This window comes from Tsukamurella spumae (assembly GCF_012396015.1).
Lineage (GTDB): Bacteria > Actinomycetota > Actinomycetes > Mycobacteriales > Mycobacteriaceae > Tsukamurella > Tsukamurella spumae.
Map to the genome: position 1 here is coordinate 57,672 of NZ_JAAXOQ010000005.1, position 56,078 is coordinate 113,749.

The 56,078-nt window shown below is 71.0% G+C and carries 58 protein-coding genes and 1 tRNA gene (1 of these 59 only partly in view); 36 read left to right on the forward strand and 23 right to left on the reverse strand.

What is annotated here, in order from left to right; genetic code table 11:
• Positions 1-54: 54 nt before the first annotated feature.
• The 4 genes from ettA (at position 55) to HF999_RS05115 (ending at position 7,319) form a co-directional block, all read left to right on the forward strand.
• Positions 55-1,728: an energy-dependent translational throttle protein EttA gene (ettA, locus tag HF999_RS05100; RefSeq protein WP_168544829.1), complete on the forward strand. Its 1,674-nt coding sequence runs from the start codon at positions 55-57 to the stop codon at positions 1,726-1,728.
• A 216-nt stretch (positions 1,729-1,944) separates the two neighbouring features.
• Positions 1,945-6,165 (forward strand): NAD-glutamate dehydrogenase, encoded by a 4,221-nt coding sequence (locus tag HF999_RS05105; RefSeq protein ID WP_168544830.1) that lies wholly within the window; start codon positions 1,945-1,947, stop codon positions 6,163-6,165.
• 63 nt (positions 6,166-6,228) lie between these two features.
• The gene (locus HF999_RS05110; protein WP_312854031.1) at positions 6,229-6,666 is read left to right on the forward strand and encodes an acyl-CoA thioesterase; all 438 of its coding nucleotides are present in this window, start codon (positions 6,229-6,231) and stop codon (positions 6,664-6,666) included.
• The gene (locus tag HF999_RS05115) at positions 6,663-7,319 is read left to right on the forward strand and encodes a DUF8185 domain-containing protein (protein ID WP_168544832.1); all 657 of its coding nucleotides are present in this window, start codon (positions 6,663-6,665) and stop codon (positions 7,317-7,319) included. The genes HF999_RS05110 and HF999_RS05115 overlap by 4 nt, the downstream gene beginning before the upstream one ends.
• Here HF999_RS05115 and HF999_RS05120 read toward each other — a convergent pair.
• Positions 7,283-7,942 carry a MerR family transcriptional regulator gene (locus HF999_RS05120; RefSeq protein WP_168544833.1) on the reverse strand — a complete coding sequence of 220 codons (660 nt, stop codon included), beginning with the start codon at positions 7,940-7,942 and terminating at the stop codon, positions 7,283-7,285. The genes HF999_RS05115 and HF999_RS05120 overlap by 37 nt on opposite strands.
• A gap of 79 nt (positions 7,943-8,021) precedes the next feature.
• On the opposite strand from HF999_RS05120, the gene HF999_RS05125 reads away from it, so the two are divergent.
• Positions 8,022-8,507 carry a DUF4188 domain-containing protein gene (locus HF999_RS05125; protein ID WP_210733486.1) on the forward strand — a complete coding sequence of 162 codons (486 nt, stop codon included), beginning with the start codon at positions 8,022-8,024 and terminating at the stop codon, positions 8,505-8,507.
• A 57-nt stretch (positions 8,508-8,564) separates the two neighbouring features.
• On the opposite strand, the gene HF999_RS05130 is transcribed toward HF999_RS05125, so the two are convergent.
• Together HF999_RS05130 and HF999_RS05135 are read right to left on the reverse strand one after the other, a co-directional pair.
• Positions 8,565-10,163, reverse strand: a complete 1,599-nt coding sequence (locus tag HF999_RS05130) for a glycoside hydrolase family 13 protein (protein ID WP_168544834.1) — start codon at positions 10,161-10,163, stop codon at positions 8,565-8,567.
• A 13-nt stretch (positions 10,164-10,176) separates the two neighbouring features.
• Positions 10,177-10,581: a globin gene (locus HF999_RS05135; RefSeq protein ID WP_168544835.1), complete on the reverse strand. Its 405-nt coding sequence runs from the start codon at positions 10,579-10,581 to the stop codon at positions 10,177-10,179.
• Positions 10,582-10,821: 240 nt separating this feature from the next.
• On the opposite strand from HF999_RS05135, the gene HF999_RS05140 reads away from it, so the two are divergent.
• The 3 genes from HF999_RS05140 to HF999_RS05150 all read left to right on the forward strand — a co-directional run bounded on the left by HF999_RS05140 (position 10,822) and on the right by HF999_RS05150 (position 12,173).
• The gene (locus tag HF999_RS05140) at positions 10,822-11,379 is read left to right on the forward strand and encodes an HNH endonuclease (protein ID WP_168544950.1); all 558 of its coding nucleotides are present in this window, start codon (positions 10,822-10,824) and stop codon (positions 11,377-11,379) included.
• 67 nt (positions 11,380-11,446) lie between these two features.
• On the forward strand, positions 11,447-11,704 hold the full coding sequence (gene ctaJ / locus HF999_RS05145) for an aa3-type cytochrome oxidase subunit CtaJ (protein ID WP_168544836.1): 258 nt from the start codon (positions 11,447-11,449) through the stop codon (positions 11,702-11,704).
• Entirely contained in the window at positions 11,691-12,173 is a 483-nt protein-coding gene (locus tag HF999_RS05150; RefSeq protein ID WP_168544837.1) for a DUF5130 domain-containing protein, read from the forward strand. The genes ctaJ and HF999_RS05150 overlap by 14 nt, the downstream gene beginning before the upstream one ends.
• Before the next feature lie 70 nt (positions 12,174-12,243).
• Here HF999_RS05150 and HF999_RS05155 read toward each other — a convergent pair whose 3' ends face one another.
• From HF999_RS05155 to pepN, 3 genes are all read right to left on the reverse strand, one after another.
• The gene (locus tag HF999_RS05155) at positions 12,244-13,752 is read right to left on the reverse strand and encodes an MFS transporter (RefSeq protein WP_168544838.1); all 1,509 of its coding nucleotides are present in this window, start codon (positions 13,750-13,752) and stop codon (positions 12,244-12,246) included.
• A 22-nt stretch (positions 13,753-13,774) separates the two neighbouring features.
• Positions 13,775-14,164 (reverse strand): YchJ family protein, encoded by a 390-nt coding sequence (locus tag HF999_RS05160; protein WP_312854021.1) that lies wholly within the window; start codon positions 14,162-14,164, stop codon positions 13,775-13,777.
• A 78-nt stretch (positions 14,165-14,242) separates the two neighbouring features.
• The gene (gene pepN, locus HF999_RS05165) at positions 14,243-16,810 is read right to left on the reverse strand and encodes an aminopeptidase N (protein WP_168544839.1); all 2,568 of its coding nucleotides are present in this window, start codon (positions 16,808-16,810) and stop codon (positions 14,243-14,245) included.
• A 217-nt stretch (positions 16,811-17,027) separates the two neighbouring features.
• Here pepN and HF999_RS05170 point away from each other — a divergent pair, with 217 nt between their 5' ends.
• Positions 17,028-17,651 carry a mycothiol-dependent nitroreductase Rv2466c family protein gene (locus tag HF999_RS05170; RefSeq protein WP_312854032.1) on the forward strand — a complete coding sequence of 208 codons (624 nt, stop codon included), beginning with the start codon at positions 17,028-17,030 and terminating at the stop codon, positions 17,649-17,651.
• A gap of 13 nt (positions 17,652-17,664) precedes the next feature.
• On the opposite strand, the gene HF999_RS05175 is transcribed toward HF999_RS05170, so the two are convergent.
• Positions 17,665-19,020 (reverse strand): M48 family metallopeptidase, encoded by a 1,356-nt coding sequence (locus tag HF999_RS05175; RefSeq protein ID WP_246207279.1) that lies wholly within the window; start codon positions 19,018-19,020, stop codon positions 17,665-17,667.
• Between the two features lie 62 nt (positions 19,021-19,082).
• Between HF999_RS05175 and HF999_RS05180 the strand changes: the two genes are divergently transcribed.
• The 6 genes from HF999_RS05180 to HF999_RS05205 all read left to right on the forward strand — a co-directional run bounded on the left by HF999_RS05180 (position 19,083) and on the right by HF999_RS05205 (position 22,865).
• The gene (locus HF999_RS05180; RefSeq protein WP_168544840.1) at positions 19,083-19,565 is read left to right on the forward strand and encodes a ribose-5-phosphate isomerase; all 483 of its coding nucleotides are present in this window, start codon (positions 19,083-19,085) and stop codon (positions 19,563-19,565) included.
• Entirely contained in the window at positions 19,566-20,369 is an 804-nt protein-coding gene (locus HF999_RS05185) for an Fpg/Nei family DNA glycosylase (protein WP_168544841.1), read from the forward strand.
• A gap of 85 nt (positions 20,370-20,454) precedes the next feature.
• Positions 20,455-21,450: a PE-PPE domain-containing protein gene (locus tag HF999_RS05190; protein WP_168544842.1), complete on the forward strand. Its 996-nt coding sequence runs from the start codon at positions 20,455-20,457 to the stop codon at positions 21,448-21,450.
• 17 nt (positions 21,451-21,467) lie between these two features.
• Complete coding sequence (locus HF999_RS05195) at positions 21,468-21,743, forward strand: DUF3618 domain-containing protein (protein WP_168544843.1); 276 nt, start codon at positions 21,468-21,470, stop codon at positions 21,741-21,743.
• Positions 21,744-21,775: 32 nt separating this feature from the next.
• Complete coding sequence (locus HF999_RS05200; protein WP_168544844.1) at positions 21,776-22,135, forward strand: hypothetical protein; 360 nt, start codon at positions 21,776-21,778, stop codon at positions 22,133-22,135.
• A gap of 52 nt (positions 22,136-22,187) precedes the next feature.
• Positions 22,188-22,865 (forward strand): hypothetical protein, encoded by a 678-nt coding sequence (locus HF999_RS05205; protein WP_168544845.1) that lies wholly within the window; start codon positions 22,188-22,190, stop codon positions 22,863-22,865.
• On the opposite strand, the gene HF999_RS05210 is transcribed toward HF999_RS05205, so the two are convergent.
• Together HF999_RS05210 and HF999_RS05215 are read right to left on the reverse strand one after the other, a co-directional pair.
• Entirely contained in the window at positions 22,807-23,529 is a 723-nt protein-coding gene (locus tag HF999_RS05210; protein ID WP_168544846.1) for a hypothetical protein, read from the reverse strand. The two genes, HF999_RS05205 and HF999_RS05210, sit on opposite strands and share 59 nt — an antisense overlap.
• Positions 23,526-24,101, reverse strand: coding sequence for an HhH-GPD-type base excision DNA repair protein (locus HF999_RS05215; RefSeq protein ID WP_168544847.1), 576 nt, complete (start codon positions 24,099-24,101; stop codon positions 23,526-23,528). Before HF999_RS05215 ends, HF999_RS05210 begins: the two co-directional genes overlap by 4 nt.
• Before the next feature lie 100 nt (positions 24,102-24,201).
• Here HF999_RS05215 and HF999_RS05220 point away from each other — a divergent pair, with 100 nt between their 5' ends.
• Positions 24,202-24,993 (forward strand): crotonase/enoyl-CoA hydratase family protein, encoded by a 792-nt coding sequence (locus tag HF999_RS05220; RefSeq protein WP_168544848.1) that lies wholly within the window; start codon positions 24,202-24,204, stop codon positions 24,991-24,993.
• Between the two features lie 23 nt (positions 24,994-25,016).
• Here the strand turns inward: HF999_RS05220 and HF999_RS05225 are convergent, their stop codons facing one another.
• Both HF999_RS05225 and HF999_RS05230 read right to left on the reverse strand, forming a co-directional pair.
• Positions 25,017-25,694: a response regulator transcription factor gene (locus HF999_RS05225; RefSeq protein ID WP_168544849.1), complete on the reverse strand. Its 678-nt coding sequence runs from the start codon at positions 25,692-25,694 to the stop codon at positions 25,017-25,019.
• The gene (locus HF999_RS05230; protein WP_168544850.1) at positions 25,685-26,878 is read right to left on the reverse strand and encodes a sensor histidine kinase; all 1,194 of its coding nucleotides are present in this window, start codon (positions 26,876-26,878) and stop codon (positions 25,685-25,687) included. Before HF999_RS05230 ends, HF999_RS05225 begins: the two co-directional genes overlap by 10 nt.
• 175 nt (positions 26,879-27,053) lie before the next feature.
• Here HF999_RS05230 and HF999_RS05235 point away from each other — a divergent pair, with 175 nt between their 5' ends.
• Positions 27,054-27,206 (forward strand): hypothetical protein, encoded by a 153-nt coding sequence (locus HF999_RS05235; protein WP_168544851.1) that lies wholly within the window; start codon positions 27,054-27,056, stop codon positions 27,204-27,206.
• A gap of 58 nt (positions 27,207-27,264) precedes the next feature.
• Positions 27,265-28,755 (forward strand): cytochrome P450, encoded by a 1,491-nt coding sequence (locus tag HF999_RS05240; RefSeq protein ID WP_168544852.1) that lies wholly within the window; start codon positions 27,265-27,267, stop codon positions 28,753-28,755.
• Positions 28,756-28,757: 2 nt separating this feature from the next.
• Here the strand turns inward: HF999_RS05240 and HF999_RS05245 are convergent, their stop codons facing one another.
• The 4 genes from HF999_RS05245 to speB are packed head-to-tail and all read right to left on the reverse strand — an operon-like array spanning position 28,758 to position 33,668.
• Positions 28,758-30,458 (reverse strand): flavin monoamine oxidase family protein, encoded by a 1,701-nt coding sequence (locus HF999_RS05245; protein ID WP_168544853.1) that lies wholly within the window; start codon positions 30,456-30,458, stop codon positions 28,758-28,760.
• 23 nt (positions 30,459-30,481) lie between these two features.
• Entirely contained in the window at positions 30,482-31,273 is a 792-nt protein-coding gene (locus HF999_RS05250) for a carbon-nitrogen hydrolase family protein (protein ID WP_168544854.1), read from the reverse strand.
• Entirely contained in the window at positions 31,270-32,697 is a 1,428-nt protein-coding gene (locus HF999_RS05255) for an amino acid permease (RefSeq protein WP_168544855.1), read from the reverse strand. Before HF999_RS05255 ends, HF999_RS05250 begins: the two co-directional genes overlap by 4 nt.
• Complete coding sequence (gene speB / locus HF999_RS05260; RefSeq protein WP_312854022.1) at positions 32,694-33,668, reverse strand: agmatinase; 975 nt, start codon at positions 33,666-33,668, stop codon at positions 32,694-32,696. The genes HF999_RS05255 and speB overlap by 4 nt, the downstream gene beginning before the upstream one ends.
• 138 nt (positions 33,669-33,806) lie before the next feature.
• On the opposite strand from speB, the gene HF999_RS05265 reads away from it, so the two are divergent.
• Positions 33,807-34,391, forward strand: coding sequence for a helix-turn-helix domain-containing protein (locus HF999_RS05265; protein WP_312854023.1), 585 nt, complete (start codon positions 33,807-33,809; stop codon positions 34,389-34,391).
• Here the strand turns inward: HF999_RS05265 and HF999_RS05270 are convergent.
• From HF999_RS05270 to HF999_RS05280, 3 genes are read right to left on the reverse strand one after another with little or no spacing between them, the layout of a single operon-like run.
• The gene (locus HF999_RS05270; RefSeq protein WP_168544857.1) at positions 34,378-35,178 is read right to left on the reverse strand and encodes a crotonase/enoyl-CoA hydratase family protein; all 801 of its coding nucleotides are present in this window, start codon (positions 35,176-35,178) and stop codon (positions 34,378-34,380) included. The two genes, HF999_RS05265 and HF999_RS05270, sit on opposite strands and share 14 nt — an antisense overlap.
• A 10-nt stretch (positions 35,179-35,188) precedes the next feature.
• Positions 35,189-35,944 (reverse strand): ArsR/SmtB family transcription factor, encoded by a 756-nt coding sequence (locus tag HF999_RS05275; RefSeq protein ID WP_168544858.1) that lies wholly within the window; start codon positions 35,942-35,944, stop codon positions 35,189-35,191.
• Positions 35,934-37,292, reverse strand: coding sequence for an MFS transporter (locus HF999_RS05280; protein WP_168544859.1), 1,359 nt, complete (start codon positions 37,290-37,292; stop codon positions 35,934-35,936). The genes HF999_RS05275 and HF999_RS05280 overlap by 11 nt, the downstream gene beginning before the upstream one ends.
• Positions 37,293-37,403: 111 nt before the next feature.
• On the opposite strand from HF999_RS05280, the gene HF999_RS05285 reads away from it, so the two are divergent.
• The 3 genes from HF999_RS05285 (at position 37,404) to HF999_RS05295 (ending at position 39,704) form a co-directional block, all read left to right on the forward strand.
• Positions 37,404-37,474, forward strand: a tRNA-Gly gene (locus HF999_RS05285).
• Positions 37,475-37,617: 143 nt separating this feature from the next.
• A complete protein-coding gene (locus tag HF999_RS05290) occupies positions 37,618-38,322 on the forward strand; it encodes an SIMPL domain-containing protein (protein WP_168544860.1) in 705 nt (234 codons plus the stop codon).
• A gap of 239 nt (positions 38,323-38,561) precedes the next feature.
• Complete coding sequence (locus HF999_RS05295) at positions 38,562-39,704, forward strand: DUF7847 domain-containing protein (protein WP_168544861.1); 1,143 nt, start codon at positions 38,562-38,564, stop codon at positions 39,702-39,704.
• Between the two features lie 9 nt (positions 39,705-39,713).
• Here the strand turns inward: HF999_RS05295 and HF999_RS05300 are convergent, their stop codons facing one another.
• The 4 genes from HF999_RS05300 to HF999_RS05315 form a co-directional block, all read right to left on the reverse strand.
• A complete protein-coding gene (locus HF999_RS05300) occupies positions 39,714-41,435 on the reverse strand; it encodes an HNH endonuclease signature motif containing protein (protein WP_168544862.1) in 1,722 nt (573 codons plus the stop codon).
• A gap of 85 nt (positions 41,436-41,520) precedes the next feature.
• Positions 41,521-42,714 carry an acyltransferase gene (locus HF999_RS05305; RefSeq protein WP_312854024.1) on the reverse strand — a complete coding sequence of 398 codons (1,194 nt, stop codon included), beginning with the start codon at positions 42,712-42,714 and terminating at the stop codon, positions 41,521-41,523.
• A 113-nt stretch (positions 42,715-42,827) separates the two neighbouring features.
• Positions 42,828-43,961: an alkaline phosphatase family protein gene (locus HF999_RS05310; RefSeq protein WP_168544864.1), complete on the reverse strand. Its 1,134-nt coding sequence runs from the start codon at positions 43,959-43,961 to the stop codon at positions 42,828-42,830.
• Between the two features lie 41 nt (positions 43,962-44,002).
• Positions 44,003-44,641, reverse strand: a complete 639-nt coding sequence (locus tag HF999_RS05315) for a Type 1 glutamine amidotransferase-like domain-containing protein (RefSeq protein ID WP_312854025.1) — start codon at positions 44,639-44,641, stop codon at positions 44,003-44,005.
• Between the two features lie 57 nt (positions 44,642-44,698).
• Between HF999_RS05315 and HF999_RS05320 the strand changes: the two genes are divergently transcribed.
• The 4 genes from HF999_RS05320 (at position 44,699) to HF999_RS05335 (ending at position 48,096) form a co-directional block, all read left to right on the forward strand.
• The gene (locus tag HF999_RS05320; protein ID WP_168544865.1) at positions 44,699-45,631 is read left to right on the forward strand and encodes an ABC transporter substrate-binding protein; all 933 of its coding nucleotides are present in this window, start codon (positions 44,699-44,701) and stop codon (positions 45,629-45,631) included.
• A gap of 92 nt (positions 45,632-45,723) precedes the next feature.
• Positions 45,724-46,689: a FecCD family ABC transporter permease gene (locus HF999_RS05325; protein WP_168544956.1), complete on the forward strand. Its 966-nt coding sequence runs from the start codon at positions 45,724-45,726 to the stop codon at positions 46,687-46,689.
• The gene (locus HF999_RS05330; RefSeq protein WP_312854026.1) at positions 46,686-47,453 is read left to right on the forward strand and encodes an ABC transporter ATP-binding protein; all 768 of its coding nucleotides are present in this window, start codon (positions 46,686-46,688) and stop codon (positions 47,451-47,453) included. The genes HF999_RS05325 and HF999_RS05330 overlap by 4 nt, the downstream gene beginning before the upstream one ends.
• A 55-nt stretch (positions 47,454-47,508) precedes the next feature.
• Positions 47,509-48,096, forward strand: coding sequence for a hypothetical protein (locus tag HF999_RS05335; protein ID WP_168544866.1), 588 nt, complete (start codon positions 47,509-47,511; stop codon positions 48,094-48,096).
• Here HF999_RS05335 and HF999_RS05340 read toward each other — a convergent pair.
• Complete coding sequence (locus tag HF999_RS05340; RefSeq protein ID WP_168544867.1) at positions 48,093-48,605, reverse strand: helix-turn-helix domain-containing protein; 513 nt, start codon at positions 48,603-48,605, stop codon at positions 48,093-48,095. The genes HF999_RS05335 and HF999_RS05340 overlap by 4 nt on opposite strands.
• A gap of 22 nt (positions 48,606-48,627) precedes the next feature.
• Here HF999_RS05340 and HF999_RS05345 point away from each other — a divergent pair, with 22 nt between their 5' ends.
• The 10 genes from HF999_RS05345 to HF999_RS05390 form a co-directional block, all read left to right on the forward strand.
• Positions 48,628-49,809, forward strand: coding sequence for a benzoate/H(+) symporter BenE family transporter (locus tag HF999_RS05345; protein WP_168544868.1), 1,182 nt, complete (start codon positions 48,628-48,630; stop codon positions 49,807-49,809).
• Between the two features lie 198 nt (positions 49,810-50,007).
• Positions 50,008-51,156, forward strand: coding sequence for a tyrosine-type recombinase/integrase (locus tag HF999_RS05350; RefSeq protein WP_168544869.1), 1,149 nt, complete (start codon positions 50,008-50,010; stop codon positions 51,154-51,156).
• A complete protein-coding gene (locus HF999_RS05355) occupies positions 51,153-51,608 on the forward strand; it encodes a hypothetical protein (RefSeq protein WP_168544870.1) in 456 nt (151 codons plus the stop codon). Before HF999_RS05350 ends, HF999_RS05355 begins: the two co-directional genes overlap by 4 nt.
• Before the next feature lie 291 nt (positions 51,609-51,899).
• Complete coding sequence (locus HF999_RS05360; protein ID WP_168544871.1) at positions 51,900-52,142, forward strand: hypothetical protein; 243 nt, start codon at positions 51,900-51,902, stop codon at positions 52,140-52,142.
• A 5-nt stretch (positions 52,143-52,147) separates the two neighbouring features.
• On the forward strand, positions 52,148-52,528 hold the full coding sequence (locus tag HF999_RS05365) for a DUF2742 domain-containing protein (protein ID WP_168544872.1): 381 nt from the start codon (positions 52,148-52,150) through the stop codon (positions 52,526-52,528).
• Positions 52,525-53,748 carry an AAA family ATPase gene (locus HF999_RS05370; RefSeq protein WP_168544873.1) on the forward strand — a complete coding sequence of 408 codons (1,224 nt, stop codon included), beginning with the start codon at positions 52,525-52,527 and terminating at the stop codon, positions 53,746-53,748. Before HF999_RS05365 ends, HF999_RS05370 begins: the two co-directional genes overlap by 4 nt.
• The gene (locus HF999_RS05375) at positions 53,745-54,050 is read left to right on the forward strand and encodes a hypothetical protein (protein WP_168544874.1); all 306 of its coding nucleotides are present in this window, start codon (positions 53,745-53,747) and stop codon (positions 54,048-54,050) included. The genes HF999_RS05370 and HF999_RS05375 overlap by 4 nt, the downstream gene beginning before the upstream one ends.
• Positions 54,047-54,463 (forward strand): hypothetical protein, encoded by a 417-nt coding sequence (locus HF999_RS05380; RefSeq protein WP_168544875.1) that lies wholly within the window; start codon positions 54,047-54,049, stop codon positions 54,461-54,463. Before HF999_RS05375 ends, HF999_RS05380 begins: the two co-directional genes overlap by 4 nt.
• Positions 54,464-54,526: 63 nt before the next feature.
• Positions 54,527-56,002 carry a terminase large subunit domain-containing protein gene (locus HF999_RS05385; protein ID WP_312854027.1) on the forward strand — a complete coding sequence of 492 codons (1,476 nt, stop codon included), beginning with the start codon at positions 54,527-54,529 and terminating at the stop codon, positions 56,000-56,002.
• Positions 55,999-56,078: the start of a phage portal protein gene (locus tag HF999_RS05390; RefSeq protein WP_312854028.1), read on the forward strand. Its footprint extends 1,249 nt past the window's final position; the window shows 80 of its 1,329 coding nt (coding positions 1-80); its start codon is at positions 55,999-56,001; its stop codon lies beyond the right edge, outside the window. The genes HF999_RS05385 and HF999_RS05390 overlap by 4 nt, the downstream gene beginning before the upstream one ends.

The window sequence follows — 56,078 nt, forward strand, 5'->3', positions numbered from 1 at the left end:
CGTTTGCCCCCGGCACACCGGTGGGTCGTTTTCGCGTGAGACAGGGCAGGAACTGTGGCTGAGTTCATCTACACCATGAAGAAGGTGCGCAAGGCGCACGGCGACAAGGTCATCCTCGACGATGTGACGATGTCGTTCTACCCCGGCGCGAAGATCGGCGTGGTCGGTCCGAACGGCGCCGGCAAGTCGTCGATCCTCAAGATCATGGCGGGCCTCGACCAGCCGTCGAACGGTGAGGCGTTCCTGGACCCGGAGGCCACCGTCGGCATCCTGATGCAGGAGCCGGTGCTCGACGAGACCAAGACCGTCAAGGAGAACGTCGAGGACGGCCTCGGCCAGACGATGGTCAACCTGCGTCGCTACAACGAGGTCGCGGAGCTCATGGCCACCGACTACAGCGACGAGCTGATGGAGGAGATGGGCAAGCTGCAGGAGCAGCTGGACGCCGTCGACGCCTGGGACGTGGACTCGCAGATCGAGCAGGCGATGGACGCGCTGCGCTGCCCGCCGGGCGACTCGACCGTCGAGCACCTCTCCGGCGGCGAGAAGCGCCGCGTCGCGCTGTGCAAGCTGCTGCTGAGCAAGCCCGACCTGCTGCTCCTCGACGAGCCCACCAACCACCTGGACGCCGAGTCGGTGCTGTGGCTCGAGCAGCACCTCGCGAGCTACCCGGGCGCCGTCCTGGCCGTGACCCACGACCGGTACTTCCTCGATCACGTCGCGCAGTGGATCTGCGAGGTCGACCGCGGCAAGCTGCACCCGTACGAGGGCAACTACTCCACCTACCTGGAGAAGAAGGCCGAGCGCCTCGAGGTGCAGGGCAAGAAGGACCAGAAGCTGCAGAAGCGGCTCAAGGAGGAGCTCGCCTGGGTCCGGTCCGGCGCCAAGGCTCGGCAGACCAAGAACAAGGCGCGCCTCGAGCGCTACGACGAGATGGCGGCCGAAGCGGAGAAGCACCGCAAGCTGGACTTCGAGGAGATCCAGATCCCGACGCCGCCGCGCCTGGGCAACGTGGTGGTCGAGGTCAAGAACCTCGACAAGGGCTTCGACGGCCGCGTGCTGATCAAGGACCTGTCGTTCACCCTGCCGCGCAACGGCATCGTCGGCGTCATCGGCCCCAACGGTGTCGGCAAGACGACGCTGTTCAAGACCATCGTCGGGCTGGAGGGCCCGGACTCGGGCGAGGTCAAGGTGGGCGAGACGGTCAAGCTGAGCTATGTCGACCAGAACCGCGCGAACATCGACCCGAAGAAGACGGTCTTCCAGGTGGTCTCGGACGGGCTCGACTACATCACCGTCGGCCAGAACGAGATGCCCGCCCGCGCCTACGTGAGCGCGTTCGGGTTCAAGGGGCCGGACCAGCAGAAGCCCTCGGAGGTCCTCTCGGGCGGTGAGCGCAACCGGCTGAACCTGGCGCTGACCCTCAAGGAGGGCGGCAACCTGATCCTCCTCGACGAGCCGACCAACGACCTCGACGTCGAGACCCTCTCCAGCTTGGAGAACGCGCTCGAGCAGTTCCCGGGCTGCGCGGTGGTGATCTCCCACGACCGGTGGTTCCTGGACCGCACCTGCACCCACATCCTGGCGTGGGAGGGCAATGTCGAAGAGGGCCAGTGGTTCTGGTTCGAGGGCAACTTCGAGGCGTACGAGGCGAACAAGATCGAGCGCCTCGGTGCCGAGGCCGCCCGTCCGCACGCCGTGACGCACCGCAAGCTGACGCGCGACTGATCCTCCGGCCGGCTCGACCGGACCGGTGCCCGACGACGGCGCCCGCGACACCACGCGCGGGCGCCGTCGTCGTCGTTACTCGCCCGTAGTCCCCCCTCCGCACGTAGTGTGGTGCGCGGAGCCCACCGGCTCCGTCACACCTTGGCAACGGCGCCGTGTGCTGACCTCGCATTTGGCGTGCCCGCTGCTATGACTCATCGCAGGAGGAGTACCCCCGTGGAGCAGTCCGCGCACGATCCGTCCGACTTCACCCGAGCTGCAACGAGCGTCGCCGACCAGCCCCCCGGACGGTCACCGTCGGACTTCTTGACCTGGCTCTCCGAGGACAACGCGCGCATCCTCGGAACCTGGACGGGCGGCGCGGGCACGGGAGTGCTCGCGGATCCCGACGACAAGCTCCGCGCGGTCATCGATGCGATGCCCGCGCCCGAGGCGGGCGGCATCGGGGTGGTGGAACTCGCGCAGCCGCTCGGCGATGCCGCGGGTTCGCCCTTCCTGCTCGCCGCGAGCCCGTCGGACGGCGGGCCGACGGAGCTGTTCGCCATGGCGATGACGGTTCTGGGCTTGCACCACAACGTGTTCGGCATCCCGATGGTCGGGGCGAAGATCGAGCGGGTGCTCGCCCGGATCGGGGTCGACCGGTCGGACCCGGCCAACCAGCGCCTGATGGAGTTCATCCAGACCTACCCGCGGCTGCGGCTCGTCGTGGCCGACGAGGACGAGCTGGCCCGTGTCTTCGGCGCCCTGCGTGACCTCGGTGACGACGACCTCGCACTGTTCCTCCGGACCGACAAGCTGGCGCGGTTCGCGCGGGCGCTGGTCTACCTGCCCCGCGACCGCTACACCTCGCGGGCCCGCGGCGTGCTCATCGACGTGCTCGAGGACGAGACCGGGATGCGGGTCGATCGGTTCACCGCGCGCGTCACCGAGTCGGCGATCGCGCGGATCCAGTTCGTGCTCCTCCCGCGAGGAGAGGACGCGGTTCCCGTGTTCCAGGCCGCCGACGAGGCCCGCATCCGGGCCCGGCTCGGCGATGTCAGCCGCACCTGGGACGAGGACGTGCGGTCGGCCGCGGAGGCCGCGGGCGCCGATGTCGACCTGGTGGCCGCGTACCTCCCGGGCATCTCGCCCAACTACAAGGAGGACCAGACCCCCGCGGTCGCGCTGCTCGACGTCAACCGGATCGCGGCGCTCCCCGCCGAGGGCACGGACCTGGTCTTCTACGATCCGCCGGAGGGCCGCGGCGCGAACCTGGGCTTCACCATGTACATGACGGGCGGGCACGTCACGCTCTCCCAGGTGCTGCCCGTGCTGCAGTCCCTCGGGGTGGATGTGCTCGACGAGCGCCCCTACACCGTCCGGCGTCCCGACGGTGTGCTCTGTTCGGTCTACGACTTCGGCCTGCGGGTGTCGAAGGTGTTGCGCGCCACGGCCGCCGAGGGCGTCAGCGACGCCGATCTGCCGGCCCACCTCGCCCGGCTGCGCGGCCTGGCCGGCGAGGGCGCGGCCGCGGTGTGGCGCGGCGACGCCGAGGTGGACCGGTTCAACGAGCTGATCTTCGCGTACGGCCTGGACTGGCGCCGGGTCGCGCTGCTGCGCGCGATCGGCCAGTACCTGCGTCAGTGCGGCTTCCCGTACAGCCCCGGCCACGTGGCGCAGGTGCTGCTCGAGCACCGCGACGCGGTGCTGGCACTGGTGCGGCTGTGGACCGCGAACTTCGATCCGGTGGCCGCGGACTCCGACGCGGCGGCGGCCGCGGAGACCGACCTGCGGGCGGCGTTCGCGGCGGTCACGAGCCTCGACGCGGACCGGATCCTGCGGGCCTACCTGCACGTCGTCCAGGCCACGGTGCGCACCAACTTCTACGCCGACAAGCCCGTGATCTCCATCAAGCTCGAACCCGGCCGCGTCCCCGAGGCCCCGAAGCCGCGCCCGCGGTTCGAGATCTTCGTGTACTCGCCGCGGGTGGAGGGCGTGCACCTGCGGTTCGGCATGGTCGCCCGCGGCGGCCTGCGCTGGTCGGACCGCCGGGAGGACTTCCGCACCGAGGTCCTCGGCCTGGTGAAGGCGCAGGCGGTCAAGAACGCCGTCATCGTGCCGGTCGGCGCCAAGGGCGGCTTCGTCGTCAAGCAGCCGCCGGAGATCACCGGCGACGCCGGCGTCGACCGCGACGCGCAGCGCGCCGAGGGCGTCGCGTGCTACCGCATGTTCATCTCGGGCCTGCTCGACGTGACCGACAACCTCGGTGCCGACGGTGCCGTGCTCCCGCCCGAGCGCGTCGTGCGGCGGGACGCCGACGACACCTACCTCGTCGTCGCGGCCGACAAGGGCACCGCGTCGTTCTCCGACATCGCCAACGACGTCGCCGCCGGATACGACTTCTGGCTCGGCGACGCCTTCGCGTCCGGCGGATCCGAGGGCTACGACCACAAGGGCATGGGCATCACCGCGCGCGGCGCGTGGGAGTCGGTGAAGATGCACTTCCGCGAGATGGGCATCGACACCCAGGCCGAGGACTTCACGGCGGTCGGCGTGGGCGATATGAGCGGCGATGTCTTCGGCAACGGCATGCTGCTCTCCGAGCACATCCGGCTCGTCGCCGCGTTCGACCACCGCGACATCTTCCTCGACCCGAATCCCGATGCCGCGGCGGGCTTCGCGGAGCGGCAGCGACTGTTCGATCTGCCGCGGTCGTCGTGGAAGGACTACGACACCAGCAAGATCAGCGAGGGCGGCGGCGTGTACAGCCGCGAGACGAAGTCGGTGCCCATCAGCCCGCAGGTCCGCGCGGTGCTGGGCCTGGCCGACGACGTGACCGAGCTGACCCCGCCGGAGCTCATGCGCGCGGTGCTGCTGGCCCCCGTCGACCTGCTGTGGAACGGCGGCATCGGCACCTACATCAAGGCCTCGACGGAGACCGATCTGGCGGTGGGCGACCGCGCCAACGACGCGATCCGCGTCGACGGGAACCAGGTGCGCGCCAAGGTCGTCGGCGAGGGCGGCAACCTGGGCGTGACTCCGCTCGGCCGCATCGAGTTCGATCGCAGCGGCGGCCGGATCAACACCGACGCGATGGACAACTCGGCCGGCGTGGACTGCTCCGATCACGAGGTCAACATCAAGATCCTGCTGGATCGGCAGATCGCGGCGGGCGCGATCGGGGAGGCCGAGCGGCACGACCTCCTGGTGTCCATGACCGACGATGTCTCGCGTCTGGTGCTGGCCGACAACGTCTCCCAGAACACCGCGCTGTCGGTGGAGCGCTCGCTCGCGCCGAAGATGGTGGACGTGCACGCCCGGATCCTCGCGGACCTCTCGCGCAACCGCGGCGTCGACCTGCGGCTCGAGGCGCTGCCCACGCGCAAGGAGACCGACCGGCTCAAGGCCGCCGGCCTCGGTCTCAGTTCGCCGGAGCTGGCGAATCTCATGGCCCACGTCAAGCTGGCGGCGAAGGACGACGTGCTGGCCAGCGACCTTCCCGACAACGACGCGCTCACCGCGCGGCTCCCGGAGTACTTCCCGGACGGGCTGCGCGAGCGCGCCGGCGAGGCCGTGTTCGCGCACCCGCTGCGCCGCGAGATCGTCACCACCCAGGTGGTCAACGAGCTCGTCGACAACGCGGGCGTCAGCTTCGTCTACCGGCTCGAGGAGGAGACCGGCGCCGGTGCCGCCGACGCCGTGCGGGCGTTCGTGGCAGTGAGCCGCGTCTTCGGCCTCTCCGCCACGTGGTCGGCGATCCGCGCGCTGCCGGTCTCGGCCGTGGAGTCGGCGGCACTGTTCTCCGAGAGCCGCCGGGTACTCGACCGCGGGGCGCGCTGGATGCTCACCAACCGCCCGCAGCCCATCGCGATCGGCGCGGAGGTCAATCGGTACGCGGATCGCATCGCGGCGATGACGGCCGCGATGCCGGAGTGGGACATCCAGTACGACGCGCAGGCCCGCGCGGCCGCGGACCACGCCATCGCGGCGGGGGTCCCGGACGACCTGGCGTTCGGGGTGTCCCGCGCGCTGTACCGGTTCAGCCTGCTCGACGTGGTCGACATCGCGGACATCACCGAGCGCGAGGACGACGAGGTGGGGCGCCTGTACTTCGCGCTCATGCAGTACCTGCGGATCGACAAGATGCTGGGCGCGGTCGCGGAGCTGCCGCGGGGCGACAGGTGGAGCGGGATGGCCCGCCTCGCGTTGCGCGACGACCTGTACGGCGCGCTGCGGGCGCTCACCGTCGAGGTCCTCAACTTCACCGACGCGAACGAGCCGGCCACGCAGAAGATCGGCGACTGGGCCTCGCGCAACGCGCGGAGCCTCGAGCGGGTCGGTGCGCTGCTGTCGGAGATCCTCGACCCGGAGGAGGGGAGCGGCGCGCTGGCGAACCAGGAGTCGAGCCTGTCGGTGGCCACCCGGGCCCTGCGCTCGCTCCTGCGGCACGCGGGGTGACGCCCGTCGGCTAGCGTTGACGGGGTGACCGACTACAGCTTCACCGCCGCGGGCGTCACGGGCGTGCGCACCGTCTCCGACGACGGCGCCGCCGTCCTGACGGTCCCGGTCGATGTGCGGTGGTCCGATATGGACGTCTACCAGCACATCAACAACGCGCGCATGGTGACGCTGCTGGAGGAGGCGCGGATCCCGCTGCTCTTCGCGCCGGACGCGCCCACCCGCGACCTGCTCGACGGGCTGCTGCTGGCCAAGCTCGAGGTCGAGTACCGCGGGCAACTGCGGCACCAGGATTCGCCGCTGCAGGTGACGGTGTGGACCTCCGCCGTGCGGGCCGCCGACTTCGTGGTGCACCACGAGGTCCGGCCCGCGGGCGCGGGGCTCGACACCGCGCCGGCCGTGGTCGCACAGGTGCGCCTCGCCGCGTTCGACGTGGCGGAGCAGCGGGTGCGCCGGCTGTCGGGGGAGCAGCGCGACTACCTGAAGTCGTTCTCCCGGTGAGCGACCGGAGGCTGACGGTGCCCGGGGCGCGGCCGCGGGCGAACCTCGCGGCGTTCGTGACCCGTCTGCTGCGCACCGACGACTCGGCCGTGGTCCGGGTCCGGCGGCGCGACGAGCAGCACGTGGAGGTCTGGGGCCGGACGGGCTTCGGCGTTCTCGTGGTCCGGGTGCTCACCGGTACCGTCGCGCCGGAATCGCTCGTGTGCAGCGCGACGACCGTCCTCGACTCCCTGCGGGAGGATCCCGCGGGCGAGCGGCTGCATGCGGGCGGGTACGTCGACGTGGGCTTCTCCCTCGACTCCGCCTGGCGCGGTGCGCTGCCGCCGGCAACGGGTTTCGTCACCGTCGACGACGTGCCGGCGCAGGCGCTGCGGGACGTCGCGGCGCGCGGCGTGGAGGTGGGGCGGGAGGCGGGCGGTCCCGCCGGGCCGCCGGCGTCGCTGCTGGACTCCGAGGTGGTCAGCGTGAGTTCGGGGGAGAGCACCGTCCCGATCGCCCTGCGCACGGCGTTCGCGTTGGAGGCGATGGGCTTCGCGGCCGACGGTGCCGACGAGCCCGTCCGGGTGTCGGCGTCCGCGACCTGGGTGCGGGTGGACGCGCGGTACGGATCGCTGTATCAGCGAAGGGAATCCGGACCCGCCTTGTTGGTCTGACGCTCGGCCCCGGCGCGCTCGAGGAGCGTCGCGGTGAGGTTCTGCTGAGCCAGTCGGCGCAGGGTCTGCAATACGCGGTCGGAGAGGACCGTGCCCACGATGGCGGTGCGCAGCGCCTGCTCGTCGTCGTCCGTGAGGGTCTCGAGGTCGCCGGCGGCGATGGCCTCCGCGGCGTCCGCCCACCGGTCGAGGGTGCTGGCGCCGCCGACACCGCAGGTGTCGGCGAGGGCCTTGAGTTGCGATCCGAGCTGCGGGAGCAGGACGTCGCCGTCGCGGATCCGCCAGTCGCGGTGCTCGACGAAGGCGACGGCCGCCGCGGTCCAGTCGGGGTCCTCGTCGTACGCGGTGCCGTCCGTGAGCGCGTCCTGGGCGACGCCGAGGAGTTCGTGGCGCGGCACCGTCGGGCTGTCGAGGGCCTCGATGACGCGCCGGACCTGGGCGAGCGACAGGCCGCCCGATTCGACGAGGGCGCGGATCAGGCGCACGCGTTCGACGTGCGCGGGGCCGTAGTCGGCCTGGGTGCGCGTGCGCGGCTCGCCGGGTTCGAGCAGCGACTCCCGGAGATAGAACTTCAGCGACGCGGTACTGACGCCGGTCTCGGCGGACAACTCGGACAATCGCATGATTCGATCTTGACACGGGATAGCTCCACTCTCCAATATGGGTAGTGGCACTATCCAAGTCCGTCCGGGAGGCACTTCCGTGAAGCACGACATCAAGACCGACGCCCATGACGGCGATGTGATCGTCTTCCTGATCGGGATGCAGCCGCGTCCGACCTGGAATCTCGGCCAAGCGGCCTTCCTCACGCGTTCGATGCTCGCCATGCAGCGAGAGCTCAAGCGTGATCGGCGGCGCGGTGGGGCGCTCGGATTCCTCGGCGGCTACAACGCGTTGACGACGACCGGGCCGATGGCGGTGCAGTACTGGCGCAGCTTCGAGGACCTGGAGCGGTACGCCCGGTCGAACGATTTCCGGCACCGCCCCGCCTGGTTGAAGTTCTACGCGATGACCCACGAGGACGGGCGCTCGCGTGCGGGTATCTGGCACGAGACCTACCGCGTGCCGGCCGGCGGACACGAGTCGATCTACGGCGACCTCGCGACGCCGGTGGGGCTCGGCGCGGCGGTCGGGGTGCAGCCCGTCCAGCGGCGCGGCACGTCGGCGCGCGAGCGGATCGGCGCCTGATCGGACCCGACCGAAGCCGGGAGACCGATCAGGCGCGGCCCCGTGCGCCGGCGGCGCTCACGCCAGCCAGCAGGCCGCGTTCGGGGGCAGCAGACCGTCGACCAGCGGTGCGCTGGCGAGGACGAGTTCGCCGCCGGGCAGCTCGACGGGGCCGTCCGATGCGTTGAGGACGCAGGTCAGGCGGCCGTCGACCCGGCGGAACGCCAGCACGCCGGGACGGGGGGCGCCGTACCACTCGATCGCGTCCCCGCGGAACTCCGGCCGCATGCGCCGCAGCTCGATCGCGGTGCGATAGAGGGTCAAGGTCGAGTCGAGATCCTCGAGCTCCGCCTCCGCGGTGAGGTCCTTCCAGTCCTCCGGCATCGGGAGCCAGGTGTCCGGATCCGTCGAGAATCCGTACGGCGGAAGGGTTCCCTGCCAGGGCAGGGGCACGCGGCAGCCGTCGCGACCGCGCTCGACGTGCCCGGAGCGCTCCCACGTGGGGTCCTGCAGCGCCGCGTCCGGCAGGTCGACATTGGGCAGGCCCAGCTCGGAGCCGTTGTACAGGAACGCCGTACCGGGCAGCGCCAGCTCGACGAGGATCATCGCCCGCGCCCGCGCGACGCCCAGATCCCCGCCGCCGTACCGCGTGACCTCGCGGGGCACGTCGTGGTTGGACAGCGTCCAGGTGGGGATGCCGTTCACCGACTCGACCGCGATGAGTGAGTTGTCGATCGCCTCGCGGATCTCCCGCGCGTCCCACTCCGCCTCCGCCAGACGGAAATTGAAGCCCAGGTGCAGTTCGTCCGGCCGGATGTACTCGGCGAACCGGTCGTTGTCCTTCACCCAGATCTCACCGACGGTGACGCGTCCCGGGAACTCGTCCATCACGGCACGGATGCGCCGGTGGATCGCATGCACCCCGGGGTCGTTGAACCGCAGGTCGTTCTCGTCGTTGTCCATGATCTGGTTGTGCGCCAGATCCATGTCGGGCAGCCCCGCCGGCTTGGACATCCCGTGCGCGACGTCGATCCGGAAACCGTCCACCCCGCGATCGAGCCAGAAGCGCAGGGTCTGCGCGAGGTCCTGGAAGACCTCCTCGTTGCGCCAGTTCAGATCCGGCTGCTCGGGGGCGAAGATGTGCAGGTACCACTGGCCCGGCGTCCCGTCGGGCTCGGTCACGCGGTGCCATGCCGGGCCGCCGAAGATGCTGGGCCAGTTGTTGGGCGGCTCGTCACCGTGCGGGCCGCGGCCCTCGCGGAAGATGTAGCGCTCCCGCTCCGGGCTCCCCGGGCCCGCCGCCAGCGCGGCGCGGAACCAGGGGTGCTGATCGGAGGTGTGATTGGGCACCAGGTCCATCGTCACGCGGATCCGGTGCGCGTGCGCCGACCGGATCAGCTCGTCCATGTCCTCGATGGTCCCGAACAGCGGGTCGATGTCGCGCGGATCGGAGACGTCGTAGCCGTGATCGGCCATGGGGGAGCGCATCACCGGCGAGAGCCACAGCGCGTCGACGCCGAGCAACTCGAGGTAACCCAACCGGTCGATGACGCCCCGCAGGTCTCCCACGCCGTCGCCGTTCGAGTCGGAGAACGACCGGGGGTAGACCTGGTAGAAGATCGCGTCCTTCCACCACGGGGCGTCCGTGTAGTGGGGTGTGTGGACGGGTGGCGTCATCTCACTCCTCAACTCAACCGCCCATGGGGGTGTTCACGAGCATCTGTGCGGCCGTCTCACAGTAGTTCCTGAGCTGCTGCTTGCGATCGGGGGTCATCCGCGCGTCGTCGATCGAGGCGATCGCCGTGTCCATGCAGCGCAGCCACGCGTCGCGCTCGATCTCGGTGATCCGGTAGGGCACGTGCCGCATCCGCAGCCGCGGGTGTCCGCGCTGCTCCGAATAGGTGCGCGGGCCGCCCCAGTACTGCTCGAAGAACATCCGCAGCCGGACCTCGGCGGGGCCGAGATCCTCCTCCGGGTACAGGGGGCGCAGCAGCTCGTCGCGCGCGACCTCCTGGTAGAAGCGGTGGATCAGCTCCTGGAAGGTATCGGCGCCGCCGACGGCGTCGTAGAAGCTCTGCTGGTCGGGCGTGCTCACCCTTCCAGTCTCGCACGGGCCCGGCGGCCACTCCGGAGCGGAACCGGGCGATGGTGGGCGGGTCACCGCGCGTTCACCGGTTGTGCGCCGACTCGTCGCGGGAAATGCGCGGTAATCACCGTGCGGATCGCGGTCGTCCGTGGTGCACTACTAGAGGCGGACGACCCGGCCGAACCCGGCGGGTCGGCGCGAGGGTGAGGAGAGTCGATGAAGCGGACGCACGCCGCGGGTGCCCCCGCGATGGTCGCGCTCGCCGGCGACAACCCGCCCGGCGGGTCGGTATGGGGCAAGCGGCGGGTGCTGCTCCTCAACGCCACCTACGAGCCATTGACCGCGATCTCGATGCGGAGGGCGATAGTCCTCATGCTCAGGGATAGGGCCGATGTGGTCCACGACGATCCGAACGGTCCGCTGGTGCATTCAGCGGACCGTTCGCTGTCTGTGCCCTCGGTGATCCGGCTGCGCACCTACGTCCGCGTGCCCTACCGCGCGCAGGTGCCGATGACCCGGGCGGCCCTGATGCACCGCGACCGGTTCCGCTGCGGCTACTGCGGCGGCAAGGCCGACACCATCGACCACGTTCAGCCGCGCTCCCGGGGCGGTGCCCACGGGTGGGAGAACTGCGTGGCCTGCTGCGCCGCGTGCAACCACCGCAAGGCCGACCGGCTGCTGTCCGAAATCGGCTGGAAGCTCCGCACGGAACCGCGGGCGCCGCAGGGCCGGCACTGGCGGTTGCTGTCGACCCTCAAGGAGGTCGACCCGATGTGGAGTCGGTATCTCGACCTCGATGCGGCATAGGCTAAGTTGTTCTGCAGACCCGACCAGCGCCGTCGGGCGTTCGCACAGACAGGGAAAGGGGCCCACAGTGAGCTTGCTCAACATCATCGGCGGGATCACGGTCGTCGCCACGATCGTCATCGTCGTCCTGTGCGTCATCTCGATGGCCACCGGCCGTAACGAGAAGTACCAGCAGCCGGACGAGTACAAGCTCGGCGAGCCGTGGACCCGCGAGCCCATGCTGTTCAGCGCGGTCGACGAGGCGCCGGTGGGCCCGCACGGCGGGCACCACGACGACCATGACAACGAGAACCTGATCGGGGGTGCCGCTCGTGGCAAGTGGTGATCACACGCAGACCGTCGCCGTCCCGCAGGGCGATCTGCCCATCGGCACGGCCATCACCTCGAGCGGGCGCATCTCCGCGGCTCGCCAGGCGAGCGACAGCCCGGTCAACCCGCCCTTCTCCCGCGAGGAGCTGATCGGCCTCGACGAGGCGCTGATCCGCGCCACTCGCGATGCGAACGCGCGTTTCTCGGTGTACATCGGCGACCTGGGTGACGATGTGCACGCCGGTGCCGAGGCGGTGCTCCGTCAGGCCCCCGAGCCCGAGTACGCGGCCCTGATCGCCGTGTCGCCGAACACGCGCGACATCGTCGTCCTCACCGGCAGCGGCGTCGCCGACCGCCTCGGGGACAAGGTCGCGCAGCTCGGCGTGACCGCCGCGATCCCGCCCTTCCAGGCCGGCGATCTCATCGACGGCCTCATCGCCGCGCTGCGCGTCATGGCCTCGGCCGTGAAGCCGCCGACGGCGTAGCGACGAAGCAACAGGGAACGGCCCACCGGATCGGATCCGGTGGGCCGTTCCGTCGTCTCCGGGGCCGCCGTCAGTGCTCGGCCGCCGCCAGGTCCCGGGCCTCCTCGTACAGCTCCGTCGCCTCCTCCGGGGTGTCCACCTGCGGCGCGGAGCCGAGCAGGGGCTGGGTGGCGGTCTCGCGCATCGCGATGACGGCGATCAGGCCGACGATGCCGCTGACGATGAGGTAGAAGCCGGGCACCAGGTCGTTCTTCGTGGCGTCGACCAGCGCGGACGTGACGAGTGGGGTCGTGCCGCCGAACGCCGATACGGCCACGTTGAAGCCGAGTCCCAGCGCGCCGTATCGGACGGCGGTGGGGAACAGGGCCGGCAGCGTGGAGGCGGTGGGCGCCGCGAAGCAGGCCAGTACTGCGCCGAACACGATGCAGGCCACGACGGGGCCCCAGAGCGAGCCGTGGCTGAAGAGCCAGAACGCGGGGACCGCCACGACGATCTGCACGACGGCCGCGGTCGCGAAGACGGCCCTGCGGCCCACGATGTCGCTCAGGTGTCCCACCACCAGGATCAGCGCGACCACGACCAGCATCGCGAGCAGCACCAGCATGTCCGCGGTCAACTGGGTGCGGTGCGCCACGTCGGTGAGATAGGTCGGCAGGTAGGCGGTGATCATGTAGTTGGTCACGTTGTAGAGGATCACCAGGCCCATGCACACCAGCAGCGGGCGCCACAGATTCGTGATGATCATGCGCAGCTCGTGTTGGGGCGACTGCGCCGCCTTCAGCGCGTCCTCGTGGGCGTCCAGCTGGGCCTGGAAGGCGGGGGTGTCCTCGAGCTTGAGGCGCAGGTACAGGCCGATGAGGCCCATCGGGCCCGCGATGAAGAAGGGGATCCGCCACCCCCAGGACAGCATGTCCGCGTCGGACAGTGTCGCGTTGAGGAGCGTGACCAGCAGCGACGCGCAGGAGTAGCCGATGAACGTGCCGAAGTCGAGCCAGCTGCCGAGGAATCCGCGGCGCCTGTCCGGGGAGTACTCGGCGATGAAGGTGGTCGCGCCGCCGTACTCGCCGCCCGTGGAGAAGCCCTGAACGAGCCGGGCGCACAGCAGCAGGATCGGCGCCCACATCCCGATCGCGGCGTACGAGGGGATGAGGCCCACGGCGAAGGTGCCGATCGACATCATGATCATGGTGGCCGCAAGGACCTTCTGCCGGCCGACGCGATCGCCCATCAGTCCGAAGACGATCCCGCCCAGCGGACGGACGAAGAAGGCCGCGGCGAAGGTGCCGAAGGTCGCGAGCAGCTGACCGGTGTGCGAAAGGCTCTCGAAGAACACCTTGCCGAGCGTCGTGGCCAGGTAGGCGTACACGCCGAAGTCGAACCACTCCATCATGTTGCCCAGCGCGGCGGCGGTGATCGCGCGCTTGAGCATCGGCTGGTCGACGACCGTGATCGACTCCTCGGTGAGCGGTGGCTTGCGCCGGAACAGTCGCGCCAGAGTGCGGCGACGGGAGGATCGAACACTCTCGGTGCCCCAGCCCGCTCCGTGTGGTTCGCCCGATTCCGTTCGCTTCCTGTCCATTTCACCACGCTAACAAGACTTCCTAACTATTAGGCGTGGCGTCCGGAACGGTGGCTGGTATGCACCGATATCGGGTGGTATCGGGGCGTGGATCAGTCGAAATGTCCCCGTCGACGTAGAGCCACCGGCCGTCCTCGCGCACGAAGCGGGACCGTTCGTGCAGCACGCCGAGCTCCCCGTCGACGAGGCAGGTGGCCCGGAACTCCACGACCCCGGACTCGTCGGTCGCCCCGCCGTCGACGGTGTCGACGATCTGGAGGCCGCGCCAGCGCACGTCCTCGTCGAGGTCGAGATCCGCCGGGCGGGTGCTCGGATGCCACGACGAGAGGAGCCACGCCGCGTCGCCGTCGCGGTAGGCGGCGAACCGGGAGCGCATCAGCGCCTCGGCGGTGTCGGGAGTGCGCGGGTCCATGTGTGGAGCGTACGGCCCCGGCCGGCCCGGTCGCGTGTCGCGCGCGATCGGGTCCTGGTCCGGGGCCGCGTTCCGCGGTCAGGCCCGGTCGAAGGCCCGGGCGGCGAGTGAGCGGACGATGCCCGCGCGGCCCTCGAGCACCAGTCGGCGCAGCGCCGACGGGTGCTCCTCCGCGAGCCACGCGTCCGCGGCGGCCACGGCACCGTCGGAGACGTCCCAGGAGGGGTAGAGGCCCACGACGACGGTCTGCGCGACCTCGGAGGAGCGGCGGCCCCACACCTCGTCGATCGACGCGAAGTAGCGCGGCGTGAACGGGGCGAGCAGGGCGTCCTGCCCCGGCGCGACGATGCCCGCGGAGATCGCGCGGGTCAGCGTGTTCGACAGGGAGTCGTCGCCGAAGACCTTCTCCCAGGCCTCCTCCTTGACCCGGATGTCCGGGCGCGCGGCGAGGGCCGCCGCGGCGGCCCGCTCACCCGCGGCGGTGGGATCGCGGAGAACCTCGGCGTCGATCTCCTCCACCCCGACGACACCCGCGCGGGCGAGCGCGGTGAGCAGGCGCCACCGCAGATCGGTGTCGACCGTCAGGCCCGCCAGCCCGACCGAGGCGGGCTCGGCACCGTCGTACAGCGCACGGAGGGCGTCGATCTCGGCGCGACCGAGTGCGGAGGCGGCCAGCGCGTTGACGAAGGCCAGCTGGAAGTCCGAGCCGTCCTCGGCCTCCCGGGCGAGCCGCAGCAGCCCGGAGGCGAGCCGCTCGCGGCCCTCCGCCTCGGCCCAGGCCGGATCCGCGTAGGACTCGACCGCGGTCTGCGCCTGCAGCACGACGCGCTGCACCACGCCGACCTCGGTCTCGGCGCCGATCCCGCCGAGCACGAGCTCCACGAAGTCGCGCGCCCGCATCTCCGCCTGCCGCGTCATCTCCCACGCCGCGGACCAGCCGAGCGTGCGGGGGAGCGACTCCGCGATGTCGGCGATGCGGCCGGTGACCGTGTCCAGCGAGACCGGATCCAGCCGCACCGAGCAGTAGGTGAGATCGTCGTCGTTGAGGAGCACCAGCTCACCGCGGTGCACGCCCACCAGTTCCGGCACGTCCGTGCGCTCACCGGTGACATCGAGTTCGACCCGCTCGGTGCGCACCAGCTTCCCGTCCTCGTCGGCGTAGACGCCGACCGCGAGGCGGTGCGTGCGCAGCTCGCCGGCGCCCGGCTGCGCGCCCTCCTGGACGATCGCGAACCGGGTGAAACGACCGTCGTCGTCGACCTCGAAATCGGGACGCAGGATGTTGATGCCGGTGGTCTTGAGCCACTGCGCGCCCCAGTCCGACAGGTCTCGCCCGGAGGACGCCTCCAGCGACCGGAGCAGATCGTCGAAGGTGGCGTTGCCGAACCTGTGCTCCGCGAAGTACGCGCGCAGGCCCGCCAGGAAGGGCTCGAGCCCGACGTACGCGACGAGCTGCTTGAGCACGGATGCGCCCTTGGCGTAGGTGATGCCGTCGAAGTTGACCTCCACGGCCTGCAGGTCCGGGATGTCGGCCGCCACGGGGTGCGTCGACGGGAGCTGGTCCTGCCGGTAGGCCCACGACTTCTCGACGTTCGCGAAGGTCGTCCACGCGGAGGTGTACTCGGTGGCCTCGGCCTGGCTGAGCACCGACGCGAAGGTCGCGAAGGACTCGTTGAGCCACAGATCGTCCCACCAGCGCATGGTGACCAGGTCGCCGAACCACATGTGCGCCATCTCGTGCAGCACCGTCTCGCAGCGGCGCTCGTAGAGGTACCGGGTGACCTTCGACCGGAAGACGTAGTCCTCCAGGAAGGTCACCGCGCCGGCGTTCTCCATCGCGCCCGCGTTGAACTCCGGCACGAACAGCTGGTCGTACTTGCCGAAGGCGTAGGGGATCCCGAAGTTCTTGTGGTAGAAGCCGAAACCCTGCTTGGTCTCGGTGAACAGTCGATCGGCGTCCATGTACTCTGCGAGGCTCGCGCGGCAGAACAGGCGCAGGTCGATGGTGCCGTGTTCATCGGTGTACGCGTCGGACCAGGCCGCGTACGGGCCGGCGATGAGCGCGACGAGGTAGGTCGACATCGGCTCGGTCGTGGCGAAGGTCCACCGGTGCGCGCCGGTCGGCAGCGGCTCCCGGGTCGCTTCCGCGCCGCCCGTCACCACCGTCCAGGCCGACGGTGCCGTCACGCTCACGTCGAAGACGGCCTTGAGGTCCGGCTGGTCGAAGCACGCGAACATGCGCTTGGCGTCGGCGGTCTCGAACTGGGAGTAGAGGTACACCGCGCCGTCGGTCGGGTCGACGAAGCGGTGCAGGCCCTCGCCGGTGTTGGAGTAGAAGAACCGCCCGGAGATCACGAGCTCGTTCTCCGCGGCGAGCCCGTGCAGGGCCAGGCCGCCCTCCTCGGTGTAGCCCGCGGTGTCGACGGGGCGACCGTTGAGCGTCGCCGTGAGGCCGGTGGCGATCAGGTCGATGAAGGTGTCCGCGCCGGGCGTCGCCGCGAACGTGATCGTCGTGGTCGAGCCGAAGGTCTTGTCGCCGGGCGCGTCCGCGCCGTCGGTGAGGTCCAGGTCGATCGCGTACCGGGACACGGTGACGATTCCCGCGCGCTCGGCGGCCTGGATCCGGGTGAGATTGGGGGCGGACAAAGGCGACGCTCCTTCGTGCTCGGGCGCATGCTGGACTACTGCGCACATCGTTGGGACCGATTCCACCATGCCACCCGTGACCGACGAGGGTGCGACGGGGAAGCAGATGCGGGTGCGCGGCGTTGCGACGAGGAGAACAATCGACACCGTCGGGCCCCGGGACGTCCGTGCCCCGCCCGGCGGCGACGTCGACCACCCCGAACGCAAGGAGACCGTAGTGACTGAGACCGCACCGACGAAGGACCGCGTCGACTTCTGGTTCGACCCGCTGTGCCCGTGGTGCTGGATCACCTCGCGCTGGATCCTCGAGACCGAGAAGGTTCGCGACATCGACGTGAACTTCCACGTGATGAGCCTGGCGGTGCTCAACGAGGGCCGCGACAACCTGCCCGAGGTCTATCAGGAGCTGATGAAGACGGCGTGGGGTCCGGTGCGCGTGCTCATCGCCGCCGCCCGGCGACACGGCGACGAGGTGCTGCCGAAGCTCTACACCGCCATGGGCACCCGGATCCACAACCAGCAGAACAAGGACCTGCCGGTCGTGATCGCGGAGTCGCTCGCCGAGGTCGGCCTCGAATCGGACCTCGCCGCCGCCGCGAACAGCACCGACTTCGACGAGGATCTGCGGAAGAGTCACCACGCCGGCATGGACAAGGTCGGCGACGACGTGGGCACCCCCACGATCCACATCAACGGAGTCGCCTTCTTCGGACCCGTGCTCTCCCGCATCCCGCGCGGCGAGACCGCCGGGAAGGTCTGGGACGGCGCCGTTCTCCTGTCCGCGTACCCGCACTTCTACGAGCTCAAGCGCACGCGCACCGAGGAGCCCGAGTTCGACTGACGGCTCGCGGAGGTCAGGCGCCGAACGGTCCGCCCGGGCTCTGCGGTCCGCCCGGGCCCTGCGGGACCTGTAGGCCCTGCGGGACCTGGCCGGGGGCCGGGGCCAGTGTCTCCTGGTGGTTGTAGGTGGGGACCGGCCCGGCGGGGACGACGGCACCGCCACCGATGCCGCGCAGCGGCTGGGACGGCGCGAACCACAGTGAGCCCGCCCGCGTGCGGTTGCGGAGCGCCGCTGCCCGCCAGGTGAGCACGGGATGCGACGCCAGGAGGTTCACCACCCAGGTGAAGAAGCCCTTGTCGGTGGACGCGCGGTCGGCGAGCTGGTCGAAGTCGACGTGCTTGCCGAGGTACTTGCCCGCGCCGAGAACGCCCATGCCGCCGGGGATTCCGGCGGGCTGGTTGAAGTAGCCGTAGTTGTCGGCCGTGTACTCCTGCGAGCGTGACAGTGCCGGGCCGATGAAGGGCAGGTAGCTCATCGCGAACGAGCCCATCTGGCGCCAGTAGGACACGTGGCCGGCGGCGATGTGGCCGACCTCGTGGCCGATGATGTAGGCCAGCGCGTCGGGGTCGCGGGCCTCGCCGCCGATCTCGAAGAGGTCGCTGTAGACCACGACGAACCTGCGGAAGCCGTGGCCGGACGCGAACGCGTTGATCTGGCCGTTGCCGAGGACGACGAACGCGTCGGGCACCTCGCGCATGCCGTACCGGGCCGCGGCCTCGCGCACCATCCGGTAGCCCTCGGGGAACTGCGTGGGCGTCATCTGAATGCCCTGGACCCGGGGCGAGGCCCAGGTCACGCCGCGCCCGAGCCACAGGACGATCGGGACCAGCAGCACGAGCAGCGTGTACTCGTTGATGGCGCCGAACACCGCCAACAGGATCGCGCCGCCGTAGATGAGCAGCGTCACCAGGATCACGATCACCAGCAGCGGGATCTCCCAGGGGTGCCGCCGGGGCGCGCCCGCGTAGGCGGGCGGCTGGTACACGGGCGCCACGGGACCCGCGGGACCCGCCGGTCCGCCCGGGAACTGCGGCCCGGCGCCGAAGGGGGAGCCGGCCGGGAACCGGGGGATCTCGCCCGTCCCCGGGTGCGACGGTGCCGCGCCGAGCCCGGCGGTGACCGACGGGTCGTGCGCGCCCAGCTCGGGCAGCGCGTGGTGGCTGCCGGTCTGATGTCGCTCGGTGGGGAAATCGGCGGCCGGGATCGCGGAGGCCGCCGTGTCCTCCGGCTGCACGACGGGGAAGAAGCCGGTGCTGGGCATCGTCGATTCGTCCGGCGCGGAGCTGAAGGCGCCGGTGCGGGCGGACTCGGTGGGGGCGGAGTCGTCCTTCGGCTCCTGCCCCGCTGTCTGCTCGGTGCTGTCATCCATGCCATCGAATGTAGGCTGTGCCGCTCATCGATGCGCACGCGACGCGTGTCAGACTTGTCCCCATGCGCGTTTACCTCGGCGGCGATCACGCCGGATTCGAACTGAAGTCCCAGATCATCGAGCACCTGACGGCGGGCGGCCACGAGGTCGTCGACTGCGGTGCCCACACCTACGACGCCCTCGACGACTACCCGGCGTTCTGCATCGACGCCGCCACGCGGGTCGTCGCCGATCCGGGCAGCCTCGGCATCGTCCTCGGCGGCAGCGGCAACGGCGAGCAGATCGCGGCCAACAAGGTGCCCGGCGCTCGCTGCGCCCTGGCGTGGAGCGTCGAGACCGCGCAGCTGGCGCGGCAGCACAACAACGCGCAGCTCATCGGTCTCGGCGGCCGCATGCACAGCACGGAGGAGGCGCTCGCCATCGTCGACGCGTTCCTCACCGCCGAGTGGTCCGACGAGCCGCGTCACCAGCGCCGCATCGACATCCTCTCGGAGTACGAGCGCACCGGCATCGCGCCCGCGGTGCCCGGCGCGCCCGAGGCCTGATTGCCCGAAGGACACACCCTCCACCGCTTGGCTCTCGCCCACGACGCGATGTTCGCGGGCGAGAGCGTCCGCGTCTTGAGCCCCCAGGGCAGATTCGCGCCCGAGGCCGCGCGCCTGGACGGGCGCACCTTCGAGCGCGCCGAATCCTGGGGCAAGCACCTGTGGCACCGCTACTCGGGCGGCGCGATCGTGCACGTGCACCTGGGCCTGTACGGCGCATTCACGGACTTCGGCCTGGTCGACGGTGCGCCGCCCCCACCCGTTGGCCAGGTCAGGTACCGCATCGTCGGGCCGCGCGGCGGCACGGACCTGCGCGGCCCCACCGCCTGCGAGCTCGTGACGGAGGAGCAGGTCGACGGTGTCCTGGCGCGTCTCGGGCCGGACCCGCTGCGCCCCGACTCCGACCCGGACGACGCCCGGCGACGCATCGAGCGGTCGCGCCGGCCGATCGGCGCGCTGCTCATGGACCAGAAGGTGCTGGCCGGGGTCGGCAATGTCTACCGCGCGGAGGTGCTGTTCCGCGCCGGCATCGACCCGCATCGCGAGGGTCGGGACGTCTCGCGTGCGGAGTTCGACGGTCTCTGGGCGGACCTGGTCGCGCTCATGCCGATCGGCGTCGAGCGCGGCCGCATGCACGTCGTGCGCCCCGAACACGACCACGGCGCACCGTCGTACGCGCCGGACCGGCCGCGCACCTATGTCTACCGGCGGGCCGGCGATCCGTGCCGGGTGTGCGGTACGACGGTCCGCACCGAGCTGATGGAGGCGCGGAACCTCTACTGGTGTCCCACCTGTCAGACCTGACCGCCCGCTGTTAGCCGGGACACAGAATCGTTTTCTTAACATGGATTTCAGCTCGTTCACACACGCGGCGGGTTGAGTCGTGGGCATGAGAACGCCGACCGTCCACAGCAGGGCGGCCCGACGACCGGCGGACGCCGGCCGGGCCCGGATCACCGTGCTCGCCGTCGGGGGTACCGGCGAGTCGTGGATCGACGATCCGCGCACCGAGGTCACCGGCATGCTCAGTCATGTGGTGGCGGAGCTCGACGATCGGTTCACCGACCGCTGGGTGGGCTACCCCGCGTCCTACGGCCCGGTCCCGGCGCGTGACGGCATCTCGTTCGCCGAGTCCGTCGCGATCGGCGTCGAGCGGCTCCTCGTCGCGATGGCCGAGATCGACGGGCCGGTGGTCCTCATCGGCTACTCGCAGGGGTGCACCGTCGTCCGGCGGGTCCTGGGCGCGATGGCCGACGGTCCCGTGCTCGCGCCGCACGTGCTCGCCGTCGGGCTGATCTCCGATCCGGAGCGGCCGCACGGCAGCGACCCCGCGCTGTGCGGGTCGGGCGTCGCGGGTGACGGACCCGCGGTGCCCGACGGTGTGCCCCTGCTGTGGATCTCCCACCCCCAGGACGTCATCTGCAATGCCAGCGTCGACTCCTTCGTGCGGGACATCGCCGACGCGACCGCCTATCTCACGCTCCGCGACCTGGCGACCTGGGCGCCGCGCGCGGCCGGCGAGTACCTCGGGCACCGCTTCCAGAACGCGACCCGCACCGCGTTCGGGTCGCGCCAGTTCAAGCGCGACCTCGGGCGGCTGCGCACCGCCGGCCGCGAGATCCTGGGCTACCTGCCGCGGGTGAACTACCGGGGGCGCGACTACAACCTGCGCGGCGACCGGCACACCGCGTACGCGAACGAGCCGCTGGCCCGCCTGCGGCACGAGGACTACGAGCTCACCGGCTGCCAGATCCTCGCCCAGTGGCTGCAGGTCCATGCCACTTTCGCGCTCCCCGCGGAGCCGGATCGCGCCGCCCGGCCCCCGCAGAGCGGTGCCTCCGCGGCCGCTGGTCTAGAGTCGGTGAAGTACTTGCAGGCCGGCTGACCCGGAGGTAGAGCGAAGTGGCACGTGACACCGAGAGCATCGAGCGCGATATCGAGCGCGCCCGGGAGCAGCTGGCGGCGACGCTGGATCAGCTGGGGGAGCGCGCGGATCCCCGCAAGCTCGCCGAGCAGGCCCAGCAGTCGGTGATCGCGACCGTGACGAAGCCCCCGGTACTCGCCGCCGCGGCAGGTGCCGTCGTGCTGGTGATCGTCGTCGTGGGATCGCGGTTCGCCCGCGCCCGCCGCGAGAAGCAGATCATCCGGGCGTTGGCCGAGGGCCGGATCTCGATCTGATCTCCGTGCTCGGGACGACAAGGGGCGGTGCCGTGATCGGCGCCGCCCTTGTCGTTGCCGCGGCCGCGGTGGGGGCCTGCGGCGCCCCGCCGCGCGCCGCGACCGCGTTGCCCGCCGGCTACCCCGTCGCCCAGGTGCCGATCGTCGGCACGGTCAGCAAGGCGGAGACGATCGATGTGGGCCACCCGATGTGGCGCGTCACCGTCGACGGGCGCGACACGGTGGCCGCCGCCCGTGCCCTGCTCGCCGCGGGGCTCGCGCCGGTCGCGCCGGGCGTCCCGTTGGACGCCGGCCGGGTGGGTGCGGTGTACCGCGGGCACGGCTTCACCGTCGGGATCTCCGCGAACGACGGTGACGTGACCTACGCGGTGAGCCGCACGCCCGGCGTCTGACCTCAGGGAATCACCTGATTCCGCGATCGCGGATCGGCGCTACGCTGGAGCCGTGGAGATTCCGAGAGTACTGCTCGCCCCGGCACGTGTGGGGCTCGCCGCCGCGGGGCTCGGCCTCGCCGCGGCGGAGACCTCCGTCGCGGTGGCGCGCGACGTGATCGGGATGGCCGCGGACCGGCTCGATCCCGAGTCCGCGGGCGATGTCCGGCACGAGAACCTGATCACCGCCGCGCAGCGGGTGCCGTTCATCGTGCACCGGGTGTCCGACCTGCTCAGCGACGGCGGCGCGATCGATCGGGTCATCGGCCCCGGTGGCGCCGCCGACAAGGTGGCCGACCTGTTCGACGAGGGCGGCTCCGTGGAGCGGGTGATCCGGCCGGACGGCCCGCTCGACCGCGCCACTCGCGAGGGCGGCATCGTCGAGGCGTTCACGGCGGAGGACGGCGTGGTCCAGCGCTTGGCGGACATGACCGAGGCGATGAACCGGCTCACGCCCACCCTCGCGTCCGTGGGCCAGCGCCTCGGCGACATCGAGTCGGTCGTCGGCGCCGCGAACACCGTCGCCGAGCCGGTCACCGACCTGCTCACGAGCCTGCCGAAGTTCGCGCTCCGCACCGCGAGCGAGGTGGCCCGGGCGGCGCAACAGCCGCGGCAGCCGCGTCCCGCCCGCATCATCGACGCGCCGCCCGCGAGTCCGACGGTGCTGCCGCCGCCCGAGAATCAGGTGTAGGACTTGGCGCAGATGGTGTAGACGGGTCGTCGAAGAAGTAGCTGCGGTCCCACTCGCCGGTGCAGCGGGCGGAGTCCTTGAGGCCGCCCACCACGGAGATCACGGTGATCGTGCCGGGGGCGCCGCACTGCGCGGCCGCCTTGATCCAGGTGCCCGGGACCGGGGCGGAGTAGCAGTAGTTCACGTTGAGGTTCGGCGTCAGGCAGTACGCGCGGCCCTTGGTGATCGAGGTCTGCTCCTTCTTGCACGCCTCGCCGACGGGCATCACCTGGGTGACCTTGTACGGGGACCCGCCGTCGTCGCAGTTGCCCACCTTGGGGTTCTCGGGCACGTCGTAGAGGCAGTCGTTGATCCGGAAGACCTGACCGGTCGCGTCGATCGTCGCCGAGGTAGCGCCCTTGCCCGGCTCGTCGCCCTTGGAGTCGCTGAGGAGGGCGAGTGCGACCACCGCGGCCGCGACGGCGACGATCGCTGCGATCGCGACGATGCCGACGATCAGGTTACGGCCCGGGGAGGGCTTACGGGGCGGCTGCGGCGGCGGCCCGCCGGGGACGGGGCCGGGCGCCGCTGGGCCGCGGGGCGGGGTGGGCAGCGGAAGCGCCTGCGAATACGCCTGACCCGGCTCCTGCGGGTAGTACCCGCCGTGCGGGCCGGGGCCTGTCATGCGCCCACCTTCTTCGCGGCCGCCTTCATCTCCTTCTTATGGGCGCGGACCTTCTGCAGCGACTCGCCGTCGACCACGTCCGCGACGGAGCGGAACCCGGCCCTGCCGTAGTCGCCGACCGCCGTCGCCCAGCCGCGGGGCTTCACGCCGAGCTGCTTGCCGACGAGCGCCGCGAAGATCTTCGCCTTCTGGGCGCCGAACCCGGGCAGGGCCTCGATCCGTGCGACCAGGTCGGCGCCGGACGTCGCCTCGGTCCAGATGCGCTCGGCGTGCCCGTCGTACTCGTCGACGACGATCCGGGCGAGCGCTTGCAGGCGGGCCGCCATGGCGCGCCCGTAGCGGTGGATGGCGGGCGGGGTGGTGCACAGTTCCTCGAACCGCACCGGATCCGCGACCGCGATGTCGCGGGGGTCGATGCTCCCGAACCGCTCGAGGACCTTCCAGGGACCCGCGAACGCCCGCTCCATGGGGAACTGCTGATCGAGCAGCATGCCTGCGAGCAGCGCGAACGGGTGCTCGGAGAGCACCGCGTCCGACTCGGGTTCCCCCGTGATGTGCAACGTGACCGCCATGGCCGTCACTTTACTTCAGCCGTGCCTTCCAGGACCGGGAGCAACGCGGCGGTTAGGGTTGGTTCGACGGTCAATGGCGAGCGGAATCGAGGAGAAGCGAATGTCGAACATCGACTACGAGGTGCGCGACGAGGTCGCCTACGTGCGAATCAACCGTCCGGACAAGCACAACGGCCTCACCTTGGACATGCTCGACGACCTGGCACGGGCCGCGGACCGCGCGAAGAACGACCACTCGCTGCGCGCGGTGATCGTCTCGGGCGAGGGCAGCTCGTTCAGCTCCGGCCTCGACTTCGCCTCGGCGGGCAAGGAGCAGCGCCGCCTGTTCATGAACTTCGTACCGAAGCGGATCTCGGCCGCGAACAGCTTCCAGGCCGCCGCGTGGGCCTGGCGCAGCGTGCCCGCGCCGGTGATCGCCGTGGTCAACGGACACTGCTACGGCGGCGGCCTGCAGATCGCGCTCGGCGCGGACTTCCGCTACGCCTCCACCGAGGCCGATTTCTCGATCCTCGAGGCGAAGTGGGGCCTGATCCCCGACATGTCGATCTCCGCGTCGATCGCCCAGCTCACGACCATCGATGTCGCGAAGCGCCTGACGATGACCGGCGAGATGTTCACCGCCAAGCAGGCACTGGAGTGGGGCCTGGTCACCGGCGTCTCCGCCGACCCGATGAAGGACGCCCTCGAGCTGGTCAGCAAGCTCAAGGAGCGCTCGCCCGATGCGGTGGCCGCGTCGAAGGCCCTGTTCGAGAACACCTGGTACAGCGGCTCGCGCCTGTCCTTCCCCGTCGAGCAGGCGCTCCAGCTGGGCCTGTTGCGGGGCCGCAACCACACCATCGCGCGCACCGCGGCGATGAACAAGGAGAAGCCCACCTTCATCGAGCGGCAGTAGCCGGGCCCCGCCGTCCGGCCCCGTCAGCCGCCGGGCGTCACGACGCCGTTGTCGAACGCGAAGACGATCGCCTCGGCCCGGTTGCGCACGCCGAGCTTGGTGAAGATCGATCCGATGTGGCTCTTCACGGTCACGATGGAGATCACCAGCTCGGCGGCGATGTCGTCGTTCGACAGTCCGCGCCCGACGAGGGCGAGCACGTCGATCTCCCGGGAGGTCAGCCCGGTGCTCGCCGGGCCCGCCGGTGCCGCGCTCGCCGCCGGTGCCGCGCGGTAGGTCTCGAGCACGCGGCCGGTCACCGCGGGGTCGAGGACGGCCTCGCCCGCCGCGACCAGCCGCACGGCGCGGATCAGTTCCTCGGCTGGTGAGTCCTTGAGCACGAAGCCCGACGCGCCGGCGCGCAGCGCCTCGGACAGCAGGTCGTCGTCGCGGAACGTGGTGAGAACGAGAACCGGTGGGGCGCCGGTCTTCCCGGTGAGGCGCCGGGTGGCCTCCATGCCGCTCATCCGCTTCATCCGCAGGTCCATCAGCACCACGTCGGGCGCCGACTCGGCGACCGCGCGGGCCACCTCGTCGCCGTCGGAGCACTCGGCCACGACCTCGAAGCCGTCGCGCCGGCGCAGGATCCGGCGGAGCCCGAGGCGCACCAGGTCCTGATCGTCGACCAGCAGCAGTCGGATCGGCGGGTCGGTCACGGCCATGACGGGGGCTCCTTGCGGACGGTCGAGCTCGGGTGGGTGACCGGGAATCGCGCGTCCACCAGCCAGGTCCCGTCGACGGGGCCCGTCGTCAGTGTGCCGCCCGCGCTCTCGACGCGCGCCCGCATGCCGTCGAGGCCCGTCCCGCCCGGGGCGCGGCGGGCACCGTCGGGCACGGGACACGCGACCCGGACGGTCAGCCCGTGCCGCTCCCGGGCCTCGACGGTGACCACGACCCGTGCGCCCGGCGCGTGCTTGACGGCGTTGGCGAGGGACTCCTGGACCACGCGGAAGGCGGCGAGACCGGAGGTACCGGTGAGCGCCGTCGGCGCGGTCCGCTGGTCCAGTGCCACGGCGAGACCGGCGCGCTCGAACGACGCGACCAGTTCGGGGATGTCGGACAGGCCGGGCTGCGCGGATCCGGGCCCGTCGATGCGCAGCAGCTCGATGGTGTTGCGGATGTCCTTCATCGCGGTGCGGCCCTGGGTCTCGGCGTCCTGGAGGGCCTCGACGGCCTCGGCCCGGTCGTCGTCGGATTCGAGCGCGCGCCGGGCGGCGGTCACGTTGAGCAGCACGACGGCGAGCGAGTGCGCCACCACGTCGTGGACCTCCGCGGCGATGGCGGCGCGATCGAGTGCGGTGCGCGCCGCCTGTGCGCGGCGCTCGGCGCGCAGCAGCAGGAGCTGGTTCTGCATCAGCAGGCCGACCGCGGCGCCGAAGCACACCGTCAGCACGATGAGCCAGGCCTGGTGGATCGCGCCGAGCACACCGGCACCGATCACGACGGCGAGGTACACGGCCAGGTGGACCGCTGCCACCCGCACCGTGCAGACCGCCGCGACCTGGGTGATGCCGAGGATCAGCATGAGCGGCACCACGTCGAAGGTCGCGGGCACGCACCAGAACAGCACCGCTGTGCTCAGGGTGGCCACCGTGTGCGCGGTGATCGACACGGAGCGGGCGTTCACCAGGCTCGCGACGAGGTGCACCAGCGACAGGGCGATCGCGGCCCCCAGCCACACCCACTGCATGCCCACCGGTCCGGCGAGGACGCGCGGGGTGACGGCGCCGATCACCAGCAGCACCATCGCGGCCTCGGTGATCGTCATGTAGTACGGCGGGTACTCGTAGCCCAGCTGCGCGAGTACACGCCGGTACCGCGCCTCGAGCCACCGCAGAGCGCGCATGGCTTGCATCGTAGCCGCGCGGGCGGCCCGGTTCATCCGCCCGGGGGCGGATCCGAGGCTCCGCCCCCGGGTGGGGCCGCGAATCCGACCTGAGCACGCTGACCTGCTTCGATGCGATCGATAGCGTCGAAGACGACTCGGGACACCCACCGGGCACGGGAGAAGGAGCAGGACCATGATCACTGTTGGAGTCGTCACCGCGTTCGTCCTCGCGATCGCAGTTCTCACCCACGACCGCGACGGCCTCGACTTCGGCGCGCGCGAGGTCCACCGCGCGGTCGCCGAGCGCGACCGCCGGACCGGGCCGCTGGGCACCGTCGTCCCCTGAGCGCCGGCCGCCGCCCGCAGGAGAGCCCGGGCGTGCACAATCGATGAAGGAGGACGATATGACCACGATCACACGCGCCGCCCGATCCGGTCTCGGCAGCGGGCTGGCCGGCACCGTCGCGCGCACCCTGTCGATCCCCGAACCCGCCTGGCATCTCTGCGATCCCGCGCGGCCCGGAATCACGGGCAGGAACTCGGACGACGCCGGTCCGGTGGCCGACGGTGCCGGGCTGCGTGCGGCGCCGTCGCTGCCGATGGGCCGGGTACGGGCATCGCTGTCGTACACCCTGCGCGAGGGGGACGTGGTCTTCGCCGCGTCGGAGCGGTACGGGGACGTGTTCCGGTCCGAGTTCGCCGGCGGCCCGGGCCGGATCGTCATGCTGTCCAACCCCGCCCACATCGCGTCGCTGATGTCGCGGCCCGACGATGCGCCGTCGGCGACCCGATTCTCCCCGCTGCGGCCGATCGTGGGGCCGGACTCGGTGCTCACGGCGGTGGGGCCGCGGCACAAGCAGCAGCGCGGGCTGCTGCTGCCGCAGTTCCACGGCCGCGCGGTGGCCGAGTACCAGCAGCGCATCGACGCCGCCACGGCGCGTCGCATCGACGAGTGGCAGCCGGGGGAGCGGGTGGCGCTGGCCGACATCGGGCAGCAGATCACCCTCGACGTGATCATGTCGGCGGTGTTCGGCATCGACGACGAGGTGGGCGCCACGCCGGCGGAGAGCGCGGTCCGCTCCTCGATGATCCGGCTGCTGCGCCTCTCGACGCACCCGCTCGCGACCGTGGTGCAGCTGGTCAATGCACGCAGTCCCGAGCCGCGGGGATTGTTGAAGCTGGTGCTCCGCCCGCTCGACCGGGCGATCTACGCCGTGATCGCGGAGCGGCGCCGGGAGGGAGCGGACGGGCCGGACGGCGGGGGTCGTTCCGACATCCTCACGGTGCTCATGGCCGCGCGCGGCGACGACGGTGCGCCGCTGGCCGACAGTGAGATCCGCGACGAGCTGCTCACCCTGGTGCTCGCCGGGCACGAGACCACGTCGAACTCCGTGGCGTGGACCTTCGAGCGCCTCACCCGCAACCCCGAGGTGTACCGGCGGGCGGTCCTCGCCGCCCACGAGGACGACGAGGCCTACCTCGAGGCCGTGATCAACGAGTCGATGCGCAGCCGTCCGGTGGTGCCGATCGTCGCGCGGGAGCTGCTCTCGGACTGGCGGTTCGGCGACTACGTCGTGGATCGCGGTGTGGTGGCGCTGATCTCGATCCTGTTGCTGCACCACCGCGAGGAGCTGTACCCGCGACCCCATGCGTTCGACCCGGACCGGTTCCTGGGGGTCAAGCCCTCACCGCAGAAGCTCATGCCCTTCGGCGGCGGCACCCGGCGCTGCCTCGGCGCGGGCCTGGCGATGGCGGAGCTGCGGGCGGTGGTCACGCAGATCCTCCTGCGCGTCGACCTCGCGATGACGGACGCCCCGGCCGAGCAGCCGCGGCACCGCAATGTCACCATGATCCCCGCGAACGGGGGCCTGGTGACGGCGCTGCGCCGCGGCTGACATCAGGCCCGCGTGCCCCGCTCGTCGCCGAGCCGGACCGGCGCGATGTCGGCGAAGAGATCGCCCGGGCCCGGGTTCGTCGACGGTGTGCGTCCGCCCAGGTGGTGCACGACGCCCCAGACGGCGTTGAGCGCGGTCTGCAGTGCGCCCTCGGCCCAGCCGGCGGTCCACGAGATGTCGTCGCCCGCCAGGAAGAAGCCCCGGTGCCGCGGGGCGAGTTGCTCCTGCATGAAGTGCGTGTAGAGGCGCTCCTGGTACCGGTAGTGGCCCGGCAGGTTCGCCTTGAACGCGCCCATGAAGTAGCGCTCCGTCTCCCACGACACGGTCTTCGGCGTGGCGATGATGTGACTGCGGATGTCCACGCCCGGATAGATCTCGCCGAGCGACTTGAGCATGAGGTCCATCCGCGCGTCCACGTCCAGCGGAAGCACCTTGAGGGAGTCGTCGGACCAGGTGTAGCTCAGGCAGATCACGCCGGGCCGGTCGGGTCCGTGGTCGAGGAGGTAGGTGCCGCGGCTCATCCGGTCGGTGAGGGTCATCGACATCGTGTCGCGGCCGGTGGCCGGGTCGACGTCGAGCCAGAACGGGCGGTCGACGAGCGCGAACACCTTGGAGCTGCCCATGTAGTGGGTGCGCTCCACCGCGGTCCAGTGGTCGATGGGCAGCAGGTCGTCGTCGCAGTCGATGGTGTTGAGCAGCATCCAGGCCTGACCGGTGAAGATCGCCGCGGGGTAGGTGCGGGTCTGCCCGCCCGCGTCGACCAGGGTGTAGCGCGGCTCGCCGCCGGGCCCTGCGGTGCGCCGGATCTCGGTCACGGCGGGGCGGTGCTCGCCCCCGTTGAGCTCCTTGACCGACCGGGCACCGTCGAAGGCGTTCTCCCAGAGGTGCTTCGGCAGCCGGTCCGCTCCGCCGACGATGCCGCGGTGGTGGTCGTCCGCGGCGGTGCAGGTGACGCGGAGGATCTCGAGCATCGAGTTCGGGTAGTCGGTGTCCCACCCGCCGGTGCCGAATCCGACCTGCCCGAACAGCTCCCGGTGCGCGAAGGAGCGGAAGTGCTCGGAGGCGGTGAGGAAGCCGTAGAAGGTCTGGTCGTCGAGCTCCTCGACGAGGCGCGACCACACGGCCCGGATCCGGGGCACGTCCCGCGCGCGGATCGCGTCCTGCAGCTCCGCGGCGTCGGCGTAATCGGCGAGCGTCGCGTCCCAGGCCTTCGCCACCTCGGCGAACTCGGGCGGCAGGTCCGCCGCGGTGCGGGCGTAGTGGCTGCGCCCCTTGAGGTCGATGACGGTGCTGGGCGTCGCCTCCGCGAGCGGGTTCGGGAAGGCCTGCGTCTGCAGTCCCGCGAGGTCCAGGTAGTGCTGCAGCGTGGTCGACGAGGGCGGGAAGCGCATCGCGCCCATCTCGGCGACGAGGTCGTCGTCGTAGCCGGGGAAGCGCTCGCTGCGCATCCGTCCGCCGATCCGGTCCGCTTCGTACACAACCGGTTTGAGCCCGATCCTAGCCAGCTCGTAGGCGGCGGTGAGCCCGGCGAGGCCGGCGCCGATGACGGCGACCTCGGTCCCCAGCGCCGCGTCCGGGACACTGCCCAGGCCGTCCGGATGGGTCACCCAGTCGTCGTACGCGAAGGGGAAGTCGGGCCCGAACATGGTCAGGGGTTCGTCCGCAGCGGACGGGCCGTGGGCGGGCATGGCGGGTTGGGTCATGTGGGCTCCTGGGGTGGCGGGGCTCAGTACAGGTCGGTGCGCCGGTCGCGCAGGTGGGTGTTGACGGTGCGCGACCGCGCGAGCAGCTCGGGGTCGACGTCGAACACCAGGAGGGCCTCGTCCGTGCCGGCGCGCGCGGCGACGGTGCCGTCGGGTGCCGCTCCGGTGCTCAGGCCGCAATACTCGAGGGCTCTCTCGCGGCCGCAGTGGTTGACGTAGGCGATGTACAGCTGGCTTTCGTAGGCCCGCGCCGGGACGAGCAGCTCGGCCACGAGGCCGAAGGGCTCCATGAGCCCCGTGGGCACGAGGAGAAGGTCGGTGCCCGCGTCGGCGTGCGCGCGAACTGCCTCGGGGAACTCGACGTCGTAGCAGGTCAGCAGGCCGCACGTCAGGTCCCCGAACGGGAACTGCACCGGCAGCTCGTCGCCCTGTGCGAAGACCGCGCGGTCGAGGTCGCCGAACAGGTGCGTCTTGCGGTAGTGCGCGAGTTCGGCCCCGTCGGGCGCGATCACGGTGGTGGCGTTGAAGACCCGATCCCCGTCGCGCTCCGGGTAGCCGGCGACGACGGCGATGTCGTGCCGGCCGGCGATGCCCGCGAGCGCCGCGTGGTACTCGCCGCCGCGGGGACGCGCGAGTTCCCGTGCCGCCGGGCCGATGTCGTAGCCGGTCACGGACAGCTCGGGGGTCACCAGCACCTGCGCGCCGCGGGCTGCGGCCCGGGCGGCGGCATCGTCGATCGCGGCCAGGTTCCGCGCCACGTCCGGCTCCGGTCCCAGGCCCTCCGGTCCCTGGAACATCGCGACCGTGACGGTCATGACGCAGCCCTCTCGGCGGTGCGCAGCCGCGAGTGCCGGTAGCCGTAGCCGAAGTACACCGCGAGGCCGACCGCGGACCAGATGGCGAAGGCGATCCAGGTCGGGGCCTCGAGCTGCAGCATGAGGTAGACGCAGAAGCCGATGCCGAGGACGGGGATGACCGGGAAGAGCGGCGTCTTGAAGGCCCGGGGCAGGTCGGGACGGGTTTGACGCAGGACGATCACGCCAACATTGACCAGCGCGAAGGCGAACAGTGAGCCGATCGAGGTGGCGTTGGCGAGCTCGCCCAGGGGGACGAACCCGGCGAGCACGGCGACGAGCGCACCGACGATGAGGATGTTGCGCACGGGCACGAAGGTGCGCGGGTGGACCTTCGCGAAGACCTTCGGCACCAGGCCGTCGCTGCCCATCGTGTAGAGGATGCGGGTCTGGCCGTACATCACCGCGAGCACCACGCTGGCGATGGCGATGACGGCACCGATCGAGAGGATCACGGACGGCCAGGTCTGACCGGTGACGCCGGTGAGGATCTTCGCCAGGGAGGCCTCGGAGCCGCCGAACTCCTGCCAGGGCATGGCGCCGATCGCGGCGAGGGCCACGAGGCAGTAGAGCACCGTGATGATGCCGAGCGACAGGATGATGGCGCGTGGCAGGTCGCGGGTGGGGTTCTTGGCCTCGTTGCCGGCGGTCGACGCGGCGTCGAAGCCGATGTAGGAGAAGAAGACCATCGCCGCGGCGGCGGTCATGCCGTTGACACCGAAGGGCATGAACGGGCTGAGGTTGCCGGACTTGAAGGCGGTGAACGCGATGGCGCAGAAGAACACCAGCACGCAGAGCTTGAGGACCACCATCGCCGTGTTGAGCCGGGCGCTCTCCGTGGCGCCGCCCACCAGCACGAGGCACGCGAGCGCCACGATCACCATGCTGGGGATGTTGACGATGCCGCCGTCGCCGGGCGGAGCGGCGATCGCGGCGGGCAGCTCGACGTCGAACAGGGTGCGCAGGAGCTCGTTGATGTACTGGCCCCAGCCCACGGCGACCGCGGCGATGGAGACGCCGTACTCGAGCAGCAGGCACCAGCCGCAGACCCACGCGAACAGCTCGCCGATCGTGGCGTACGCGTAGGAGTAGGAGCTGCCGGACACGGGGATGGTGCCGGCCATCTCGGCGTAGGAGAGCGCCGAGAACAGCGCCGTCACCGCGGCCAGGATGAACGCGACGATGACCGACGGGCCGGCCTTGGGCGTCGCCTCGCCGAGGATGACGAAGATACCGGTTCCGAGCGAGGCGCCGATGGACAGCGCGGTCAGGTGGCCGAGGCCCATCGACCGCTTGAGCTGCGGTCCTTCGTGCTCGGCGGCGCTGTCGGCCAGGATCCGGTCGACCGGCTTGCGGGCGATGAGGCCCGCCGCGAACGGGTTCACCGGGCGTTCACCGCGAGCACGGACAGCAGCTCGTACGCGACGTGCGCGGCCGCGACGCCGGTCAGTTCGGCGTGGTCGTAGGGCGGGGCCACCTCGACGACGTCCGCGCCCACCACGTCGGTGCCGACGAGCGCACGGATCGTGTTCAGCAGTTCACGGCTCGTCATGCCGCCCGCCTCGGGCGTGCCGGTGCCGGGCGCGTGCGCGGGGTCGAGCACGTCGATGTCGACGGAGACGTAGACGGGGCCGCCGGCACCGTCGGGCCCGGCGAGGCGACGGCGCATGCGGTCGATGACCGTCGACAGGCCCTCGTTCTCGTAGTCGTCCGAGCGGACCACCTGGAAGCCGAGCACGCCGTCGGCGGTGAGGTCCTGCTCGCCGTAGAGCGGGCCGCGGATGCCGATGTGCATGGACCGTTCGAGGTCGATCAGGCCCTCCTCGCTGGCGCGGCGGAACGGGGTTCCGTGCGTGTACGGGGCGCCGAAGTAGGTGTCCCAGGTGTCGAGGTGGGCGTCGAAGTGCAGCACCGCGACGGGGCCGCGGTCGGCCGCGACGGCGCGCAGGATCGGCAGTGCCAGCGTGTGGTCGCCGCCCAGGGTGAGCACCTTGGAGCCCGCCGCGCGGAGGCGCGCGATCTCGGCCTCGACGGTGCCGAGCGCCTCCACGATGTCGAACGGGTTCACCGCGAGGTCACCCGCGTCGGCGACCTGGTGCACGGCGAACGGGGAGACGTCGAGCGCGGGGTTGTAGGGCCGCAGCAACTTCGACGACGCCCGGATGTGGCCCGGGCCGAACCGCGCGCCGGGGCGGTAGCTCACGCCGGAGTCGAAGGGGATGCCGAGCACCGCGACGGCGGCGGAGTCCACCTCGTCGAGTCGGGGCAGGCGGGCGAAGGTCGCGGGGCCGCAGTAGCGTGGGACGAGGCTCGCGTCAACGGGGCCCTGAGGCTGGGGCTGGGTTTCGTCAGGCACGGATCGATCCTCTCGCAGGGGCTGCATTTGTGGGCCGGATCACATAGTGTGGGACATCGATCGACTTGTCAACTTGAGTTTCCTGAAAGGAAACAGGCGTTGGATGTGATTGCTCCGGGTGTGGATGCCCTCTCGCCGGTGCCGGATCAGGTGGGCGGGGCGCTCAAGGCGGCCCGCCGGTCCCGGCGACTGACGCTCGCCGACATCGCGGAGCGGGTCGGCGTCACCAAGGGCTATCTGTCGAAGGTGGAGCGAGGGCTCGCGGCACCGTCGATGGCCGTCCTGGTCCGGTTGTGCGAGGTGTTGGAGGTCCCCGTCGGGTCGTTGTTCGACGGTGGCGCGGCGGGCTCGGTCGTCCGCGCGGACGACTACCCCGGGGTGAGCCTCGGTGGCATCGGTCTCGCCGAGTACCTGCTCACGCCGTCGGCCGAACAGCGGATTCAGGTGCTGCTCAGCGAGATCGAGCCCGGCGGCGGCAGCGGCGACGAGTCCTACGCGCTGCCCGCCGAGGTGTGCTTCGTGATGGTGCAGCGCGGGCTGCTGCACCTGGCCTTCCCGCCGGAACCGGGCGTCGAACTGGCCGTCGGGGATGCGATGACCTTCGATCCGGGGCGCGCGCACACCTTCGCCGCCGGACCCGAGGGGGCGCGTGTGCTGTGGGTGATGGCGCCCGCGTTGCCCGGGCGGTCGGACGGCGAGGCGGGGGTGGCTACGCCCCGGTGAAGTGGGGCGGACGCTTGTCCAGCATCGCGGCGACCGCCTCGTGATGGTCCGCGGTCGAATGCGCGATCGTCTGCATCGCTGCCGACAGCTCGAGGAGTGCTTCGAGGCTCTGGTGCTGCCCCTCGCGGAGCAGGCGCTTGGTCATCCGTAGGGCCTGCGGCGGGTTCGCCGCGACGCGGTCCGCGAGGGCGCGCGCAGCGGCCAGTAGATCGTCGGGCTCGACGACGTTCGACACCATGCCCCACGCCAGCGCCGTCTCGGCGTCGACCGCGTCGCCTGTGAGGGCCATCTCGGTGGCGCGCGCCATGCCGACGATGCGGGGGAGCAGCCACGCCCCGCCGTCGCCGGGGATCAGCCCGACTTTGACGAAGCTCTCCGCGAAGACGGCCCGCGTGGACGCCACCCGCAGGTCGCACATCATCGCCAGATCGCAGCCCGCGCCGATCGCAGGACCGTTCACCGCCGCCACCGTGGGAACCTCGCAGTGGTACAGCGCCCGCGGAATGCGCTGGATGCCGTGCCGGTAGCCCTGTCGCTGCTGGGCCGCGGTGCCGCCGAACATGCCCTCCTTGTCGCGCATGTGCTTGACATTGCCGCCGGAGCTGAACGCCGAGCCCGCGCCGGTGAGGATCGCGACTCGGACCTCGTCGTCGTGGTTGACCGCGTCGACGGCGCGCTCGATGGCCTCGATCATCTTCTCGTCCGACACGGGGTTGCGCGCCGCGGGGTCGTTCAGGGTCCAGGTGACGACGGGGCCGTCGCGCTCGATCAGGAGGGGTTCGGTCATGACCTCGACCCTATGCCGACGATCCCGGCTCCCGTACCCAGTCGACTCCGAATCGGCGTGCCAGCACCCGCTCCCCGGCGGGGGTGACGCGCACGGCCCGATACAGGGGGAGGCGTTCGGCCCAGCCCGCGGAGAAGAACCGGTCGCAGAGTGCCCGGCCGGCGCCACCCGCGAGGTGGTGCCGGGTCTCCGTCCAGTCGATGCAGTATCGGACCAGTGGGCGGGCGGCACCATCGGGGAGCGTCACGCCGAGGTCGTCGAGGAAGGCGAGGCCGTCGTCGGTCAGGCGGTAGTCCAGCTCCCGGCCTGCGGAGGCGGGACGGTCGGCACCGTCGTCGTGGAACAGTCCGTCGCCGCCCGTCAGATGCCCGTGGTCGAGCAGCGAGCCCATGATCGCGACGCCGAGGCGGCCCGCGAGGTGGTCGTAGCAGGTGCGGGCCGTGCGAAGGCGCTCCGCGCGGGTGGTCGCCTTGAGCGAGCTGACCGGCTGCGGCGGGGCGAACGCGGCCAGTCGCTCGACGAGGTCGGCGACCTCGGGCCCCGCGATCCGGTACCAGCGGTGGCGGCCCTCGGACCGGACCGCGAGGAGGCCACCGTCGACGAGGCGCCGGAGGTGGCCGCTCGCGGTGGGCCGGGACACCCCGGCCTCGTCGGCCAGGACGCCGGCGGCGAGCTCCCTACCACCCAAGAGGGACAACAGGATCCGACTGCGGGTGCGGTCGGCGAACAGCTCGCCGATCCCCGCCAGATCCGCATCACCGGGCATCGCTGCGCACCTCCTGCTCCCCGGGGGCGGTGGCGCCGATGCTGGTGACCACCCCCACCACGAGTATGACCGCGACGGCGGCGAAGGTCACCGCGAGCGCGGTGGAGGTGCGGCCGGTCGCGTTGTAGAGCGCCCCGAATCCGGCGACGCCGAGCGCCCCGCCCGCCTGGCGTGCGCAGTTGAGCACCGCCCCGGCGAGCCCGGCGTGCTCGGGCGGCGCGGCGTCCAGCGCGACGGAGGTCATCGCGGGCATGGCGAGCGATGCGAGCCCGATCAGGCCCATCCCCGTGACGATCGCGCCCGGGTGGGAGGCGCCGACGGCGACGACCAGCGCACCCGTCGCCGCGCACGCGAAGCCCGCGACCATCGGAGGTCGCGGACCGGTGCGCGCGGTGACGAAGCCACTCGTAGTGGATCCGAGCGCGACGACGACCGTCATCGGCAGGATCGCCGCCCCGGTCTCGAGCACCGTCAGGCCGTGCACCTGCTGTAGCGCCAACCCGACGACGAGCAGCGCCCCGTACAGCGCGAAGTTGAAGACCAGCCCGGTGATCGCCGCGCCGCGGAACGGTCCGCTCGCAAGCAGACCGCGGGGAACCATGGGGTGCCGCGCGACGTATTGGGATGCGACGAATGCGCTGGTCGCGAGCAGGGTGGCCGCCGCCAGGGCGCCCGCGAGCGCAGCGCGGCCCTGACCGAGCTCGATGAGGGCGGCGGTGCCGAGGGCCAGCGCCGCCGCGCCGATGGTCGCGCCCCGCACGTCCAGCGGGCGGGCGTGCCGCGGCGAGTCGGGCACCGTCGCCCACACCGCCAGGCCCGCGAGGACCGCGACCGGCGCGCCCACCCAGAACACCGCCCGCCACCCCGCGCTCGCGGCCAGTAGGCCACCGATCGGCGGGCCGGCCGCGAATCCGGCGCTGGCGATGCCGCCCCAGATCCCCAGTGCCCGTGCCCGTTCCGCGGCGCCGGGGTAGAGCTCGCCGATCATCGCCAGCGAGCTGGGCAGGATCATCGCCGCTGCCACGCCCTGCACGATGCGGAAGCCGATCAGTGTCGCCCAACCGGGGGCCAGGGCGCAGCCGGCCGTGGACAGCGCGAACAGTGCGAACCCGAGGACGCAGACCTGCTTGCGCCCGAATCGGTCCGCCGCGGGGCCGGCGAGGAGCATCAGCGCCGCGAACGGGATGGTGTAGCCGTCGACCGCCCACTGCGCGAGGCCCAGATCCCCGCCCAGGTCGCGGGTCATCGAGCCCAGGACCACGTTGACGACGGTGGCGTCGAACTGGATCAGGCCGAACGCCAGGGACAGGGCCAGGAGTGCGACGGTGCGCCGCCGATCGGATTGCATGGCTCCAGCGTGGTGCCGGAACGGTTCGGCGCCCGCCGAACAGTTCGCCGTGGGTGATTTCCGCCCGTGCGAGGCCATGCCGTAGCATGTTGCGAGCGTCGTGAGACGTACGCGGGCGTAGCTCAATGGTAGAGCCCTAGTCTTCCAAACTAGCTACGCGGGTTCGATTCCCGTCGCCCGCTCAGATGGAAAGGCCCTGGTCGGAGTAGGTTTCCGGCCGGGGTCTTTGCCATGTTCGGGGTCGGTGCCGGGCGATCGACACCGCGGCGACACCGCGGGCCGCGAACCGTAGAACCTGTCAGGGACACACACTATGGTCGGCGACATGAGCGAAGTCGAGTTCATCGTCAGAGGTAGCCACCGAGTGCACCTACCGGCTGAGCGCGGCACCGTCGCCCTGACGATCAGCCGGGAGGGGCCTGAGCCGGATGCGGTCTTCAGCGTCGTCGCGGCTGGGGCGGAATCCCTCTCGCAGGACATCAAGAAGCTGCATCGGCCCGCTTCGGGGCCGGTCACGTGGTGGTCTTCGGAACGCCTACTCACGGGGTCGCGACGCCCGTGGAACGACAAGGGAAAGCAGCTGCCGCTGGTTTACTGGGCTCGTGTTTCGTTCCGGGTGAAGTTCTCCGACTTCGATGAGTTGAACCGGTTTGCCGCCCGCGTCGCGCAGCGCGACGACGCCGAGCTGGATGGCACCTCCTGGACTCTCACGGACAAGCGCCGGACCTCCGTGGAGGCGGAAGTCCGCTCCGCCGCGGTTCGCGATGCGCGGAAGCGGGCACAGGTCTACGCGGATGCTCTCGATCTGGGCCGCGTGCGGCCGGTCGCGGTCGCCGATCCCGGGATGTTGGGCTCGTCTTCCCAGCGGTCGGTCGGAACCGAATCGCGACTGGCTGACATGTCTTTGGGTGCGCCGCCGGCGGCCGCGGCGCAGATCGACCAGACGCCGCGTGAGATCACCGTCCAACACGATGTCGAGGCGAGATTCGTTGCCACGCAGATTCTTACGCCCGATCGAGCAGACGGGTGATGTTGTTCGGGTGCGGGCGGGTTGCTGCTGCTGCGGACGAGCAGCCGCGTCGGCAGATGCACGATGCTAATGTCCGCCCATGACTGACAAGAAGATCTCGGGTTCGCCCTGGCCGGTGGTGGCGGCTGGGTCGAATCCGGTGTTCGAGGCGCGGGTGTCTCCGCGGCGGGTGCCGATCTGATCGGCGGCAAGCGATGCGCGAAGTTGTCGAGACTGAATGAGTAATGCAGGATGAGTATGTGAGCACCGATGGGCTCGTACCTCAGAACTATCCGCAGTACGGCTACTCGCAGCCCGGCCAGCCGGGCTTCCCACCGCCGGGATTCTCTCCCGGACCCGGCTTCCCGCCTGGACCGGGCTGGGGTGCGCCGGCGCCCGAGGTGAAGGTCGGCACCGTCCCGATCCGGCCCCTCGATCTCGGCGGCCTGTACGGCGGTGCCTTCGCGGCGATCCGCGCGAACCCGGCGGTGATGGTCGGGCTGACGGCGATCGTCGTGGTGCTCGCCCAGGTGGTCACCTTCCTGGCGCAGATCCCGCTGACCACCGTGTCGACGGATCCGAACGCCGACGACACATCGGCCGCCGTCCTTCTGGGCTCGTCCGCCGCGAGCCTCGGCGTGTCCCTCATCGCTGCGATCGCGACCCTCTTCCTCACAGGCGTCCTCACCGTGGTCGTGGCACGGTCGGTCCTCGGCGAGAAGACCAGCATCGGGGAGGCGGCTCGCGCGGTCGGCCCGAGGCTGTTGCCGCTGATCGGGCTCAGCGTGATCCAGTTCCTGATATACCTCGTCCCGATGCTGCTGGTCTTCGGCGCGATGATCGGGTTGGTCATCGGCGGCGTCGGCAGCACCGGCATGGTGGTCGGCACCGTCGCCGTCGCGGTGCTCGTGTTCCTGCTTTTCGTGGCCGGGGCGATCGCGCTCATGCCCGCGTTCTCCATGTCCTACCAGGCGGTCGTGCTCGAGCGCCTCGGACCGATCACCGCGCTGCGTCGGGCCTGGCGCCTGCAGACGCCGGGGTACTGGCGACTCCTCGGCATCCTCCTGCTGACCTACCTCATCACGGGGATCGTCGCCGGCATCGTCTCGATCCCGTTCGGCGTCGGCACGGCGCTGCTCGACGCGGACCACACGCCCCGCAACCTCGCCGGTGCCACCGTCGCCGGGCTGGCGATCGCCGCGGTCGGATCCGCGATCGGGCAGGTGCTCACCGTGCCCTTCACCGCAGGCGTTCAGGCGCTGCTGTACATCGATCAGCGGATGCGCAACGAGGGGCTCGACCACGCACTGCGCGCCGAGGCGATCCACCGGTGGCAGACGGGGTTGGTGGGCGTCCCGACGGAGCACCTCTGGCACGCGAACGGGTATCCGCAGCAGTACTGACCGCCCTGGTCAGAACGGTGGCGGCTTCAGCGGCGCGGTGACGTCGTACGCTCGTCCCTGCGCCTCGGCCTCCCGCCGCTCCCGTTCCCGCTCGCGGGCCTCAGCCTCCGCAGCCCGCTGTTCGCGCCGTTCGTGGCGCAGAACCCGGTTCTGAATCCGCAGTGCGCGGCGTGCCTTGGCCCGGCGCTTCGCGTCGGTCTCCAGCCCGTCCGGGTTCTTCGTGCGGGCCGGACCCGGATCGGGCCCGTCCCAGATGATCGCCCCCAGGCCGGGGAGCAGATCCCTCGCCGTGCCGGGTGGGACGGTCCAGATGCCGCCGGCGGGATGCCGCCATTCGACGGTGCCGTCCCGCAGGACATCGGACAGCCAACCGGTCTCCGTCTTGATCCGGTGGTGGAAACCGCAGAGCGGCACCAGGTTCCCGGCCGTTCCCTTGCCGGCGACGGTGGTCGGACCGCCGGCGGCAGGATCGAGGTGGTCGTACTCGCCGACGTGATCGGCCTGGCAGCGGTCCGCGGCCACACTGCAGCCCGGGAACACACAGGTGGGGTATGTGAGCCGCATGACCAACAGCTGATACCAGGTGGGCCGGTACCCGGACGCGCCGCGCGCGTGGACCGCTCCCGTGGCCGGGTCTCGCCGTCCGAGGACGCGGAACTGGGTCCGGCACTGTGCGATCAACTCCCTGGCCTGGTCGACGGAGACCGGCCCGCTGATGCCCGGATCGCCGGTCAGTACGACCGCTCCGTGCCCCGCCACAGGCGCGGAATCGGACCCGGAGTCGGGCTCGGGCACCGGCTCCGGCGTGAACAGGTCGTCTTCCGTGCGGGTGACGTCGACGAGGTCGGTCTCGTTGAGCACGATCACCGCGAGCGCCTGGATGTCCGGTGAGACGGCTCCGGTTCGCGGGCGCGCCTCCTGGAGGTCGCACCCCTCGCGCCCACAGCGGCAGCCCAGGCTCTCGTAGCCCTCGGCGAGCGCGATGAGGGCGGCGACCTGCCGCTGCCCCGGAGTGCGGCCGTCGTCTCGGCACACCGACTCCGCGACCGGCCGGACCAGGGCGGACAGGCGGATCGCGTCAGCTTTCGGCATGACCGCTTCGAGATCGACCAGACCGTCGGCACGGCAATGGAACTCCAGTCGTTCCCGCGGTGCGACCGGCGGCACCTCGCGCGCGGCGGCCGGATCCAGCCGAGCCAGTATCGACCTCGCGGCGTCCGCGACGGCCCGCGCGGTGATCGACAGACCCGCGCGATCAGCGAGCCACGCGGTGACTCGATCGTCGAACGCCGCGGCCACCCGGTCATCGAGGACGGCCGCCGAGGAGCGCAGGACCTCCCGTACGAGCGGCAGGCTGACCCGCCCGGCCGCGAACAGCTCGAACAGCCGCGGGCAGCGCTCGCGTAGATCGAGGCCGCGATGGACCGCCGCCCCCGCAGCGGACCGCCCGCTCCCGAGCGCGGCGCCGACCTCCGCGACGAGCTCATCCCAGTCGTCGACGAACCGGCGGGAGGATTCCTCCCGCACGCGACGCGCGTCGTCCCGCAGCTCGTACAGCCTGGTCAGCACAGCGGCGCGCTCCGCCTCCAGCCGGTTCTGCTGCGCGGTCAACACCCGCAGTCGCGAGAGCGCGCCTGCCGCACTCAACCCGGACACCGCACCGTCGAACTCCCCGGGGAGCGGGGCGCTGACCCGCCGGCCCAGAGTGAAGGCGTCGTCCGAGTGGTTCATGCCTTCTATTGTAACGCGGGGAGTCGAACATAGCGAGGAATCGAGCAGAGAAATTCGATTAGGTGTTCGAATCGAAGCCGGGGTGTCAGTCTGAGGTGCCGCTGCGGATCCGGTCGCGCGCGACGAACCACCGGCTGACCGGAGTGCGGAGCATCAGGTCCACGAACAGCAGCGACATGGCCAGCACGACCACCGCCAAGGTCGTGGTGCGCAGCAGAGCGGACGCGGGGAACCACGAGCCGAGTACCTCGAAGAACCCGACATGGCCCAGGATGTCGAGCATCAGCGGATGGACGGCGAACACGCCGAACGCCCGCACCGTCGCGTACGACACGACGCGCTCGCCGACGGGCCGGCCCGACGCGCGCAGGTCGTCCCACATCATCGCGGCGAGCCACAGCAGGATCACCCCCGCCACGTACCACGGCAGGTAGAGCGGGTTCCAGGCGGCGACCGCGCTGTCCGGCACCTCGCCGGGGTGGGTGGCCCGCAGGTAGGCGATCAGGCTGAACGCCGACGCCGCGAGGCACACCGCGATCACGCGCAGCGCGTGCGACCGCAGCCAGCTCCCGACCGCCTCGTAGTGCTGCGCCGCGAGCATGCCGATCGCCATGAACAGCACGTACATGGGGAGCAGCTTCCACATGTGGTTGAACAGCGTGTCCCACCGCGGGCCCTGCGGGCGCGGCACGTACTGATAGAGCGCGAAGAAGCCCAGCTGGATCGCGGCCGCAACGGTCAGCACCGTCCACGGCCGCCGCTCGAGTCGTTCCGCCAGCTTCGACAGCGCGGGGAAGAACAGGTAGATCTGCATCGAGATGAGCAGGAAGTAGAGCTGGTACTTGGCGTCGCCGGTCAGCATGGTGCGGCCGAGGTCGCCCAGCCACCGCCCGAAAGACGGGAACGGGTCGTCGGCGCTGAGCAGGTGGTTCGTGATCGAGTACACCAGCGTCCAGACCAGGAAGGGCGCCACGATCAGCCCGAAGCGCTTGCGCCAGAACTCGCGTGCCGTCATTGTGCGGCCCCGCATGCTCAGCACCAACACGAACAACGTGACCGCGACGAAGCCGTACCGCGTGATGTGCAGCGCGGCGGAGACCAGCCCGGACGGGCGGAGGACATCGGGCGTGTAGTTGATCGTCGTGACGCAGTGCGCCACGACCACCAGCAGGAAGAGCACCACCCGCGTCAGGTCCGCGGTCTGTTCGCGCTTCGGCTTCGTCGTCGACGCGACGGACGCTGCGGCCGGCACCGGCTTCTGGGTTTCGATGGTGGGCACCGCCCTAGGACTGAAGCAGGGCTGCGCGTCTTCACCCCGTGCTGTCGACATGTGACGATGTGGAATTCTACCCTCTTCGCTCACCCGTCCCGCGGAGGGTGGGATCCGACCCGTCAGCCGTTCACGGCGATCAGCGGGATCGCCTGCTCGTCGACGGTCCAGGCCCCGTGATGGCCCAGCATGCGCGACTCCATCGGCTCCTGGCTAGGGGTCACCAGGACGGATCGCCCCTCGGCGACGGCCAGGACGTGGCCGATGCGGTGCGCGATGACGGGGTTCGGGGGAGTGGGGCCGAACCAGTGCTCGTCGAGCGCCTGCTCGCGGCTCACGACCCGGGCATGCCCGGCGAGGGTGTCCGCCCACCGGGCCAGGACGTCGTCGACGTGGTGCCCCCGCTGGAGGTACACGTGCCGTACCCGGGCCTCTCCGGCGATCAGGCGCACGCCCCGGCGCAGGGCGGACGACGCATCGAGGTTCACCAGGGATTCGGCCTGGATCATGCCGTGATCGGCGGTGACCAGCAGCGTGCAGGTGGGCGGCAGATCCGTCAGCAGGTCCGCGAACATCGCGTCGACGGCCCGCAGCACGGCCAGCCACTCCGGGGAGCCGGGGCCGTGCATGTGCCCGGCCGCGTCGAGCAGGCCCGTGTAGGCGTAGGCGAACCGTCGGGCGGCGGTGTCGTGCCGCGCCACGGCGAGCACGCCCGCGCGGACCTCGTCGAGAGTGGCGGCCGCGTGCAGCACCCCGGCGGCGCGGAACGAGGCCCGGGTCAGGCCCGAGGTCTCCTGATAGGTGGGCACCACGTAGTGGATCTCGGCGCCGGCGTCGGCGAGTGTCTCGAGCCTGCTGCGGCGGCGCTGCAGCTCGCGGGGCGGGTGCGACTGCCGGGCATCCGGCCCGGACGCACCGTCGATGGTCCACCGCAGGGAGTTGAACAGGCGCCGGCCGTGCTCGTCGGGCACGCCGAAGCTGTATCCGACGATGCCGTGCGCCGCGCAGGGCGCGCCGAGCGCGAGGCTCGACAGGCTGGTTGCCGTGGTGGCGGGGAAGCCCGCGTCCAGCGTGAGCCCCGCGTGCGCGGAGAGGGCGGGGGCGGCGTCGGCGTGCCGCCGCAGGAGCTCCGCTCCGAGTCCGTCGATGAGCAGCAGCACGACATCGCGCTCCACCGCCAGGCCCAGGGGATTCTCGCCCGGGATGCCGAAAGCGGTACAGACCGAGGGCAATACGTCGGAGAGCATGCCGGTCATCGATCGATCGTAACGTCCGCACAGACCCGTCGAGGCGGGAACTAGGTGATGACGGACGGGATCAGCGTGGCCACGCCGTCCTCCACGAGCAGTGCCTGATCGTCGTTGACCCGGGTCAGCGGGAACCGGTCGCCGTAGGTGCGCACCACCTCGTCGATCAGCGCGGGAGGATACGGCGGGAGCAGCCCGTCGGCGTGCGGGATGACGACGGTGTCGACGAGGCCCAGCCCGGTGAAGTCCGTGACGTCCGGGGCGTCGGCCGGGTCATCGAGGGGCGCGACGGGCTCGACGTTCGGTCCGGCGACGACCGACCCGGCGCTGAGGCCGATGTACGGCAGCCCGGCCCGCACCCGTTCCGCGAGCACCTCGCCGGTGCCGTTGCGCTGCAGCGCGCCGAGCAGGACGAAGGTGTGCCCGCCCGAGAGGTACACGGCGTCGACGGTGCCGAGATCCGACGCGAAGTCCCGCGGGTCCCGGTACTTCCCGACCGTCATCCGGGTCAGGCGGAATCCCAGGTCGGTCAACTGATTCCACTCGAACGAGCCGAAGGGTTGATCCGCGTACGGTGCGCCCGCGTCATCGATGAAGCCGAGCCGCAGCTCGCTCGGCTCCCGCCCCGTGTGGCGGCGCAGGAAGCCGGGGAGCGCTCCGGCGTTCAGGGACATCAGCAGCAGGTTCACGATCGCAACAGTACGGCCTCTGCCACACTGGATTCGCACGAACCGGAGGAGTAGACGATGCGTTCGCACCGGAGCACGGCGGCCCTCGCCGCAGTCGCGGCGTTGCTCGTCCCCGTTGCGGCCTGCGGTGCGACCGCCGACGAGCCGCAGGGGCGAACAGTCGTCGTGGACGCCGCCAACGGCCGGATCGCCGTACCGATCGCGCCGCGGCGGATCGTCTCCCTGGCGCCCACGCACACCGAGACCCTCTTCGCGCTCGGGGCGGGCGAGCAGGTCGTCGCGGTCGACGACCAGTCCGACTATCCGGCCGGTGCCCCGCGCACGGCGCTGTCGGGCGTCACCCCCAACGCGGAGGCCGTCATCGGCTACAAGCCCGATCTGGTGGTCGTCTCCGACGACCGGGGCGGCATCGTCGCCGCGTTGCAGAAGGTGGGGATCCCGGTGCTGGTGGAGCCCGCGGCCAAGGACCTCGACGACGCGCTCGACCAGATCGACGGCCTCGGGATCGCCACCGGGCGGCAGGCGGACGCGAAGGCGCTCACCACGCGGATGCGCGCCGCCATCGACGGATCGATCCGCGGCGCGCCGCGCCCCGCCCAGCCGCTGAGCTACTTCCACGAACTCGACGCGCAGCTCTACACCGTCACGTCGTCGACCTTCATCGGGAAGGTCTACGGCGCGTTCGGGCTGCACAACGTGGCCGATGCCGCCGACCAGGCGGGCACGGGGTACCCGCAGCTCTCCCGGGAGGCGCTGCTGCAGGCGGATCCGGCGCTGATCCTCCTGGCCGACACCCAGTGCTGCGGGCAGACCCCCGAGGTGGTCGCGCAGCGTCCGGGCTGGCGCGACCTGCGCGCCGTGCGGGACGGCACCGTCGTCGCCCTGCCGGCGGACGTGCCCTCGCGCTGGGGACCGCGCCTGCCCGACTTCTACCGCGCCGTCGCCGATGCGGTGGCCCGTGCGGCGCAGAAGGTTCCGGCCGGGCGGTGAGCGCTCCGGTTCGATCGACGACGGTGCCGCGGCGCGCGAGCGGCCTGCGTCCGATCCCGCTGCTGGTCGCCGTGGTCGCGCTCCTCGCGTCGATGCTGGCGGGCCTGCTGATCGGGGCGGTCCACCTGCCCGTCCGTGCTGTGCTGACCGAAATCGTGGACCTGCTGCCCGGCGTCCACCTCGACTCGGGTCTGACCCGCCTGGAGCGGAACCTGTTGGTGGAGATCAGGCTTCCGCGCGTGCTCGCCGCCGCGCTCGTCGGCGGCCTCCTCGCGATCGCGGGCGCCGGCTACCAGGGTGTCTTCCGCAACCCGCTCGCCGACCCCTACCTGCTCGGCGCCGCCGCGGGAGCCGGCGTGGGGGCCACGGCCACCATCGCGCTGCTGCCGGGCGACCCCTCGGCGACGGTGCCCGTCGCGGCGTTCGTGGGGGCGCTCGCCGGCGTCGCGCTCGCCTACGCGCTGGGCAGCGCGACAGGCGGACGCGGAACCTCGACGCTGCTCCTGGCCGGTGTCGCGGTCTCCGCATTCCTCGGCGCGGTGCAGACCTTCCTGATGCAGCGCGACGCGCAGGACCTGCAGCGCATCTACTCCTGGGTGCTCGGCGGCGTCGCCTCGGCCGACGGTCCGCGGCTGCTCGCCGTCCTGCCCTACGCGGCGGTCTCGACGGTCGTGCTGTTGCTCCACGGCCGGCTGCTCGATGTCCTGGGGGTCGGCGACGACGAGGCCACGACCCTCGGCGTCTCGGCCCGGCGCGTCCGGCTGCTGGTGCTGGCGGCGGCGTCGCTCGCCACCGCCAGCACCGTCGCGGTGGGCGGGCTCATCGGGTTCGTGGGCATCGTCGTGCCGCACGTCGTGCGCCGGCTGGCGGGGACCTCGTACCGGGCCGTCCTTCCGCTCTCCCTGCTCGGCGGTGCCGCCTTCCTCGTCCTCGCCGACATCCTCGCGCGCACCGTCGTCTCTCCCGGTGAGCTGCCGCTCGGCGTGGTCACCGCGTTCGTCGGCGGCCCGTTCTTCGTCGTCGTGCTCCGTGCGATGCGGGGACGGAGCGGGCTGTGAGCGTGGAGTTCTCGCGCGTCGATGTCGCCCTCGACGGGCGACCCGTGCTGCACGACGTGGCGATGACGGCACCGTCGGGCTCGTGGACCGCGGTGATCGGGCCGAACGGGGCCGGGAAGTCGACGCTGCTGCGGGCCGCGCTGGGCCTGGTGCGCAGCGGGGGAACGGTCACCGTCGACAGGGCCGATCCGCGCCGGCTGCGCCCGCGCGAGCGCGCCCGGCTCCTGGCGTACGCGCCGCAGTCGCCGCACCTTCCCGAGGGGATGACGGTGTTCGATTACGCTCTGCTCGGCCGGTCGCCGTACGTCGCCTACCTGGGTCGCGAGAGCGCGGACGACCGCCGGATCGTGGGTGCCGTGCTGGCCCGGCTCGGACTCGAGGAGTTCGCCGAGCGCGACGTCGATCACCTGTCCGGCGGCGAGCGGCAGCGCGTCGTGCTGGCCCGCGCCCTCGCTCAGCAGGCCCCGGTGCTGCTGCTCGACGAGCCGACGACCGCCCTGGACATCGGGCACCAGCAGCAGGTGATGGACCTCGTGGACCGGCTGCGCCGCGACGACGGGCTGACCGTGATCACCACGATCCACGACCTCACGCTCGCGGCGCAGTACGCGGACCGGCTGGTGTTGCTGTCGGCGGGCCGGGTGGTGGCCGCCGGGACGCCGGCGCAGGTACTCACCGCGGATCTGATCGCCGCGCACTTCGGCGCCCGCGTGCACGTCGAGACCGGACCCGACGGCCGGCCGGTCCTCGGGCTGCAGCGGTGAGCTCGGAGCCTGGTAGCTGCGCCGAGAGGGATCAATGTTTACTCTTGATGCAGGAGTGACGAATGGTCTGGAGGCCGCGATGCGCACACGACTCGCGACGGCGGTGGTCGTCGGCTGCGCCGCGATGCTCGCCGGGTGTTCGGCGACGGTGTCCGGGAACGGCGCCAACGGTGTCACGGTGATCCCGGGCGGGGTGGGGCCGGGAATCGCCACGCCCGTGCCGGAGGCGCCTGCGGCGACGACCACGGCACCGTCGACCACGACCAGCGCGCGACCCTCCGGCGCGGCCGCGACGGCGATCGTCCTGCCGGATAACGGCAACGGCCACACCGTCATTCGGACGCGGAGCGGGCGCACCACCTGTCAGGTCAGCGAGACCAGCGTCGGCTGTCAGCTGGAGTTCGACCGGCCCCGCCCGCGCACCGAATCCGGCGACGAGGCGAACGGGGTCAACATCACGAGCGACGGCGATCTCACCTATGTGCTCGGCAATCTCGGGGTGACGGATCCGGTCACGCTCGACTACCAGACCTACACGGCCCGCGGCTGGTTCATCGTCGCCAACCAGTACGGGACCGCCTTCACCCACCGCACCACCGGGCACGGCATGGTCGTCGCGTCCTCGGGCGTGAAGACCTTCTAACGCGGGGTCGTGATCACCACGACGGCCTCGGCGCCGTCGACGGTGGCGAACCGGTGCGGTCCGTCGCTGGTCCAACTGTGCGAATCGCCCACCTGCACGAGTCGCTCGTCGCCCACCGGGCCGACGGTGAGCGCACCGTCGACCACCGTCAGGTGCTCGCGGACCCGCTCGCCGTGCCCCGGGGAGACGTGGTCCGACCCGGCGGGGAACTCCAGGCGGAAGACCTCGACGGTCGTGTGCGGCAGGTGGCGCACGGAGAGGAGGGCGGTGCGCATGCCGCCGTCGGCGACGCTGTGGGCCCCGGGGGACTCGCCGACGAGGGCGGTCAGCGGAACGTCGAGCGGGACGCACAGGGCGTAGAGGGTCTCGACCGTGGGATTGCGCCCGCCGGCCTCGATCTCCGAGAGCGATCCCTTGCCGACGCCCGCGCGGCGCGCGAGCTCGGACAGGCTGAGGCCGCGTTCGGTGCGGAGCTCGCGGAGGCGGCGGCCGACATCGGGGGAGGGCATGACCCCATGCTACGTTCTGTTCATGGAACGTTCTGAGAACGGAACGATGGTGCCCGTCGGTGCGGGCATCGTCACCGCCCTCGTCGGCTACACCTCGGCCTTCGCCGTGGTGCTCGCCGGCCTGCGTGGCGTGGGCGCGAGCCCGGGACAGGCCGCGTCCGGCCTGCTGGCGGTCACGGTGACCATGGGGGCGGCGTCGGCGCTGCTGTCCTGGCGGTACCGGATGCCGATCATCAGCGCCTGGTCGACGCCCGGTGCCGCGCTGCTCGCGACCACCGGCGCCGTCGCGGGCGGGTGGCCGGCCGCGGTCGGCGCGTTCATCGTGTGCGGGGTTCTCTTCGTGGTGACCGGGCTGTGGCCGGCCCTCGCGAGGTGGGTGCAGCGTATCCCCGCGCCGATCGCGCAGGCCATGCTCGCGGGCGTCCTGCTGCCGCTGTGCATCGCACCGGTGAAGGCCCTCGCCGCGCATCCCGCGGCCGTCGCGCCGGTGTTGCTCGTGTGGCTGGTGCTGCTCAAGGTCCGGCCGCGGTGGGCGGTCCCGTTGGCGTTCGTCGTCGCGCTGGTCGTGATCGGTATCGCCCTGGTGCGCGACGATGCCGTCCCCGCCTTCTCGGCGCTGGTGCCGCACGTGGAGTGGACGACGCCCGCCTGGACGCTGCAGGCGATGACCGGCGTCCTCCTGCCGCTGTACATCGTGACCATGGCCTCGCAGAACATCCCCGGTGCGGCCGTGCTCGCGACCTACGGCTACACGGTGCCCTGGCGGCCGGCGCTGACGGTGACCGGCGTCCTGTCGGCGGTCGGCGCGCCCTTCGGCGGGCACGCGATCAACCTCGCGGCGATCAGTGCCGCCCTCGCCGCGGGACCGGATGCGGGGCCGGCGCCTCGCCGCTGGATCGCGGGTGTGTCGTCGGGGGCCGCGAATCTCGTTCTCGGCGTGGTCAGTACGGGTCTGACGGCGATCGTGCTCGCGGCGCCCGCGGGCGTGATCCAGGCCGTCGCCGGCGTCGCGCTCGTGGGTGCCTTCGCCGCCGCGTGCGCGGGGGCGATGGCAGATGTCGAGGCCCGGGTGCCGGCGGCGGTGACCTTCGTCGTCGCCGCGTCGGGGACGACGGTGGTCGGCATCGGGTCGGCGTTCTGGGCCCTCGTGGTCGGCATCGTCGTCTACCTGCTGCTGGGGGTTCGACGGTCCGCCCCGGCGTGAGGCGGTCCCTCGTACTCCGTCGGTCGGGATGACAGGATTTGAACCTGTATTTGGCGCTCTCGGCGAAGGTAGTTCCCACCTGCTGAAATGACGCTATGAGCAGCGTTGACACCATCCTGTCACCCGCTCATACTTGGTCAAACGTGCCCAACAATCATCACTGATTCGGGCAGAGATTGGGCACGGAGAGGGCATGGGATGACAGGCAAGAAGCGCGCATTCGGGACGGTGCGGCAGCTCCCATCGGGACGATGGCAGGCCCGCTACACAGGCCCCGACGGGCTCCGATACAAGGCGCCGACCACGTTCCTCACAGAGAAGGACGCGCAGGCGTGGATCACCACCGAGCAGGCCGACGTGATCCGCAACCAGTGGCTACCCACCGCCGAGGACGCGGTCGACGTTCCGTTCGGCGAGTACGCCGAGGCGTGGCTCAAGGATCGCGACCTCAAGCCCACCACTCGCAACCTCTACCGCGGGATCCTCGACCAACGGATCCTGCCGACGTTCGCCTCGACGCCGCTCGCGGAGATCACGCCCGAGAAGGTGCGCCGCTGGCACGCCCTTGTTGCCCCAGGCAAGGCCACCGCGAAGGCGCACGCCTATGCGCTGCTGCGCACCATCCTCGGGACCGCGGCCGGCGACGGGCTCATCGACGCCAATCCGTGCAAGGTCAAGGGCGCCGGCACCGCGGTCCGCAAGAAGGCGATCCGCCCCGCCACCATCGACGAGGTCGTGGCGATCGCCGACCACATGGGCAAGGCCGACCCCAAGTACCGCGTGCTCGTCCTGCTCGCCGCGTGGACCGCCCTACGATTCGGCGAGGCCGTCGAACTTCGCCGCCGAGACGTGCGCCTCGTCGCGACCAAGCAGGACGACGAGACGACCACCTACTCGGGCACGCTGTTCATCCGCCGCGCCGTGACGCGGGTCAAGGGTGAGCGGATCCAAGGCGACCCGAAGGCCGGGTCCGTGCGCGACGTGGCGATCCCGCCGCACCTGGTGCCCGTCGTGCAGAAGCACCTCGACGACAACGTGGGGGAGGGGCCGGACGCGCTGCTGTTCCCCGCCGCGAAGGATCCGGCACTCACGCTCTCGCACACCGCGATGGTCAAGGTGTTCTATCCCGCCCGCAAGTCAGCGGGACGCGAAGACCTCACGTTCCACGGCCTGCGGCACACCGGCGCGACCCTGGCCGCCCAGACCGGCGCCACACTCGCCGAACTCATGGCCCGCCTCGGGCACACCACCAGCGCCGCAGCGATGCGGTATCAGCACGCGGCGGCAGGACGGGACGCCGAGATTGCTCGCCGACTGTCCGCACTCACCGAAGGACCGAAGTCATGACCTGGAACGCCGAGAACTACGCCGCCGAGATCGCTGCCAAGGAGGCGAGCACCGGGAAGAAGTTCGTCGAGGCCCTGTGCTGCGAGTGCGGCAACCACTTCATGCGGTGGCGCAGCCCGAAGTTCAGCGAGGGTGTCGCGTGGCCGCTCTGCTCTCAGTTCGAGCAGCGGACCATCACGGCACCCTGCAAGCCCTGCGGACGCCGCACGAAGCACGCCGAACTCACCCGGGACGCGTGGCGCGACTACCGCGAGATCGAGCAGCATGTCGCCGTCGACGGCTGGGCCCTGCCTGAGCTGTCGGAGTCGGTTCGACAGCGGTGGGACGGGAAGCGGGAATCCGACCAAGGGCTCCGCGAGGACATGCACCGGAGCTACTGGGCGAAGGTTGAGAAGGACCTCGCCGGCGGCACCATCGGCGAGTGGTCAGGTTCGATCGTCTGGACCGACTGAGCCACCGCGATCCTTCGCCAATCCCCCGTCCGCGCACCAGCGGGCGGGGGATTGTTGCGTTCAGAAGGTCAAGGGACGCCGTGCGTTTTTCCTGAGCAGCTTGTGACTGTTGGCTGGTGTAGCAGATACATAACTCGCGCAACGGATTTCGTTCGATTCTCGCGACGAGAAGGGGCGGTTGCGGCGTGGGCAAACCCCGAGAAACGAGCCGACAAGGCCGGACCTGTCGTGACCAGTGACTACACCTTTGAGAGCGCTCACCAGCACTCACAGACCATCAGGAGGAAGCAAATGGGCCGGAAGATCCCCCTTGCGGAAGCAATTCGATCCAGGGCGTATGGGTCTCGTTCGACGCTCGATCGGCGGATCGCCGAGGGCAAGCTCACCAAGTACCGCATCGGCGGCGTCGGTCGCGTGTACCTCGACGAGGACGAACTCGACGCCCTGTTCATCCCCGACGCCCCGCTCGTAGCAGCGAAAGGCGCCCGGCCCACGCGCGCCGTGCCCGAGCAGCCTCGCGGGAGCGCCGCTTGACGCGCGTGACCGCCGACGCCGCGATAGCGGCACGGACGTGGGCGCGGGAGGCCGGCATCTGGCTTCCCGCGCCACCGACCGACGCCTCGCGTGAGGTGTCGTTCTCGGTCGGACTTGAGTGGGCCGCACCGTATCTCGCTGCGCACCAGGACTTGCCGACGTTCGGGACGCCCGCGTGGCGCGACGAGACCGAGCAGCGCCGCAAGACCGCGGCGGCCGTCGTGGCCGCCCTCGACTGGGCGATGCGGATCGAGGCCAGAACCACCGCGCGTATCGCCGCGTCGCACTCCGTGAGCGAAGCCGCGAACTGGCCAGCCATAGGGCGCATTCCGTCTCATGAGGTTCGGTGCACGATGCCCGACTACATCCCTAGGAGGGCCGCATGACAGCCGAACACACCGGTGTGGGCCGTCAGCTCCGCATCACCCGCGGCACCGAGGTCCGTGCGCGCCGGATCCGATGGCTTATTGAGCACTGGATTCCGCTCGGCGCGCTCACACTGCTCGCTGGCCGCGAAGGGCTGGGCAAGTCCACGATCGCCTGTTGGTGGGCGGCGTGGATCACGCGCATGGGGCAGAACATCGTCTATATCCACACCGAGGACAGCCGGGAGCACACCGTCGCGCCGCGACTACGGGCCGCGGGCGCGGACATGGACCGCGTTCTGTTCATCGACGTGGCGACGGACTACACCGAGAACGGCAACCTCGTCCTACCGCTCGACAACGAGGCGTTGGAAGTGCTGTGCGTCGACCATGACGTGAAGCTCGTCGTGCTCGACGCCGCCACCTCGGCGATGCACTCGTCCCTGTCGGGCAAGGACGATCGGCAGGTCCGGCAGTTCCTCGAGCCGCTCTCGCAGATGGCCGCACGCCTCGACATCGTCGTGCTCGGCCTGGTCCACTTCGGCAAGCGCGACGGGGACGACAGCGGCAAGCTCATCCTCGGCTCAATCGCGTGGTCCCAGGTCGCCCGTTCGGTGCTCTCGGTGGCCGCCGACGACGACGCCGGGCACCTGGTGGTCACGAACACAAAGGGCAACCTCGCCACGCGCACACACTCCGAGGCGTGCCGCATCGTCACGCGCACCATCGACACCGAGGACGGCTCCGCCGAGATCGGCGCCGCCGAGTGGATCGGCGAGGTGTCCACCGACGCCCGCGACCTGTTGGCCGGCGATCGCAGCAGCGACCACCAGGAGGTCGACGACTGGCTTCGCGCTCAGCTCAAGGGCGGGCGCGTCAAGGCGACCGAGTTGTACTCGGCGGCCGACGCGGCCGGGCACTCCAAGGACGGCGCGAAGCGCGCCAAGAAGCGCCTCGGTGTCCTGGCGATCAAGGACGGAACGTGGTGGTGGGAGCTCCCCAGTCAAGGGAGCTCCGACCAAGGGAGCACGCCCGATCCCCATGCACGCTCCCTTGCTCCCTTGCTCCCTTCCAGGTCAGAGGGGGTGCCAAGGGAGCACGACAGCCAAGGGAGCAAGGGAGCGCATGAAGGGGTGGGCCTGCTCCCTTGCGCCGCGTGCGGCTTCCCGATCACCGCGCCCACCGATGTTGAGCGCGAGCAACGACGACACGACAGCTGTATCGAGAAGGAGTCAGCATGACTATGTCGAACCGTGACCACACGCAGGACGGCATCGACCATGCCCTTGCCCTCGCCACCCTCGCCGCCGAGCACACGGACGAGCAGACCAAGGATGCGAACCTCGCCGCCTACATGTCCACGTTGGGGCGGGTCGAGATGAAGCACACCATCGCAGTGTTCCCACATCTGCTCGGCGCGATCATCGCGGCGTGGATGCAGGACCGCGAGCAGCTCGGCCTCATCGAGCACGCCCTCTCACCCGCCGAGTTCATCCGCACTACCGCCGAGTTCTGGGCCGTCGAGAAGGAGTGGAACCTGTGATGCGGGCGTGCGCCGACTGCGGCGAGCCCACCGAGGCGTACGGACGGTGCGGGGACTGCGCCGCCTCGCCGGTCGCCCAGGCGCCCGGCCGGCACCCGAGCAAGAGCAGCACGGCCCGCGGGTACGGCACGGCGTGGCGCAAGCTGTCCGAGCGCGCCCGCCGGATGCAGCCCTGGTGCTCGAGCTGCGGATCGCACGACGACCTCACGTGCGACCACTCGCCCGAGGCATGGGAGCGCTACCTCGCGGGCAAGCCGATCCGCCCCGTCGACGTGGACGTGCTGTGCCGCCGCTGCAACAGCGAGAAGGGCCGCGCACGCCCTGATGCCTCGCCCCGGCCCTCAGCGCCACGCTCAGGCACCAGGGGGATGGGGGTCACGTCGGGGGGCCCGACCCATGGGGGGGGAGGCTAAGTTTCACTCTGGATTGAGCGCAGGGCGCTCAACTCTCGGATCCGGCTACCTGGTGGGCGCCCTGTGACCGCCCCGACGCGCCTGAAAGCGGGCGTCAAGAAGGCGATCGAGGTCGAGCCGTTCGACTTCTCGGACTGGCCGGCGGACTTCGCTGAGCGGGTGATCCGGTTCATCGAGACCTATTGCACGATCCCGACGGGCGTCGGCGCGGGTGAGCTGGTGGTGCTCGCGGAGTTTCAGCGCGAGATCATCCGCGGCACGTTTGCGCCCGGTATCCGGCAGGCCCTCGTCTCCATGCCTCGTGCGAACGCCAAGACGACGCTGGCCGCCATGATCGCCCTCGCGGTGCTGCACCTGGTCGAGGACTCGCCCGAGGTGCTTGTCGTGGCGTCGGATGCTCGGCAGGCCACTATCACGCTGCGCATGGCGCGGCGAATGACCGAGCTGAATGAGGATCTGCTCGCGCGGACTCACGTGTACAAGGACTCGCTGCGGACGCCGCAGAACGATGGGCTGCTGCAACCGCTCCCGGCGGATCCGGCGGCGCTGCATGGCTGGAATCCGCGACTGCTCATCTGCGACGAGCTGCACGTGGTCACCGAGGACACGTGGGAGGCCGCCTCATCGGTGGCGGGCAAGCGGCCCGTGTCGACGACGCTCGCGATCTCGACCCCGTCGACTTCGCAGGAGTCGGTCATGTGGCGTCTTGTGCAGCACGGGCGTACCGGCGACGATCCGGCGTTCTACCTACGTGAGTTCTCCGCCCCTGAGGGGTGCGAGCTCGACGACGTGGCAGCGTGGCGTGAGGCCAATCCGGCGATGACGTGCGACCCGCCGTTCCTCGCCGAGGACGGTATGCGCGCGGCCATGCGCACCCTGCGCGAGGGACCGTTCCGGCAATTGCGCCTCGGCCAGTGGGTCGGGCAGGTCGACCGCTGGCTGCCGTGGGGCGTGTGGGAGCCGCTGGCCGCGCCGCGCAAGCTCAAGCGCACCGACAAGGTCGTGCTGGCCTTCGATGGGTCCGCGTCGGGCGATAACACCGCGCTCGTCGGCTGCACCGTCGGGCCGGACCCGTACGTGTTTCTCGTCGCCCTGTGGGACAACCCCGGTGATCCGCGGTGGCGGGTGCCTCGCGAGGACGTGGCGGCCAAGGTCGCCGAGTGCTTCGAGTCGATGAACGTCGTCGAGCTGGCCGCGGACCCGTGGGGGTGGCGCTCGGAGCTGGAGGCGTGGGCGAAGAAGTTCGGTGCCAAGCGGGTGGTCGAGTACAACACCGCGCACGCCACTCGCATGGCGCCGGCCACGGACCGGTTCTACGGCGCGGTGGTCGATGGGCGTCTCGCTCACGACGGCAACGACCGCCTCGCCGAGCACCTCGGAAACGCCGTCGCCAAGCGCACCCCGATGGGCGACCTCGTCGCCAAGGACAAGAAGAACAGCAAGCACAAGATCGACGCCGCCGTGGCGGCCATCATCGCCCTCGACAGGGCAGCGTTCCACTCCAACAAGAAGTCCACTCGCGCAAGGAGTTTCAAGTGACCACCGATCTGACGACCAACCTGCTGCAGCTCATCGACCAGCCGCTCGCCCGGCACACCGCGCTTGAGCGGTACTA

Coding starts and splice junctions, on each gene's coding strand:
- HF999_RS05240 (WP_168544852.1), top strand. CDS start 27,265: ATGACCACGATCACACGCGCCGCCCGATCCGGTCTCGGCAGCGGGCTG.
- HF999_RS05210 (WP_168544846.1), bottom strand. CDS start 23,529: ATGACAGGCCCCGGCCCGCACGGCGGGTACTACCCGCAGGAGCCGGGT.
- HF999_RS05310 (WP_168544864.1), bottom strand. CDS start 43,961: ATGACCGGCATGCTCTCCGACGTATTGCCCTCGGTCTGTACCGCTTTC.
- HF999_RS05325 (WP_168544956.1), top strand. CDS start 45,724: ATGCTGGCGGGCCTGCTGATCGGGGCGGTCCACCTGCCCGTCCGTGCT.
- HF999_RS05215 (WP_168544847.1), bottom strand. CDS start 24,101: ATGGCGGTCACGTTGCACATCACGGGGGAACCCGAGTCGGACGCGGTG.
- HF999_RS05360 (WP_168544871.1), top strand. CDS start 51,900: ATGGGCCGGAAGATCCCCCTTGCGGAAGCAATTCGATCCAGGGCGTAT.
- HF999_RS05290 (WP_168544860.1), top strand. CDS start 37,618: ATGAGCGAAGTCGAGTTCATCGTCAGAGGTAGCCACCGAGTGCACCTA.
- HF999_RS05130 (WP_168544834.1), bottom strand. CDS start 10,163: ATGACGCCACCCGTCCACACACCCCACTACACGGACGCCCCGTGGTGG.
- HF999_RS05280 (WP_168544859.1), bottom strand. CDS start 37,292: ATGCAATCCGATCGGCGGCGCACCGTCGCACTCCTGGCCCTGTCCCTG.
- HF999_RS05375 (WP_168544874.1), top strand. CDS start 53,745: ATGACTATGTCGAACCGTGACCACACGCAGGACGGCATCGACCATGCC.
- HF999_RS05140 (WP_168544950.1), top strand. CDS start 10,822: ATGGTCGCGCTCGCCGGCGACAACCCGCCCGGCGGGTCGGTATGGGGC.
- HF999_RS05155 (WP_168544838.1), bottom strand. CDS start 13,752: ATGGACAGGAAGCGAACGGAATCGGGCGAACCACACGGAGCGGGCTGG.
- HF999_RS05230 (WP_168544850.1), bottom strand. CDS start 26,878: ATGCGCGCTCTGCGGTGGCTCGAGGCGCGGTACCGGCGTGTACTCGCG.
- HF999_RS05320 (WP_168544865.1), top strand. CDS start 44,699: ATGCGTTCGCACCGGAGCACGGCGGCCCTCGCCGCAGTCGCGGCGTTG.
- HF999_RS05175 (WP_246207279.1), bottom strand. CDS start 19,020: ATGGATGACAGCACCGAGCAGACAGCGGGGCAGGAGCCGAAGGACGAC.
- HF999_RS05355 (WP_168544870.1), top strand. CDS start 51,153: ATGACCTGGAACGCCGAGAACTACGCCGCCGAGATCGCTGCCAAGGAG.
- HF999_RS05190 (WP_168544842.1), top strand. CDS start 20,455: ATGAGAACGCCGACCGTCCACAGCAGGGCGGCCCGACGACCGGCGGAC.
- HF999_RS05120 (WP_168544833.1), bottom strand. CDS start 7,942: ATGCGATTGTCCGAGTTGTCCGCCGAGACCGGCGTCAGTACCGCGTCG.
- HF999_RS05345 (WP_168544868.1), top strand. CDS start 48,628: ATGGAACGTTCTGAGAACGGAACGATGGTGCCCGTCGGTGCGGGCATC.
- HF999_RS05275 (WP_168544858.1), bottom strand. CDS start 35,944: ATGCCCGGTGATGCGGATCTGGCGGGGATCGGCGAGCTGTTCGCCGAC.
- HF999_RS05250 (WP_168544854.1), bottom strand. CDS start 31,273: ATGACCGTCACGGTCGCGATGTTCCAGGGACCGGAGGGCCTGGGACCG.
- HF999_RS05160 (WP_312854021.1), bottom strand. CDS start 14,164: ATGGACCCGCGCACTCCCGACACCGCCGAGGCGCTGATGCGCTCCCGG.
- HF999_RS05270 (WP_168544857.1), bottom strand. CDS start 35,178: ATGACCGAACCCCTCCTGATCGAGCGCGACGGCCCCGTCGTCACCTGG.
- HF999_RS05300 (WP_168544862.1), bottom strand. CDS start 41,435: ATGAACCACTCGGACGACGCCTTCACTCTGGGCCGGCGGGTCAGCGCC.
- HF999_RS05180 (WP_168544840.1), top strand. CDS start 19,083: ATGCGCGTTTACCTCGGCGGCGATCACGCCGGATTCGAACTGAAGTCC.
- HF999_RS05370 (WP_168544873.1), top strand. CDS start 52,525: ATGACAGCCGAACACACCGGTGTGGGCCGTCAGCTCCGCATCACCCGC.
- HF999_RS05220 (WP_168544848.1), top strand. CDS start 24,202: ATGTCGAACATCGACTACGAGGTGCGCGACGAGGTCGCCTACGTGCGA.
- HF999_RS05245 (WP_168544853.1), bottom strand. CDS start 30,458: ATGACCCAACCCGCCATGCCCGCCCACGGCCCGTCCGCTGCGGACGAA.
- HF999_RS05350 (WP_168544869.1), top strand. CDS start 50,008: ATGACAGGCAAGAAGCGCGCATTCGGGACGGTGCGGCAGCTCCCATCG.
- HF999_RS05225 (WP_168544849.1), bottom strand. CDS start 25,694: ATGGCCGTGACCGACCCGCCGATCCGACTGCTGCTGGTCGACGATCAG.
- HF999_RS05235 (WP_168544851.1), top strand. CDS start 27,054: ATGATCACTGTTGGAGTCGTCACCGCGTTCGTCCTCGCGATCGCAGTT.
- HF999_RS05340 (WP_168544867.1), bottom strand. CDS start 48,605: ATGCCCTCCCCCGATGTCGGCCGCCGCCTCCGCGAGCTCCGCACCGAA.